Here is a 57,671-nt window from a genome sequence, read left to right as displayed (position 1 = left end):
CACCTCTTCGAGCGCCTGGCTGCTCACCGACTTGATCGCCTCGAGGCTCTCGCGCGCCTTCTCCGGACGGCTGTCGAACAGATGGAGGCCGACGCCGGCCTGCACGCTGATCTGCGACAGCGAGTGGGCGAGCACGTCGTGCAGTTCGCGAGCGATCCGCAGCCGTTCCGCCTCCGCAGCCGCCTCCCGACGCGCTGCGACCTGGCGCGAGACCTCGCGATAGCGCTCGCGCCGTCCGCGGATGGCCTCGCCGACGCCCACCAGCAGCGTCAGCACCAGTGCGATGATGAGCGGCCGGATTGCCGCCTCCGGTCGGCCGACGAGCAGATAGGCGCCGAGCGGCCCGACGACGGCGATGCCCGCCACGGTCCACCACGCCCAGGCGCGCGCCGAGCGCACCACCGCCCCGACGACGGCGAACGCGAGAGGGACGGCCGCGAGCGGCGGGCCGGTCGTGAGTGCGATCGCGGGGATGCAGAGCGCGGCGACGGCCACGACGACGGCCCCGGGATGGCGGCGCCCGATGAGCAGCAGGAACGACGACGCGAGAGCCACCAGCACGGCGGCCAGCGTCCACGGGTCGGTCGCGGCGAAGTGCGCCGCGATGAAGACGCCCGGTAGCTGCACCAGCACCGACAGCACCACCGGGAACCAGATCGCACCGGGCGGCCGCCGGCGGCCGCCCCATCCCGTATCCGAGCCCGAGCTCTGCCCGGCGGACGGCCCGTGCGGGCGGGCGTCGGCGGAAGGGTTCCAGGGCATTCCTTCATGCTAATCAGGGCAGGGCGCCCGTGCAGTGCCCCCGCGGGAGTCTGTCGGCTACTCCCCCGGGAGTACGCAGCAGCCCCACGGCCCGCTCACGGGCTACGGCTCGTCGCTCACAGCGGAAGGAACCCGGGGAGCGGCGGGACGAAACGGTACCGTTCGGGAGGCCAGCGCCGGTCGCACCGCATGCAGTGGATGGTCGCCGCGACGTTCCGCAGACACGACGTTCCGCAGATACTGGGACCTCGCCCGGCACAGCAGGCCGCGGTCGCCGCAGCAGGGACTGACGATCAGGAACTCCGCCGGCGCCGACGGATCGTGGAAGGAGACGCCGTGGGGATGGTTCGCATCGCAGCACGGGAAATCATCCAACTCGACCAGCTCGGCGAGCAGGTCGAGGTCGGACTCCACTTCGACAGACGGCATCGCGACCTCCGATAGTCGAACGCTCTGTCGTTCGCAGAGGCGCTACCGGAGGAGACGCGGTCGCCCCGCGATCCCTAACGCGTCGGCGCGAAGTTCACGGATTGTGCTGCGCGTCGAAGATCTCGCCGTCGTCGCCGTCCGGTCGACCGAACAGCGGCCCGAACGCAGGGCCGCCGAAGCTGGTCAATCCGGCCTCGCGCTCCAGCGACTCGCGCAGTTCGTCGTCGTCGTTCTCGTAGTCCTCGACCGGCTCGTCGGCCTCTTCGGGCCCGCGGTCGTCCCGCTCCCTGTCGCTCATGGCCGAATGATACTCAGTTTCAGGTGAACGGAGGATGTATTCCGAGAGGCGCATACGTCGACTCTCCGACCGCTGCCCGTCCGTCCCCCGTTCGGGGCCTGCGGCTACTGTCGCGACAGCGCTAGGCTTCATCAACATGAGCCGTGCTCACCTTTCCGGAGATGCTGCTCCGACCCGACCCGCAGCCGAGTCCCGGTACGCCTCGCTCGACGGGCTCCGCGGCGTCGCCTCCCTCATCGTCGTCGGCTATCACGCCCTGCTGGTCGTCCCGGCGATCTCGGCCGTGTATGTCGACAAGGTGCAACCTGAGGCCTTCACGCCCGAGTGGTGGCTCTACGCGACGCCGCTGCGACTGCTCTTCGCCGGACACGAGGCCGTCCTCGTGTTCTTCGTGCTCTCCGGCTTCGTGCTCACCCTCCCCTTCCTCGTGCGGCCGCCCACCGGCCGGTCGACGCTCGCGTATTACGGTCGACGCGTCGTGCGGCTCTACCTGCCGGTCTGGGGAGCATTGGCGTTCGCCCTGGCGCTCGCCCTGGCCGTACCTCGCGACCCGGCCGTCGGAGGCTGGCTCGGCTCCCATCACGCGCCCACCGTGCACGACGTGTGGCACGATGCCCTCCTCTTGTTCGGCACTTCCAACCTCAACAGCCCGCTCTGGTCGCTGACCTGGGAGGTCTGGTTCTCGCTGCTGATGCCGCTGATGTTCGTGCTGATCCGGATCACCCGGGCGACCCGGTGGTGGTGGGCGGCGATCCCGATCCTGATGGCGCTGTCGGCCCTCGCGCGCTTCGACGTCGTCCGCGCCGCGCTCCCCGCCTCCTGGCTCACCGCCGACATGCTGCAGTACCTGCCCGTCTTCGCGATCGGGATGCTGCTCGTCTTCCAGAAGGACGCCATCCGCAGTGCCGCCGCACGGATCCGCACCTGGTGGCCGATCGTCGCGGCGGCTCTGCTCTTCGCGGTCTCGCCGTCGCTCATCGCACCTGTCGGGTGGGGACCGCTCCAGGCGTTCGCGTACCTGCTCAGCCTCATCGGCGTCACCGCGATCGTCGCACTCGCGTTCGCGAGCCCCGCCAGACGGCCGTTGGAGGCGCGGCCCGTGCAGTGGGCGGGCAAGCGCTCCTTCAGCATCTACCTGGTCCACGAGCCGATCATCGTCGCAGCGGCTCTGCTGGTCGGCGTCTCGGGCTGGTGGCCGTGGATCGCGATCGCCGTCGCCCTCGTGCCGGTGGTGCTCCTGGTGGCGGCGCTGTTCTACCGGTTGGTCGAGCAGCCCTCCATCGGGCTGTCCCGCCAGGTCGGACGACTTCTTTCCGGCGTGGCCTCGGATCGGAACGAGGCCCCGGCGAAGCAGAAAGGCTCAGCGCAGCAGAAAGGCCCGGACGCTTTCACGTCCGGGCCTTCGCGGCTCCCCGACTTGGACTCGAACCAAGAACCTGCCGGTTAACAGCCGGCTGCTCTGCCAATTGAGCTATCGAGGAATGCTTGATCAGCGAAGCTACTGTAGCAAGACTTCGACCACCGAGAGAAATCGGCCCGGCATCCCGCGCGCGTCGCCCTTAGTAGCCCGCCTCCGGGTCCACGACGCCGACGAACTCGCCCGTGCCGAGGAACGCGCGGACGTTCGCGCCGACGCGCTCGGCGAGCAGCGGGGCGACCATCTCGGACGTGTCCGCCTGGTGCGGCGTGATGAGGCACGCGTCCTCGTCCCAGAGTGGATGGCCGTCCGGCAGCGGCTCCGGATCGGTGACGTCGATGCCCGCTCCCGCGATCTCTCCGCTGCGCAGCGCACGGAGCAGGGCATCCGTATCGACCAGGCCGCCTCGCGCGATGTTGACCAGGTAGGCCGTCGGCTTCATCGCGGCGAACTCGGCGTCCGAGAACAGCTGGCGGGTGCCTCCCGTCAGGGCCGCCGCGATCACGACGACGTCGGCGGCGGGGAGGACATCGCGCAACCGGTCGGTCGTGACCGTGCGCTCCGCACCCTCGACGGGATCGGACGAGCGCCGGACGATGGTCACATGCACGCCGAACGGCGCCAGCAGCACCATGAGCTCGAGGGCGATTCCGCCCGCTCCGACGATCACCACCTCCCGCCCGTAGAGAGAGCGGCCCTCCTCGACGGTCGACCAGGACTTCGCGCGAACGCGTTTCGGGATGACCCGCATCAGCGCGAGGGTCAGCACGAGGGCATGCTCGGCGACGGGCTGCGCGTACGCGCCCTTGGCGCTCGTCCAGACCAGCCCGGGTCGGGCCTCCGAGGCGATGACCGCGGAGAACGCGTCGACGCCGGCGAACGGCAACTGCACCCAGCCGATCCCGGGATGCGCCTTCAGGATTGGCGGGAACGCCGCCGCGTCCTTGTTGGAGAGCCACACGACGCCGCGGGTGCGATCGGAGAGCGGCTCGACGGTGCCGCCCGCGGCCTCCACCGCCGAGACGAACGACGGCTCGGCGGTCGGCAGCACCGCGATGGGGCCGGGCTCCGGTCGGTCCTCCGGGGCGAGTGGGGCACTCCCGGTGGCGAGCACGGCTCGGTGCTGAGGGATGCGGTCGGCCATGGCGGTCCTCCTGGCGGTGATGGGTGTGCGCGGGGCGGCGGTCAGCTCGTGCGCTGCGGGCGGCGTTCGGTACGGCGCTGCGGCGGCTTGAGCGCGTCCGCTAGTCCGCGGACGAACGGGTGCGACGGGTCGGCGAGCACTTCCTCGATCGGGCCGTAGGCGACAGGGCGCCCGGCCTGCAGCACGATCGAGAGGTCCGTCGCACGACGAAGCACCGCGAGGTCGTGGCTCACGATCACCGCGGTGAAGCCCTCGTGCTCGCGCAGCTGGGCGAGGAGGTCGATGACGGCGTCGCGCACCGTGGCGTCGATGCCCGCTGTCGGCTCGTCGACCACCAGCACCTGCGGGCCGAGAACCAGCGACTTGGCCAGCGCGACCCGCTGCCGTTGCCCCGCGCTCAGCTCGTAGGGGTATTTGCTCAGAACGCTCAACGGGAGGTGGACCGTGTCCAGCATGAGCGCGGCCCGCTCCCCCGCCGCTCGACGGCTGTAGTGGTGGTCGCGCTCGAAGATCGGCAGCGCGACGTTGTCCTGCACCGACAGCGTCGGCTCCAGTGTGGCCGACGCCTCCTGCGGCAGATAGCCGACGTGGAAGGTCACCTCGGCCAGATCGCGCTTGCGGGCGTGCCGCAGCGAATGGCCCAGAACGGTGGCGTCGCCTCCGCTGATCCGCGGCCCGGGCTCGCCGGAGCGGAGAGGAATCCCCCGCCCGGCGAGCACCGACGCCAGCGTGCTCTTGCCCGAACCCGTTTCGCCCAGCACGCCGATCGACTGACCCGCCTCCAGCCGGAAGCTCACCCCACGCAGGGCGACGCACGACGGGCTCGCCCCGCGCGCAGGGTATTCGATGGACAGGTCGCTGACGACGATGGCGGGTTCGGGACTCACATATTCGACCCTATGCGCTCTGTTCGCTCAATGCGCGCAGCGCTTCCCGCCGGTCGGCCTGTTCGACCGGGTCCGGCACCGGGAGGGACGCGAGCAGCCGTTGCGTATAGGCCTCCTTCGGGTTGCCGAGCACTTCGGCGCCCGTGCCCTCCTCGACGAGCTTGCCTCGGTGGAGCACCGCGATCCGGTCGGCGAGCAGGTCGACGACGGCGAGGTCGTGGCTGATGAACAGTGCGGCGAAGCCGAACTCCCGCTGCAGGTCCGCGAAGAGCTCCAGCACGCGTGCCTGCACCGAGACGTCGAGCGCGGAGGTCGGCTCGTCGGCGATCAGCAGCGTCGGCTCGAGCGCGAGCGCACGGGCGAGGCTCGCCCGCTGGCGCTGGCCTCCCGACAGTTCGTGCGGGAACCGGTCGCCGTAGCTGCGGGGCAGCTGCACGGCCTCCAGGAGCTCGTCGACGCGGGCTCGCGCGGCCGACGGCGAGGACGCCCTGCCGTGCACGACGAGCGGCTCGGCGACGCAGTCCGCGATCGTCAGGAGCGGGTTGAAGCTCGACGCCGGGTCCTGGAAGACGAAGCCGATGTCATGGCGCACCTTGCGGAACTGCCGCTCCTTGACGCCGTTCATCTCGATCCCGAGCACCTCGAGCGAGCCGTCGGTCACCTTGCCGAGGCCGGCGATCGCGCGGCCGATCGTGGTCTTGCCCGAGCCGGACTCCCCCACCAGGCCGAGCACCTCGCCGGGCCGGATGTCGAAGCTCACGCCGTCGACGGCCACGAAGCCGGGGCGGCCGAGACGGCCCGGATACTGGATGCGGAGGTCGCGCGCCGCGACGACGGGCGCAGCCTGCGGACGCTCGGCGCGCGCGATCGCTCGGTCTTGCGTGGCCGTCAGGCCCTGCCCGATCCGTGGCACGGAGGCCAGGAGCGTGCGCGTGTACTCGGCCTTCGGCGCGGCGAACAGCGTCCGCGCGTCGGCCTCCTCCACGACCTTGCCCTGGTACATGACCGCGACCCGGTCGGCGAGGTCGGCGACGACGCCCATGTTGTGGGTGATCAGCACGATCGCGGCGCCGAATTCGTCCCGGCAGCGACGCAGCAGGTCGAGGATCTCGGCCTGCACGGTCACGTCGAGCGCGGTCGTCGGTTCGTCCGCGACGATCAGGCCCGGGTTCAGCACCAGCGCCATGGCGATGACGATGCGCTGCTTCTGACCTCCCGAGAACTGGTGCGGGTAGTACTTGACCCGCTTCTCGGGCTCGGGGATGCCGACGCGGCGAAGGATGTCGATCGCCTTCTCCTGCGCCTGCTTCTTCGACAGCTTCTCGTGGGCGCGCAGGCCCTCTGCGATCTGCCAGCCCACCTGGTACACCGGGTTCAGCGCGGTGGACGGCTCCTGGAAGACCATCGCCACGTCGGTGCCGCGCACCTCCCGCAGTTCGCTCTTGCTCAGCGTCACGATGTCGGACTCGGTGCTGCCGTCTCTGCTGCGCAGCACCACGGCGCCGGAGGCGGTCGCGGTCTCCGGCAGGAGGCCGAGGATGGTCTTCGCGGTGACCGTCTTGCCCGATCCGGACTCTCCGACGATCGCGAGCACCTCGCCCGGGGCGACCCGGAGGCTCACATCGTCGACCGCTTTCACGGCGCCGGCGTCGGTGGCGAAGGTCACCGACAGGTTGTCGATGGTGACGACGTCGCTCATGGCTTGACCTCGATTCCGTGCTCGTCGAACGACTCTCCGCCTTCGAGACCGTCGATACCGCCGGGGCCCGCCTCGAGCGGGCCTCCCGGGACGACCGACGTCTCTGCGACCTCGCCGGACGCCACGGCCGCGCGACGGCGACCGCGCAGGCGCGGGTCGGCCAGGTCGTTGAGGCTCTCGCCGACCAGCGTGATGCCGAGCACCACCAGGACGATCGCGAGACCCGGATAGATGGACGTCCACCAGATGCCGCTCGTGACGTCGGACAGCGCCTTGTTGAGGTCGTAACCCCACTCGGCGGCCGCCGTCGGCTCGATGCCGAAGCCGAGGAAGCCCAGCGCGGCGAGCGTCAGGATGGCGTCCGACGAGTTCAGCGTGAAGATCAGCGGCAGGGTGCGTGTCGAGTTGCGCAGCACGTGGCGGAACATGATCCGGCCGTTGCTCGCTCCGACGACCTTCGCCGACTCGACGTAGGCCTCCGCCTTGATCCGGACGACCTCCGAGCGGATGACCCGGAAGTACTGCGGGATGTACACCACGGTGATCGAGATCGCGGCGGCGAGGATGCCGCCCCAGAGGCTGGACTGCCCGCCCGAGATGACGATCGCCATGACGATCGCCAGCAGCAGCGACGGGAAGGCGTAGATCGCGTCGGCGATCACCACGAGGACCCGGTCGACCCAGCCTCCGAAGTAGCCCGAGATCAGGCCGAGCACCACGCCGGCGAAGATCGAGAGGATGACCGCGACGACGATCACCAGGATCGCGGTCTGGGCTCCCCAGATCACACGGGAGAACACGTCGTACCCGCCGACCGTCGTACCCCAGATGTGCGCCGGGCTCGGCGGTTGCTGCGAGCCGAACTGGCCCTGCGCGTCCTTCAGCTGCGCGAAGCCGTACGGCGCGATGAGCGGCGCGAAGATCGCGACCAGGATGAAGAGAGCGGTGAGCGCGAGTCCGACGATGAGCATCCCGCGCTGCAGCCCGACGGACTGCCGCAGTTGGTGCACGACGGGGAGCCTGCTCCAGATGGACCGCTTGGCGACAGTGCTTGTCTTGCCCGAGGCCATGTCAGTACCTCACTCTCGGGTCGATGAGCGCCGCGATGATGTCGACGATGAAGTTCGTGATGGCGACGATGACGGCGAGCAGCACGACCATGCCCTGGACGGCGACGAAGTCGCGCGCCTGCAGGTAGTGGGACAGCTGGAAGCCGAGTCCCTTCCACTCGAAGGTCGTCTCGGTCAGGATCGCGCCGCCGAGGAGCAGCGCGATCTGGAGTCCCATCACCGTGATGATCGGGATGAGCGCCGGGCGATACGCGTGCTTGCGCACCAGTCGGCTCTCGCTCACACCGCGCGAGCGGGCGGCATCCACGTAATCGGTGGAGAGAGTGCCGATCACATTCGTGCGCACCAGGCGCAAGAAGATGCCGGCCGTCAGAAGTCCCAGGGTCACCGCCGGCAGCACCGCGTGCAGCAGCACGTCGCCGACCACGGCGGGATCTCCGGTCTGGAACGCGTCGATGAGATAGATGCCCGTCTTGTTGGGAAGCGTCTGCATCTCGATCTCGGAGCTGGTGGAGGCGCGGCCCGCGACGGGGAGCACGTTCAGCCAGATCGAGAAGATGAGCTTGAGCACCATGCCGACGAAGAACACCGGGGTCGCGTAGCAGAGGATCGCGAAGATGCGCAGCGACGCGTCGCCCCACCGGTCGCGGAAGTACGCGGCGAGGAGTCCGAGCGGGATGCCGACGATGAACGCGACGATGAGGGCGTAGAAGGCCAGCTCGAGGGTCGCCGCACCGTAGGTCAGCAGAACCTGGGTCACGGGCTGGTGGTCGGTGAAGGTGGTGCCGAAGTCGCCGCGGAGGATCTGCCCGAGGTACTCGAAGTACTGCACGAGGAGCGGGCGGTCGTACCCGGCCTCGTGGATACGCTGCTGCAGCTGCGCGGGAGGCAGCTTTCCGCCGAGCGCGGCCGTGATGGGGTCACCGGTGGACCGCATCAGGAAGAAGACGACTGTGACGAGGATGAAGATCGTCGGGATGATGAGGAGGGCGCGGATCAGGATGTAGCGGCCGAGGCCGCCTCCCGATCGCCGACGCGCCTTGGTTCGTTCGGGGCCGGGCGCAGTGGGGGCTGCCGGGCCGCTGACCGTCGCTGTCATGGGAGCCAATCGTGGGTGGTTCGTGGGTGGGGGCGGCTCGCACTCGGCGAGCCGCCCCCGGTTCGGTCGCTGGCGCGGCCTAGCCCTTCGAGATAGCTGCGTAGCGGAACTTGAACGACGGGTCGAGCGTCTTGTCGGCGCCCGAGACGTTCTTGCCCACCACGGCGACCTGCGCGCCCTGCAGCAGCGGCAGAGTCGACAGGTCGGCGGCGACCTTCGCCTGGATCTCCTCGATCAGCTTGGTGCGCTCCGCCTTGTCGGTCGTGCCCAGCTGCTGGGTGATCAGCTGCTGGACCTCGGGGTTGTCGTAGTGGTTCGCCAGGAAGTTGTCCTTGCTGAAGAACGGCGACAGGTAGTTGTCCGCGTCGGAGTAGTCCGGGAACCAGCCCAGCTGGTACGCCGGGTAGAGGTCCTTCACGCGGTCCTTGGAGTACTGGACCCACTCGGTCGACTGCAGGTTCACCTTGAACAGGCCGCCGTTCTCGAGCTGCTCCTTGACCAGGGCGTACTCGTCACCGGAGGACGGGCCGTAGTGGTCGGGGTTGTACTGCAGGTTCAGCGCGACCGGGGTGGACACGCCTGCGGCCTGGAGGGCGGCCTTCGCCTTGTCGAGGCTCGGGCCTCCGTTGCCGTCGCCGTAGAGGTCCTTCAGCACGGTGGTGGCGCCGGTCAGACCCTGCGGCACGTAGGAGTACGCCGGGCTGTAGGTGTCCTTGTAGACCTGCTTCGCGATGGTGGCGCGGTCGACGAGGTCGGCAGCGGCCTGGCGCACGGCGAGGGCCTTCTTGGCGTCGGCCTCCGGTGTCGTGGCGCCGTACGGCTGGGTGTTGAAGTTCCAGACGATGTAGCGGAGCTCACCACCCGGACCCTTGACGACCTTGACGTTCTTGTCGGTGCTGAGGCTGTCGATGTCGGTCGCCGACAGGCTGCGGAACGCCACGTCGATGGCGCCCTTCTGGATGTCGAGCTTCATGTTCGACGACTCGGCGTAGTACTTGACGTTGACCTTGTCCGTGGCCGGCTTGCCGAGCAGACCGTCGTAGTTCGGGTTCGCCTTGTACGCGATCAGGTTGTTGAAGTCGTAGCTCGTGATGTCGTACTGACCGGCGAACGCGTGACCCTTGACGATGGTGTTGTCGGGGGTGACCTTGTCGGCCGAGAAGACCTGGTGGTCGACGATCGGGCCGGCCGGGCTCGAGAGCACCTGCGGGAACGTCTGGTCGTTCGGCACCTTCAGCTTGAAGACCGCGGTGGTCTTGTCAGGGGTGCTCACGCTGTCGAGGTTGCCCAGGAGCGACGCGGGGCCGTTCGGGTCGTTGATCTTCAGCTGACGGTCGAAGGTGAACTTGACGTCCTCGGAGGTCAGCGAGTGACCGTTCGCGAACTTCAGGTTCGGCTTGAGCTTGACGGTGTACTCGGTCGGCGACGTGAACGTGGCGCTCTGGGCGATGTCCGGCTTCACGTCCGGGCTGCCGTAGGGCGAGTTCAGCAGGAACGGGTAGACCTGGTTCATCACGGCGAACGAGCCGTTGTCGTACGACCCGGCCGGGTCGATCGACGTGATCTTGTCCGTCGTGCCGATGGTCAGCGTGCCGCCGCTGGAACCGCTGGAGTTGTTGCTCCCCGAGCAGCCCGCGAGCACCAGCGCCGCGGCCGCGAAGGCCGCTGAGACGGCGAGCAGGCGCCGTCCGCCGATGTGAACGGATCTCATATCCGATTACCTCTTCCTTGGTGGGGTCACTGAGACGGCCGAGCGCACGCGAGCGCCTCGTCGCCGAATCGCGTAGCCACAGTCCTAGCATGAATGCCGCGTGGAGTGCGCATCCTGCCGCGGATCGCGGCGCAATCTTTACATCGACGCAACAATATCGCGCGCATTCGCGCACGATGACACGTATTCAGTCGTGGCGATGTACCGATGTCCTATTCTGCACCGCCCGCGCGGGTGCCCGCGCGGATGCCAAGGCCTACTCGCCGCGCAGGCGCATCCGCTCCTGGTCGATCGACGAGAGCGCCACCTGCAGGGATCGCCGCAGGTCCGCGTTCTGCGGGTCGGTCCGGGCCAGGCGGGAGGTCAGTTCGGCCTTCTCGCGCAGGAGGTCCCGGTCGATCAGGCCGTCGAGGATGGAGCGGGCGTACCGCCCGGCGTCGGAGCCCGCCTGCGGAAGGGCACCCACCGCGAGCGCGTTCACGGTCGGCTCGTACGCCTGGGGCACCTCGGCGAGGATGCGGTCGACCCAGCCGGGGTCGGCCATCGACGGCAGCTGGCTGGCGATGGCGTCGCGCACGACGGCGTGCGTCGGGTTGACGAACGGCACCTGGACCGCCCGCGCCGCCCGCTCGGCGCCGACCTCGGCAGGCAGCTGGAGGAGCACCATCAGGCTCTCGCGCTCGGTGCGCTGTGTCGGGTCGGTCGGGTCGGCCTCCCGGATCGGCGGAGGCGGGGCGACTGCATCATCAGGTGCGGCGGAGGCACCGCGAGGCGAAGAAGCTGCGTTCGCGGCATGCGAGCTGCGCACAGTGCGCTGGGCCGACCGCACGGCGCGCAGCGCGTCGTCGAGGTCGGCGCCGGAGAGGCGAGCGAGCTCGCGCGTGTAGCCGTTCTGGGAGGCGGGGTCGCGGATGGTCGCCACGATCGGCGCCCCGGCGCGGAGCGCTGACGAGCGACCCTCCACCGAGTCGAGATCGAAGCGCTCGACGACCTGCCGGATCATGAACTCGAACATCGGCTTTCGATTGTCGATCATGCGGCGCACGGCCTCGTCGCCTCCCGCCAGCCGCAGGTCGCACGGGTCGAGGCCGTCGGGACCGACGGCGACGTACGTCTGGGCCGAGAAGCGCTGCTCCTCGCCGAAGGCGCGCGCGGCGGCCTTCTGACCGGCGGAGTCGGGGTCGAACGTGAAGATGACCGAGCCTGTGCTGCTGTCGTCGCCCATCACCCGTCGAATCACCTTGATGTGGTCGATTCCGAACGCCGTGCCGCAGGTCGCGACGGCCGTCGTGATGCCGGCCAGATGGCATGCCATCACGTCTGTGTAGCCCTCCACCACGACGACCTCGTCGCGTCGCGAGATGTCGCGCTTTGCGAGATCGAGGCCGTAGAGCACCTGGGTCTTCTTGTAGACGGCCGTCTCGGGGGTGTTGAGGTACTTCGGGCCGTTGTCGTCGTCGAGCAGCCGGCGCGCGCCGAAGCCGATGGTCTGACCCGTCACGTCGCGAATCGGCCAGACCAGGCGGCCGCGGAACCGGTCGTACACGCCACGGTCGCGCTGCGACACGAGCCCGGCGGCGAGGAGCTCGTCAGGCGTGAAGCCCTTCGTGCGGAGGTGCTTGGTGAGCTCGTCCCAGCTCTTCGGGGCGTAGCCGACGCCGAAGTGGGTGGCTGCAGCCGCGTCGAAGCCGCGTTCACCGAGGAACCGACGGCCGGGATCGGCGTCGGGCGCCGCGAGGCGCTCGCGGAAGAACTCCTCGGCGGCATTGTTGGCGGCCAGGATGCGGGCGCGGTTGCCGCTCGACTCGCTCGGGCCTCCCCCGCCCTCCTCGTAGTGCAACTGGTAGCCGATGCGGCCCGCGAGCCGCTCGACGGCCTCGGTGAACGACACGTGGTCGAGCTTGACGAGGAACGCGTAGACGTCTCCGCCCTCGCCGCAGCCGAAGCAGTGGTAGCGGCCGACGCCCGGACGCACGTTGAAGCTCGGGCTCTTCTCGTCGTGGAACGGGCAGAGCCCCTTGAGCGAGCCGACGCCGCCCGGCTTCAGGCTGACGTAGTCGCCGATGATGTCGGCGATGTTGGTGCGGGCCTTGACCTCATCGATGTCGCTCTGTCGTATCCGGCCGGCCATGAATCGATTCTAGGGCGCGGCGCCGACGCTCAGTCGCGGGGAGGCCTCCTGCGGCGCGTGTTCTGGGCGATCTCGATGATCGCGCAGAACACCTCGATCGTGACGCGCAGCAGCAGTACAGCGAGGATCGCGCCGACGAGGGTCACCAGGACGCCCAGCAGGAAGACGAAAGCGCCGCCCGGAGAGTGGGCCGCGATGGCGATGCCGAGGCTGTTGGCGAAGCCGACGACGATGCCCAGGCCGATCAGCACGAGGCCGACGACGTACACCGGGCCGGCGAGCTTGCGGGTCACGTAGCTCGTGAACGTGAAGTCGAACAGCGACGAGAAGAAGCGGGAGTCGTCGAGCCGCTCAGCGAGGTCGTTCATGCTGCGACCCGGACGGCCCGTCTCGGGAGCCCCCTCGGGCGCGGCTGCGCCGGTCTGCTGTGCGGCGGCGCGCGCCGCAGCGGCGGCGTGCGGCGCGGCGGCGGCGTGCGGCGCGGCGGCGTCGGCCTGCGGTGCCTGCGCCTCCGACGTGGAGGCCTCGCTCAGAGCCTCGTTCGACGGGAGGGGCGACTCATCCGACTGCTGTTCGACCTCGACTGCTTCCGCAGGGGTGAGCACCTCGGTCTCGGTCGTCGGCTCGCGATAGAAGTCTTCGGCCGACGGGAGGACGGCGGTCTCGGTCTCGCTAGGCTCCGGCGTGACGGTCTCTGTCGCGACGGTCTCTGTCGGGACGGCCTCGGTCGCGACGGGCTCCGTCGTGACGGGCTCCGCCGGAGACGCGGAGGTGTCCGGAGCGGGAGCCGCGGGCTGCTTGCCCAGCATGGCGTCGAGGATCTCGGGCGCCTCGCCGTTCGGAGAAATCTGCGACGCGGTCGTCGAGCGCTTGCGCGCGGACGGCGTGCGCTTGACAGGGTTCTCCGCGTCCTCGGGCTTCTTCGCCGCCGGCCTCCTCGCCGCCGGCTTGCTCGCGGCCGGGGTGCTCGCGGTTGGCTGGTTCGCCGCGGGCTTGCTGGCCGCTGGCTTGCTGGCCGCTGGGGAGCGCCGCGTGGTCGTGCGCTTAGGGGCAGGCGCCGGAGTCGGGACCGCGGCCTCCTGGGGAGCGGCCTCCTGGCCCGTTGCGGGCCGGTCGCCGTTCGACGGTGGCTGTGCGCTGGTCATTCGTTTCCCTCCGATGCCGTCCCTCAAGCATTCTGCACCAGGCCCGACGTTTCAAGCCTGCGTGCGGCGCGCCGGGTCAGTGCTGCACGAGTCGTTCGTACCAGCTCAGTGCGGACTGATCGGTGAGGCTCGCGACCTGGTCGACCACGACCCGCTTGCGTTCGCGGTCGCCCGCGGCCTGATGCCAGTCCTCCTGGAAGCCCGGGTCGAGCTCCTGCGGTCCGCGCGCCAGAAGGATGTCGGCGAGCGTGGTCAGGATCTGGCGCTGCTGCGCGTAGATCGGCTGACGGGTGTTGCGCGACATCACGAATGTCGCGACGATCCCCTTCAGCACCGCGATCTCGGCGCGGATCGCATCGGGCACGACCACGTCGGCGCCGAACCGGCGCAGCGCCACGCCTCCGGCCGTCAGTTTGGTCTCGTGCACCGCGGCGTGCGCGAAGCGGCCGATGAGCTGGCTCGTGAGGTTCTTGAGGTGCGCCTGGGCTCGCCTGCTGCCGTTCCAGCCCTCGAGCCAGATGTCGAGGCTGTCGAGCCGGTCGAACGCCGCGATGAGCTCGTCGTGGCTGAACTCGCCGCCGACCCACTCGTACATCGACCGCACGAGGTCGTCGTGGTCGACACGGCTGCTCAGCGCGGCGACGTCGATGTAGCCGTTGACGACGGCGTCTTCGAAGTCGTGCACCGAGTAGGCGATGTCGTCGGAGAGGTCCATCACCTGTGCCTCGATGCAGCGCGTCCGCTCCGGAGCGCCCTCGCGCATCCACTCGAAGACGGCGTGGTCGTCGGCGTAGAACCCGAACTTGGCACGTCCGCTGGGGTCGGCGACCGAGTGGGACTCCGGCCACGGGTACTTGCAGCTCGCGTCGAGGCTCGCCCGCGTCAGGTTGAGTCCGTAGGGGCGGCCGTCGCGGCCGAACACCTTGGGCTCGAGGCGGGTCAGCAGCCGGAGCGTCTGGGCATTGCCCTCGAAGCCGCCGATGTCTTCGGCCCACGAGTTGAGTGCGCGCTCGCCGTTGTGGCCGAACGGCGGGTGGCCGATGTCGTGCGCGAGGCAGGCCGTGTCGACGATGTCGGGGTCGAGGCCGAGGCTCGTGGCGAGCTCGCGGCCGACCTGGGCGACCTCCAGCGAGTGGGTCAGCCGGTTGCGGGCGAAATCGAGCCCGGCGGTCGGACTGAGCACCTGGGTCTTGGCCGCCAGCCGGCGCAGGGCGCTCGAGTGCAGCAGCCGTGCGCGGTCGCGTGCGAAGTCGCTGCGGCGGCTGGAGTGGTGCTCAGGAAGCCAGCGTTCGCGGTCGCGGTCGGTATAACTTTCGGCCGCGGCCGTGCCGTCGGTCGGGGCGACCGCCGGTCGGGCTGCGCTATCCACCACTGTTGTGCACCTCCGCCTCGGCGACCTCGGCCCGGGCGCTGCCCGCCAGCTCCCGGCTGTCGAGCCAGCCCTCGGGAAGCGCGGGCCGCTTGGGCGAGCCGGCGCGGCCGCGCTGGCCCTCTGCGGCCTCGCCGGGGTACTCTTGGGTCCAGTCGAGCGTCGCGAGGAGGTCGTCCAGGTGGGCCAGCGTGTCGACCGTCGCCAGGCTCGCCCGGAGGTCGCCGCCGACCGGGTAGCCCTTGAAGTACCAGGCGACATGCTTGCGGATGTCGCGGCAGCCGCGCTCCTCGCTCTCGAAGAACTCGACCAGGAGCTCCGCGTGCCTCCGGAACGTCGCCGCCACCTGACCGAGTGTCGGGTGTGCCTGCGCCAGGGCGGCCTGCTCGGCCGTGAGCTCGCCGGCACGGGCGCGGAACGCCGCGGCGAGGTCGCCGAACAGCCACGGGCGCCCGAGGCAGCCGCGGCCGACCACGACGCCGTCGCACCCGGTCTCGTCGACCATGCGGATCGCATCGGCAGCAGACCAGATGTCGCCGTTGCCGAGCACGGGCGTTCCGGTGATCGTCTCTTTGAGCTTGGCGATCGCCGACCAGTCGGCGTGGCCCGAGTAGAACTCGGCCGCGGTGCGCGCGTGGAGCGCGATCGATGCCGCCCCTGCGCCCTCCGCCGCTTTGCCGGCCTCGAGGTAGGTGAGGTGGTCGCCGTCGATGCCCTTGCGCATCTTGACGGTCAGCGGGATGTCGCCCGCGGCCGCGACCGCACCCTCCACGATCTCGCGGAAGTGGTTCAGCTTCCACGGGAGGGCCGCCCCTCCGCCCTTGCGGGTCACCTTGGGCACCGGGCAGCCGAAGTTGAGGTCGATGTGGTCGGCGCGGTCTTCCGCGACGAGCATCGTGACGGCCTCGCGGACCGTCTTGGGGTCGACGCCGTAGAGCTGGATGCTGCGCGGGGTCTCCGACTCGTGATGCGTGATCAGGCGCAGAGACTCCGGAGTGCGCTCGACGAGGGCGCGCGACGTGATCATCTCGCTCACGTAGAGGCCGGCGCCGAACTCGCGGCAGAGCCGGCGGAAGGCGGTGTTCGTGATCCCCGCCATGGGTGCGAGGACGACCGGCACGTCGAGCGCGAGCGGGCCGATGGTCAGGCCGGGGCTCGTCTCGGTGCGGGAGGCTAGGGTTGCGGTAGTAGACATCTGCATCGATTCTCCCAGAAAGCGTGCTGATACATGGCCGAGAGCCCGGAAGCTGTGGAAGATCGCGCCGGACGCCGGCGTGTGGAGGACGATGCCCGCTCCCGCGGCATCCCGGTGCGGATCGTCGAGCGACCGGCCGCCCGCAGCCTCGAGGAGGCCGCGCAGCTGCTCGGCATCCAGCCCGGCGACATCGTGAAGACGCTCGTGGTGAAGCGCAGCGACGACACCTTCGTGTTCGCACTCGTGCCCGGCGGACGCAAGATCTCGTGGCCCAAGCTGCGCGCCATCCTGCACGTCAACAAGCTGCAGCTGCCCGATGCGTCGGTCGCGTTCGCCGCGACCGGCTACGAACGCGGGACGATCACGCCGTTCGGCAGCACCACCGCGTGGCCGGTGATCGCCGACGAGACCGTCGCCGGCCGTACCGTCTCGATGGGCGCAGGAGAGCACGGCTACTCCCTCTTCGTCGACGCCGACGCCCTCGTGGCGGGCTTCGCCGCCACCGTCGCCGACATCACCGACCCCGACTAGCCGGGGTCACTGCGCGCGTGTTCGCAGCGGGGTCGCAACACGCCGCTATCGCGCTGCGTTAACGGCGTGTTGCGACCCCCCTCCGCATCGTCGCCTGTGGAGAACGTCGGTTCGCGGCAATCGCGTTGCGATGCTGGGGGAATGCGCCACCCTGAACCACTTCCGCCGATTCAGCGCTCAGCCGCCTTCTCCGTCATGGCGGCCACCGCCGCGGGCGTCTCGTCGCCCCGCCTCCGCAGATCGGACCTGCTCGCGCCCTTCCACGGCAGCCGCGTGCCGGTGGTCGACTTCGACGGCGGCTTCCGGTCGCGTTGCGTGGCCTATCGCGCAATCATGAAGCCGAGCCAGTGCTTCAGTCATGTGACCGCAGCGCTGATCTACGGGCTCTCCGTCCCCTGGCGGGTGCAGCAGAGCGCCGACCTCCATGTCGCCGCGCTCAACGGCGGGCGCGCGCCTCGCGGAAAGGGAGTGGTCGGTCACAAGTCTTCGCTGGGGGCGGAGATGGTCCAGGTTCATCGCGGGATGCGCGTGCCGCGGGTCGAACAGGTCCTGTGCCAGCTGGCGGCAATGCTGACCGTCGAGGAGCTCATCGTGGCCGGAGATTCCTGCGTGCGCCGGAAGAATCCGCTATCCAGCGTCGCCCGTCTCGCCGCCGCAGCGCAGATCGCCCGCAACCGGCCGGGAGCTGGTGAGCTTCGCGCCGCACTCGCGCGCGTGCGTGAAGACACGGATTCCGCGATGGAGACCCTCCTCCGGTTGCGGCTCATCGACGCAGGTCTACCGGAACCGGTTGTGAACCGTCCCATACCGATCGGATCCGGAATCGAGCTTCACGGCGATCTTGTCTACGTCGAGCGCCAGATCGTCGTCGAGTACGACGGCGATCACCATCGCACTATGGAGCTCCAGTACCACCGCGACATCGACCGGATCTGGGCGCTCGAAGCGGCAGGCTGGCGAGTCATCCGCATCAATCGATCGCATCTCGAGAACGGAGCAGCGCTAGCCGTTGCGCGCGTGCGCGCAGCGCTTGCCGACCGGGGACGCAACTCGCCGTAAAGAAGCGCCTAGAACGGCGTGTTGCGTCCCTTGTCGTCAGGACGGGACAGCGCAGGCGTCGCCGTCACAGGTCGCCGCGAGTGGGTCTCCCAGGAGGGCGATCCGCGGTGACCCAACGGCCGGTGCGGTGCCGGGCGCAAGCTCGTCGGCGCTCACCGTGGTCCGGGCGGCTGCGCCGGCACCCGCGGGGGAGGTGGCAGGCGCGCCGGCGCTCATGCCCGAGCCTCCGCACCGGCGCCGGCCGGCTCCGCCGAGCCGGCGCGCTCGGTCCAGACCTGCTCGAGAGCTTGCGCGAACGTCGCGGACTCCTGAGCGCCCGAGACACCGTAGCGGCCGTCGATGACGAAGAACGGCACGCCGTTGATGCCGAACTCCGTGGCCGTGCGCTGGTCGTCGCGCACCGCGGTGAGGTACTCGCCCGACTCGAGCGCCGCCAGCGCGGCGTCTCGGTCGAGGCCGACCTCTGCGGCCAGGTCGGCGAGGTCGGAGACGCGGCCGACGTGGCCGCCCTCCACGAAGTACGCGCGGAACAGGCGCTCCGCCAGTTCGAGCTGCTTGCCGTTCGCCTTCGCGAAGTGCAGGAGCTCGTGCGCCTTGACCGTGTTGGTGTGCTTCAGGGCGTCGAAGTCGTAGTCGAGTCCGACGGAGGACGCGATGCCGGTCACGCGGTCCAGCATCTGGTGCACCTGCTCGGCGGGGATGCCCTTGTGGCCCGCGAGGAAGTCGATCTCGGTGCCGTCGAAGTCCACCGGGGTGTCCGGGGACAGTTCGAACGAGTGGTACTCGACCTCCACCGCACGGCCGTCGCCGGCCTCCGCGAAGAGGCTGCTTCCGCCTTCGAAGCGGCGCTTTCCGATGTAGCACCACGGGCACGCGATGTCGGACCAGATGTCGATCTTGATGGGTTCGCTCACGAGAGGGGCAACGCTGCAGTGCTGCAGATATTCCGGCAGGTCAGAGCGCCACATCGTCCGGCGTGTCCACCGCGCCGCCGAACCGCCGGTTGCGCCGGGCGAAGATGTCGATCGCATTCCACAGGTCGGTGCGCGAGAAGTCCGGCCAAAGCGTGTCGAGGAACACCATCTCGGCGTAGGCGCTCTGCCAGAGCAGGAAGTTGCTGGTGCGCTGCTCCCCCGAACTGCGCACGAACAGGTCGACGTCGGGCATGTCGGCCAGGTACAGGTGGCGCTGGATGGTCTTCTCCCCCACCGCGGACGGCTTCAGCCTCCCGGCGGCGACCTCCTCGGCGATCGTGCGCACGGCGTCCGCGATCTCGTTGCGGCCGCCGTAGTTCACGCACATCGTGAGCGTCAGGACGTCGTTGCCCGCCGTCATCCGCTCCGCGACCTGCAGCTCCTTGATCACGGACGACCACAGCCGCGGCTTGCGGCCGGCCCAGCGCACCCGCACGCCCCACTCGTTGAGCTGGTCGCGGCGGCGGTGCAGCACCTCCCGATTGAACCCCATCAGGAACCGCACCTCGTCGGGCGAGCGCTTCCAGTTCTCGGTCGAGAAGGCGTACACGCTCAGGTGCTTGACCCCGGCCTGGATGGCGCCGGCGACGACATCGAGCAGGGCGGCCTCCCCCGCGCGGTGACCTTCGATGCGGGTGAGTCCCTGGCGGTTCGCCCACCGGCCGTTGCCGTCCATCACGAGGGCGACGTGCTCGGGCACCGCGCCGGCGGAGAACGCCGGGGGGTGGATGCCTGTCCAGTCGAGCGGGCGGTATGCCACCGCATCCGGGTGCGTGTAGGGCTTGGGGCTCATCCGCTCGCCTTCTGGTCGTGCTGAATGTGTTGCAGGGAGCGCAGGCCGCGTTCCAGATGCCACTGGGTGTAGGCGGCGACGAGGCCGTTCGCCTTCGACCGCGTGCTGTCGTCCGACGCGTCGGCCATCGCCCAGTCGCCGGTCAGCAGTGCGCCGAGAAGCGCGATGGTCGCCGGATCGATCCGCGGAGCACCCTGCGGCGCGCAGTCGTCGCACACGACGCCTCCGAGCTGGACGACGACATGGTCGTGCGGTCCGACAGCGCCGCAGCGGGAGCAGTCGAGGAAGCTCGGCGCCCAGCCGGCGAGCGAGAGCGCCCGCAGCAGGTAGGAGTCCAGGGTGAGCTGCGGGCCGTGCTCGCGACGCGACAGCGACCGCAGCGCCCCCACCAGCAGGAGGTACTGCTGCAGCGACGCCTCCGCGTCGGTCAGCCGGTCTGCGGCCTCCACCATCGCGTTGGCGGCGGTGTAGCTCGCATAGTCGTCGGCGATGAGCGTGCCGTACGCCCCGATCGTCTCGGCCTGCGTGACGACGTCGAGCGAACGGCCCTCGTACAGCTGCACGTCGGCGACCATGAACGGCTCCAGGCGCGAACCGAACTTCGACGCCGTGCGCCGGACGCCCTTGGCGACCGCGCGGACCTTGCCGTGCTGCCTGCTCAGCATCGTGACGATGCGGTCGGCCTCGCCCAGCTTGTGGGTTCGAAGCACGACGACTTCATCACGGTAGACAGGCACCCCTCCAGTATCGCGCCTCATCCGCCCCGCCCTGCTCAAGACGGCCCTTCCGGCGTGATAGAAGTGACGGGTGACGACCGCCGCGTTCTCGATCCCGCTCTGGGGCGACCTGGTCGCCGTCGGTGTCGGCAGCCTCCAGGGCGCGATGTTCGCCTCCGGCTTCCGCGACCGTCGTCTCGACCTGCTCGGCGTCGCGATCATCGGCGTGGCGACGGGTGTGGGCGGCGGCCTCCTGCGCGACCTCCTGCTCAACGTCACCCCGGTCGCCCTCCAGTCGAACTGGTACCTGCCGGCCACGGTCGTGGCCGCCCTGCTCGGAATGCTGCTGGTGCGGCTGTTCCGCCGGCTCGACCCGATCATCACCTTCCTCGACGCGCTGACGATCGGGCTGTTCGGCGCGATCGGTGCCACGAAGGCGCTGGCGCTCGGGCTTCCGGAGGTGCCTGCCGTGTTCGTGGGGGTCGTCTCGGCCGTCGGCGGGTCGATCCTGCGCGACATGCTCCTGAACCTCCCGATCGCGTTGATGCACGTCGGCTCGCTCTATGCGGTCGCGGCGGGCGCGGGAACGATCGTCCTGGTGCTGCTGGTCGACTTCGGAACGCCGTTCACCGTCGCCGCAGTCGTCTGCGTCCTGGTCACGCTGGTCATCCGACTGCTGGCCGTTCGCTTCGGCTGGAGCCTCCCGGAACAGCGCGAGCTCGGGAGGCTGCGGGCGCCACGGTGGATGGCATTCGGCTTCGGGAGGCGGCCCAGCGCCGAGCACACCGACGAGCGCACCGACACAGGTGCGATCCCGCGCTACCGCATCGACGACCGGCCCGCGGACAACGGAGGAGATCCGCCCGCGTGAGCGGCTGAGACGCAGTGAACGGAGGAGATCCCGGCGAATTTCGCCGGGATCTCCTCCGTTTGCGTAGCGGTTCAGTCAGCGCAGCGGCTCAGGCGCCGACGAGCTCGGCCTCTGCGGCATGGCCGGCCGACGCGCGCACCGCGCGGTTGACCGCCGAGACGACCGCCTTGAACGACGCGGTCGTCGTGTCGCCGTCGATGCCGACGCCCCACAGGCGCACGCCGTCGACGTCCAGCTCGACGTAGGCCGCCGCCTGCGCGGACTCGCTCGCCGACAGTGTGTGCTGCGAGTAGTCGTAGAGGTGGGCGTTGATGCCGCGGGCGTTCAGGATGTCGAAGAACGCGGCGATCGGGCCGTTGCCCTCCCCCGTGGCCTTCGACACGGTGTCGCCGTCGCGCAGCGCGACGGTGAGAGTGACGTGCTCGCCCGTCTCGTTGGTCGTGCTCGTGCTGCCCAATTCGAATCGGCCCCACTTGGCGTCGGGGTTGGAGTCGGGCGCCGGCAGGTACTCGTCCTGGAAGATCGACCAGATCTCGCCGCTCGTCACCTCGCCGCCCTCGGCGTCGGTCTTCGCCTGCACGACGCCGGAGAACTCGATCTGCAGCTTGCGCGGCAGGTCGAGCGCGTGGTCGTTCTTCAGCAGGTAGGCGACGCCGCCCTTGCCGGACTGCGAGTTGACCCGGATGACCGCCTCGTAGCTGCGGCCCAGGTCCTTCGGGTCGACAGGCAGGTAGGGCACGGCCCAGACCAGGTCGTCGACGGACACGCCCTCGCGCTCGGCCTGCGCGGCCATCGCCTCGAAGCCCTTCTTGATCGCATCCTGGTGCGAGCCGCTGAACGCCGTGAAGACCAGGTCGCCGCCCCACGGGCTGCGCTCACCGACCGGCAGCTGGTTGCAGTGCTCGACGGTCCGCTTGATCTGGTCGATGTCGCTGAAGTCGATCTGCGGGTCGATGCCCTGCGTGAACAGGTTGACGCCCAGCGTGACCAGGTCGACGTTCCCGGTGCGCTCACCGTTTCCGAACAGGCAGCCCTCGATGCGGTCGGCGCCGGCCATGTAGCCCAGCTCGGCGGCGGCCACGGCCGTGCCCCGGTCGTTGTGCGGGTGCAGCGAGAGGATGACGTTCTCGCGGTGGTTCAGGTGGCGCGACATCCACTCGATCGAGTCGGCGTAGACATTGGGCGTCGCCATCTCGACGGTCGCCGGGAGGTTGATGATGACCTTGCGCTCAGCGGTCGGCTCGAAGACCTCCAGCACCTGGTTGCAGATGTCGGCCGCGAACTCCAGCTCGGTGCCGGTGTAGCTCTCGGGCGAGTACTCGTAGTAGATCTCGGTGCCGGGGACCAGCGACTCGAACTGCTTGCAGAGCCGCGCACCGGAGAGGGCGATGTCGATGATGCCCTGCTGGTCGGTGCGGAAGACGACGTCGCGCTGCAGGATGCTCGTCGAGTTGTAGAGGTGCACGATGGCCTGCTTGGCGCCGACCAGCGACTCGTACGTGCGCTTGATCAGGTGCTCGCGCGACTGCGTCAGCACCTGGATGGTGACGTCATCCGGGATGGCGCCCTCTTCGATCAGGCTGCGCACGAAGTCGAAGTCGGTCTGGCTCGCGGACGGGAAGCCGACCTCGATCTCCTTGTAGCCCATGCGCACCAGCAGGTCGAACATGATGCGCTTGCGCTCGGGACTCATCGGGTCGATCAGGGCCTGGTTGCCGTCGCGGAGGTCGACGGCGCACCAGCGCGGCGCGGCCGTGATGCGGTTCGCGGGCCAGGTGCGGTCGGGCAGCTCGACGCGGATCTGCTCGTGGAAGGGCCGGTATTTGTGGATCGGCATGGCGCTCGGCGCCTGAGTGTTCTTCATGGTCTGTCTTCTCCTCGCGGTGTGGTGTGGAGAGCCAACGACGAACTCCGCGACGAGGGAGGCCCAGAACTAGGACTCGTCGCGGCAGCTAAGGAGGAGCAGACCGTACACAGAAACCACGGTACCACGCGTGGCGATCACCCGCGTCCTACCGCCAGCGCGGCCGCCTGCCGCACCGAGAGGTCTGGCAGGTAGGCGCGCACGAGGCCCACGCCGATGGCGGGCAGCGCGACCGGGTCGGGGTAGGCCATGACCAGCGGGTGCAGCTCCGGCTGGAACTTCTGCTTGAACTTGAGCAGCGACCGGAATCCGTAGACGGGCTCGAGGGACGTGCTGAGGTACCCGAGAACCCGGTCCATGCCGCTCTTCGCGTCGTCGGGAGTGCCGGCCGTGTGCGCCAGCGGGGCCGCGGAGAGGCTCATGAACTCGACGCCGTCCTCCTTCATGCGCGTGGCGGCCTCGGCGATCAGGAACTCCATGACGCCGTTGATGCTGCCGGGCCGACGGCGCATGAAGTCGAGCGTCCAGCCGACGACGTGGCCGTCCCGGTAGCTCGGCAGCCAGGAGGTGACGCCCTCCACCCTGCCGGCCTCGTCGATCGCGAGCATCAGCCGCACGGCCGGGTCGTGGAGCTCGTCCAGCCCGCCGAGCGTGAAGCCCATCTCGGGGAGGTCCTTCTCGGCGACCCACTGCTCCGAGATGTCCGAGAGCTGCACGGCGGTGCTCAGCGGGAGGGCGGCGTAGGTCGTCCACTCCGAGCGGATGCCCGCGCGCTGGGCGCGGTTGATCGAGCTGCGGACGTCCTGCCACTTCTTGCCGGTGGTCGCCCACTGCTGCGGGCGGATCACCGTCTCTTCCGCAACCGTCATCGTCGACCAGCCCAGCCGGTCGAAGAGCGGCTGGTACTCGGCGTCGACGCTGTAGAAGACCGGGATCCAGCCGCTGTCGTCGCAGAAGCGGGCGAAGCGTTCGATGATCCCGTCGTGCTCGCTCCGGGGTGCCCCGAACGGCGCTCCGGTCGTCAGCGCCACACGGCCGACGACCCGGTACGCCACCGCGCCCCCGGTCGCGGAGTCGAACCAGTAGGTGTTGCCGGGCCAGGTGGCCATGAACGAGATCGCGTCGCCGCCTCCGCGCTCGAGGAGGCCGCGCACCCGGCCTGCGTCGCCGCTCGAGCGTCGCCACGCGCCGCGCCCGAACATGAAGGGCACGGCCGCGACGATGACGACCAGCCAGAACACCGTTCCGATGTTGTGGTAGACCACCGTCGCCAGTGGCGTGGTCGGCAGATACTGCACGGGCTCGCGGCGCAGGAAGCTCACCGGGATGAACCGCTCGAGCACGTCGTTCAGGAGGTCGCTCACGTCGATCGGCCGGGTGAAGCCGGTGTCCTTCTGCAGCCAGCCGACGAGCACGTAGAAGCCGATCAGGCCGATTCCCGTCAGCACGACGGTCAGCACGTACCTCCGCACCGAGCGCGCTGTCGCGAGCACCGTGAAGTGCCGCCTGTACACGACGAGCAGCACGGCCATCACCGCGGGGACGAGCGCCGACAGCGCGAGGATGACCGTGACCTCCCAGTACCGCGACGAGACCGTCGGACGTGCGTCGGCGAACGGGAGGATGCCGAAGTAGAGGGCGGACAGCAGGGCGAGCAGCGCGTTGACCGCGACCGCGAGCCACACCGCGAACCGGCGCCCGCGCAGCAGTCCGTAGGCCGCGACGAGGAGGACTAGGAGCGGGAGGACCGAGATCAGCACCGGCCCGAACCCGTTGATCCGCTCCAGGGTGAGGTCGTGCACGCAGCTCCGGGTGACCGCGAACGCCTGGCAGCGTTCCAGCACGCTGCCGCGATCGGGCACATCGTTGGAGAACAACAGGCCGATCGGGGACAGCATCCCGAACCGCGACTGGGTCAGGAGGCCGATCACCGGACCGAGCGCCGTGATCGTCACGGCCGACGCGAGCAGCACCCTGACCTCATGATGAGAGCTGCGGAGCCAGCCGGCCACCCGCTCGTGCGGCCGCAGCACGACTCCCAGCCCGAGGCCGGCGAGCACGGCGAGCAGACGGTAGAGGTCGGCCGGCAGCCCCGAATAGAGCACGTACATGATCGCTACGAGCAGGGTGATCACCCGAATGCGGCGGCGCCAGAGCGTGCTTGCGAAAGCGCTGGCCGCCATGATCGTCCCGGCGATGCCGGTGAACACGTCCAGGGCCACCAGGTGGTGCACGTTCCGCGACCACATCTCGCCGGTCTGCGAGCCGAGCAGCTGCAGGCCGACGCCGGCCGCGATGCCGATGACGGAGGTCGCCACGAACGCGAGGGCCGTGCGCCAGGTGCCCATCAGCCTCTCGGCGGCGCCGACCAGAGCGACGGTCAGCACCAGCACCACGATCAGTTCCGCGAGGTTGTCGGTGAAGAGCACGGCCGTGATCGGCGACCACCAGTGGCCGTCGAGCAGCTGATCGGGCCCGGCGCCGAACCAGACGCGCAGCGGGCGGTGCGGGCCGTGGATCGGCCCGGTCGCCAGCGCGAGAACGAGAATCAGCGCCGTCAGGCCGGTCGTGAACGGGTGGCTCGCGACGAGTCGGCCGAGTCGCTGCAGCGTGGCCAGGGCGCCCGAAAGAGGAGGCGCCGACGGCGCCGGGAGCTGCGCCGACTGCGGGGTCGCGGCGTCCCGCTGCGGCCCGGCTTCTCCGCCCTCCACCTGGTGCATGGGCGCTCCCCCTGTCGGCGACCCTCCCCCGGTCAGTGCGTCGTTCACGGAGCCAGCCCCATGTGCACGGCGACCGCGGGGAAGCCGTTCGTGAGTGTGTAGCGCACCGTGTTCCAATCGTGTGCCGTCCCCGGCGAGATCAGGAGTTCGCTGCGGATGCCCGCTGCGAGCGCATCGGTGTGCAGCGTCTTCGCGAAAGCAGTGTACTTGGCGTCGTTCTGGCCCGCACCGAACACGATCAGCGAGTCGGGGTACGGCGCGTGTGCTTTCATCGCCGTGGCGGGCTGCGCGGCGGCGAACGCGGAGGCCGAGCCTCCGAAAGCCGTGGCGATGGTCAGCGACTCGTTGCCCAGCGTCGGACCGAGCTCGCTGGAGGAGGCGAGCGCCGACCCGAACAGGTCGGGGCGCTCCGTGGCGAACTGGACGGCGCAGGTCGCGCCCTGCGAGTAGCCGAACACGCCCCAGGCCGCCGGGTCGCTGCTCACCCGCAGGTGCGAGGTGACCCAGTCGCGGACGTCCTTCAGCAGGTAGGTCGCCGAGTTGCCGTACGCGCGCGAGTCGAGGCACATCGGATTGCGGCCGGGGCCGCCGAGCTGGTCGGGCGCGACGACGATCGGCGCGTAGCCGTTGTGCTTGGCGGCGAAGGCGTCCAGGTAGGCGCCGACGCGGCCGGCCGTGAACATGTCGGCGGGCGCTCCCGGCTGGCCCGACAGCGCGTAGAGCACCGGCAGGGCGGGCGGATTCGGCCCGAGGGCGACCGGCGGCAGATAGACCACGGCCTTGCGCGCGGGGAACCCGCTGACCGTCGCCGGGATCTTGACCGTTCCGATCTCGCCCTTGGCGGGCGGGTCCGCCTGGTTCGTGGAGGACGACCAGGCCGTTCCGCCGACCACCTCCCCGCGCTCGGCGTGGAGGTCGAGCGCCTTGTACGGCACGACTCCCAGCGCGTCGTTGAGGTTGCGGTACTCGCCGAAGTCCACGTTCACGCCGGCGAAGGCCGTCAGCAGGAACACCGGCATGCTCACGCCGGCGACGACCTTGCGCCACCACCGCGACCGGAAGAAGTTCGCGATCGCCAGCGCGATGCCGCCGAAGCCGAGCGCCACCCACATCGTCGTCACCGGGGTGAGACCGACGCCGTAGATGTTCATGACGTCGTCGGTCAGCCAGACCAGGAACCACCCGAGGAGCCCACCGCCGACGAACGCCAGCACGCCCACGAGCGCCCGCCGCCACGTCGGGCGGACGAGCAGATAGAGGGTGAGGAGCGCCGCGATGACGTCGACGGTGATGAGGAACGGCGGTTTGTCGATCCTCAGGGTCATGAGCCAGTTCAGGGCGGTTCCTCTCGGCGGTGCAGTCGGCGCAGGACAGGGCGGCGGGGTCGGGCCGCCGGTCAATCAGTATCGGGCACTCAGCCTGCGGAGAGCTGAGGCTTGATGAGCGTTCAGGAAACTTGGAGGCCGTCAGTCGACCGCCAGCGCCTCCACGGGCGAGACGCGCGTCGCCCTCCGGGTCGGAGCGACGGACGCGCCGACGGCCAGCACGGCCGCGGCGACCACGATCGCACCGATGAACGGCCACGGCACGGCCGGCGCGATCAGTCCCGCCCCCGGCAGCTGCCCGAGCAGCGTCTGGGCGCCGAGCCAGCCGTAGAGCGTGCCCAGCAGCAGCCCGCAGAGCACAGCCGCCACGACGAGCTGCGCGCTCTCGGCGAGGATCATCCTGCGCACCTGCGCCGCGCTCAGTCCGAGCGCGCGCAGCAGTCCCAGCTCTCTGCGCCGCTGGAGCACGGCGAGTGAGAGGCTGTTGACCACTCCGACCGCCGCGATCACCGCCGAGAACCCGACGAGCGCGCTGAAAACGAGCATCGTGACCGTGAGCACACTCTCAGTGCCCTGATAGAGTTCCGGCTCCTTCGCGGCGGCCGCGCGAATGATGACGAGCCAGGTCTGCGTGGCGACGACGAACATGGTGATCAGCGTCACGCCGATGACGAGGCCGATCGCGGTCCGCGAGCTCCGCTCCGGGTTGCGCAGCGCATTCGCCGCGGCCAGCCGGGTGGCGGCGCCCCGGCCGAGCAGTGATCCGATCCCTCGCAGCACTGCGGGCAAGAACAGCGGAGCCGCGACGATCACGCCGGTGAACGACAGCAGACCGCCGAGCATCGCGATCAGCACGCCGTAGCGGCCGAAATCGGCGAGCGTCGCGTCCGCACGGGCGAACAGTCCGAGGCCGAGCGCGAGCCCGAAGCCGAGGAGCGCGGCGCCGGGAACGATCAGCAGCAGGGCGGCCGCGATCCGGCCCCTGCTGCGCAGGCCGCTGGAGGGCCGCTCCTCTGCAGCGCCGAGTGCCTCAACGGGCGCGACGCCGAGCACCCGCCTGCTGCCGATCCAGGAGGCCGACCACGTCGTGAGCACCACGACGACGGGCGGCGCCAGCAGCGACGGCGTGAGCACCGGGTACAGGGTGTCGGGCAGGACGCCCGCCCACACGAACGCGCGGACCGCGACAAAGGCGAGCACGACCGCGATCACGGCACCGGAGGCCGCCCCGATCACGCCGACCGTGAAGCCCTCCCCCGCCACCGATCGACGCTGGGCGCGTGCGGTCGAGCCGAGGAGGCGCAGGAGGGCGATGGTGCGGGTGCGGCCGGCGATGACGGTCGCGAAGGTGTTCGTCGTCACGATGGCGCCCACGAAGACGGCGATCACGAAGAACACCCCGGCGACCAGCGCCAGCGCGAACTGCGCAGAGCCGTGGGCGCCCACCTCCGTGGTGGCGATGTACGCGCCGAGCACGTTCGTGCACGCCAACAGGGCGACGCCGAACGCCGAGCTCAGCGCCGCGACCAGGATGCTCGCGCGGTGATCCCGGGCGTTCGTGCGGAACGCGCGGATCACGCGCGCGCCTCCATGCCCAGCATGAACGCCGAGATCTCCTCGGCGGTCGATCGCTCGCGTTCGGCGATCACGCGCCCGTCGGCGAGGAACACGATCCGATCGGCGTAGCTCGCCGCGACGGGGTCGTGGGTCACCATCGCGATGCTCTGCCCGTGGAGGCGGGAGGCCTCCTGCAGCACGCTCAGCACCTCGCGCCCGGTGCGCGAGTCGAGGTTGCCCGTAGGTTCGTCGGCGAAGATCAGGTCGGGCCGGGTCGCCAGCGCGCGGACGATCGCGACGCGCTGCTGCTGGCCTCCCGAGAGTTCGTGCGGGCGGTGCGTCAGCCTGTCCTTCAAGCCCAGCGACTCGATGAGGCCGTCCGTCCACTCGCGCTGCACGAGCGACGGCCGGCGGCCGTCGATCTCGAACGGGAGCTGGATGTTGGCACGCACATCGAGGGTCGGGACGAGGTTGAACGACTGGAAGACGAAGCCGACGCGACGACGGCGCAGCACGGTCAGTTCCGCGTCGCCCATCGCGCTGATCTCCGTGTCGCCGAGGAACACCCGGCCGCTGGTGACCGTGTCCAGCCCGGCCATGACGTGCATCAGGGTGGACTTGCCCGAACCGCTCGGCCCCATCACCGCGGTGAACCGGCCGGCCGGGATCCCCACTGTGACGTCGTCGAGCGCGATGACCCTGTTCGGGCCGGATCCGTAGGTCTTCGTCGCCGCGTCCACGCGCGCGACCATGGTGGGAGGAGTGTCCATACCTCCACGCTAAGAATCCCTGGACGGGAGCGGATCCGGCTGCAGGGTCATCATGTGTCCGACCACAGGATGATTCGACAGGTGAAACGCGCCGGGTTCAGTCGGCGTCGCCGGCCGTTGGGGTGGTGAGCCCGTGCTCGAACGCGTAGACGACCATCTGCACCCGATCGCGCAGGCCCAGCTTGGAGAGGATCCTGCTGATGTGCGTCTTGACCGTCGCCTCGCTCAGATACTCCGAGCCGGCGATCTCGGAGTTGCTGAGCCCACGTGCCGCGAGCGCGAAGATCTCCCGTTCCCGTCCGGTGAGGGAGGCGAACTCGGCCGGCTCCTGCTTGGCCCGCTGGCTGTCGGAGAAGTACTCGAACAGCTCGCGGGTGGCGCCCGCCGCGATGACGGCGCTCCCGGCGTGCACCGTGCGGATCGCCGCGAGCAGGAACTCCGGTTCGGCGTCCTTGAGCACGAAGCCGCTCGCGCCGCCGCGGATGGCGCGGGCCGCCGCCTCGTCGAGGTCGAAGGTGGTGAGCACGATGATGCGCGCGGGCGTCCGCCCCTCGCGCTCGGCCTCCTCGACGATACGGCTCGTCGCGGCGATACCGTCCATGACCGGCATCCGGATGTCCATGAGCACGACGTCGGGACGCGCTTCGCGTACGAGCGCGACGCCCTCCCGGCCGTCGGAGGCCTCCCCCGCGAACTCGAGGTCGGGCTGCGACCCGATCAGCATCCGGATCCCGGCCCGGAAAAGCGCCTGGTCGTCGACCAGCGCGACCCGGATCGGCGCGCTCACGCGCGCACTCCCGAGACCACGGGCAGGAACGCCTCGACGAGGAACCCGTCGGCCGCGGGACCCGCCGTGAGCGTCCCTCCTGCCAGCACTGCGCGCTCGCGCATGCCGGGGAGGCCGTGCCCGATGCGGGGCAGCGATCCGGTGGTCGTGGGTTCCGTCGGTGCTGATCTCATGCTGTTCCTCACAGTGATGGCGATGCCGGGTGCGCCGTCGGGGCGCCCCGCTTGGGCGAGCACGACGGTGACCGGCCTGCTGGTGTCTCCGTGCCGGAGCGCGTTGGTGAGTGCCTCCTGCACGATGCGGTAGGCGGCGATCTGCTGCGCCGAGCCGAGCCCGTCGAGCTGGCCGCGACGTTCCATGGTCACCGGCAGGCCGGCGGCGCGCACCTGCTCCACGGTGTGGTCGACGTCGGCGAGCGACGGCTGCGGTCCCTCCGGCTGGCTCTGCCGCAGCTCGGCCAGCAGCACCCGCACGTCGACCAGAGCGGAGCGCGCCGTCGCGGCGATGGTCTCCAACGCCGTGTCGACCGCGTCGGGATCGGCGTGGCGCGCGTACCGCGCTCCGTCGGCCTGCGCGATGACCACGGCGAGCGAGTGCGCGACGACGTCGTGCATGTCGCGGGCGATGCGCGTGCGCTCCTGCTCGACGACCACGACCTCCTCGGCGCGGTTGCGGTCGAGCTCGGCGGCGATCTGCGCGTGCCGGGAAGCCCGCGCGTTGCGCCAGGTGCGCACGAGCAGGCCGAGCACCCACGACAGCCCGAGGACGGTGGCGCTCACGACGAACAGGAACGCGAACTGCAGCGCCAGGCCGGTGAGCTGCGTCGACAGCAGGTTGAAATAGCCCTGGCCCAGGGCGGAGGTCAGCGTCAGATAGAGGGAAGCGACCAGCGCGCCGAGTCCGGCCGAGATCAGGCCCGCGTAGCGCACGACCTTGTCGCCGTAGAGCGCCGTCGCGTACAGCACGATCAGCACGGCGACGTCGCTGACGAGGATGTTGTGCCCGGTCGTCATCTGCACGACGGCCGCGAGCCACGCGACGGCCAGGGAGACGGCCGGGGACATCCGCCGCACTGCGACGGCCACCGCGAACACGATCAGCACGAGGAACGTGGACCGGCCGCTGGCGTTCGGCATCAGACTGGAGGCGAAGTCGGTGATCAGGCAGAAGAAGACGTAGGCGACGGCGCCGCCGATGTCGAACGTGAGCTGGCGCCGGGTCAGCCGGCGCACGAGTCCCGGCTCCTCGTCGCCCTCCTTCAGGGGAGCGGCGCCGGACGAGGCGAGCCAGACCAGCACGGAGGGCCTGGCCGCCGGGGACGCACCCGAGGCGGACGCCGACGCCACACGCTGCCGCGCCACCAGGAAGCCGAGCAGCCAGGCGGTGACGAAGACCACCGCCAGCAGCAGGCTCATCATCAAGAGGCCGACGCCCTGGCTGGTGTAGTACCCGCCGATCACCGGCCCGAACTGGGGGAACTTCACGTCACCGCGCACGGTCAGCAGGAAGGCCTCCGCCGGCGCCCAGAGGATCGCCGAGGCGAAGGCGAACCACCGCGAGACCCGGCCTCCGTGCGACGAGATGCCGAAGATCGCGATCACGACGGCCGTGGTGGCGAGGAGGCGGTGCGGCAGCGGCAGCGAACCGCCTTCGGTGAGCTCGGCGATCACCGCGAGCCACGCGATCTCGAGCGCGACGACAGGCAGTACCCGCGACAGCGCGACGGCTGCGCAGTACAGCAGCGCGGCCAGTGCGCCGGCGAGGTCGAATGGGAGGCCGGTCAGCAGCCACAGCCCGAAGAGCACGACGGCGAGAGCGGGCTCGAGCACCCAGCGGTGCGGTGCGAGCGCGCTCAGGAGCCGCGAGCGATCCGACATGCTTCTACGGTACGGGTACGCACCGGTCCGTCCCGCATCCAGCGGGCCTAATCATCCTTCCGATGTACAGGCTGCGCACCCGGCGCGACGACTCAGAATCCCAGGCGGCCGAGCTGCTTCGGATCGCGCTGCCAGTCTTTCGCGACCTTCACCCGGAGCGAGAGGAACACCTTGCGGCCCAGCAGCTTCTCGATCGGCTTCCTGGCCTCCGCACCCACATCGCGGATGCGGGATCCGCCCTTGCCGATGACGATCGCCTTCTGGCTGTCGCGCTCGACGAAAAGGTTGGCGTAGACCTCCACGAGGTCCTTGTCGTCGCGCTCGATGATGTCGTCGATCGTGACAGCCAGCGAGTGCGGGAGCTCGTCCTCGACGCCCTCCAGAACGGCCTCCCTGATGTACTCCGCGATCCGCTCCTCCAGCCCCTCGTCGGTGATCGCGTCCTCGGGGTAAAGAGGACCGGGCGACTCCGGCAGCAGCTTGAGAAGCTCGGTCGTGAGCGTGTCGAGCTGGATGCGGCTGGTGGCGGAGATCGGGATGATCGCCTCCCACTCGCGCAGTGCCGAGACCGCGAGCAGCTGCTCGGCGACCTGCGTCTTGCCCGCGGCGTCGATCTTGGTCACGATCGCGACCTTCTTGGCGTTCGGGTAGTCGTCGAGCTGATCGTTGATGAACCGGTCGCCCGGCCCGACCTTCTCGTCGGCCGGCACGCAGAAGCCGATCACGTCGACGTCGCCGAGGGTGGACTGCACGAGCGTGTTCAGACGCTCGCCGAGCAGCGTGCGCGGCCGGTGGATACCCGGGGTGTCGACCAGCACCAGCTGGCCGCCGCGCTGGTGGACGATGCCGCGGATGGCGCGGCGTGTCGTCTGCGGCTTGGAACTCGTGATCGCGACCTTCTCGCCCACCAGGGCATTGGTGAGCGTCGACTTGCCCACGTTGGGCCGGCCGACGAACGAAACGAATCCGGCATGGTAATCGGTCACCTGCGGGCCTCCTTGTGCTTGATCTGCGCGGTCTTGATCTGCGCAGTCTTGATCTGCGCGGTCTTGCTCTGCGCGGTCTTGCTCTGCAGTTCCTCGGGCTCCGGGAGGAGCGCCGTGTCGCGCTCCACGAGCACCGTGCTCACGTGCTTGTGGCGGCCGTCGATGCGGTCGACCGTGAACCGGAGGCCGTGCACGGCGACCGTCGACCCCACCTCCGGCAGGCGCCCGAGCGCTTTCGCGACCAGGCCGCCGACGCTGTCGACGTCCTCGTCCTCGATCTCGAGGTCGAACAGCTCGCCGAGATCGTCGATCCCCAGCCGGGTCGCGACCCGGTAGCGGCCCTCGCCGAGCTCCTGCACGAGGGCGACCTCGTGGTCGTACTCGTCCGAGATGTCGCCGATGAGCTCTTCGATGAGGTCTTCGAGCGTCACCAGCCCGGCGATCCCGCCGTACTCGTCGACGACCATCGCGAGATGGTTCTTCTCGCGCTGCATCTGGCGCAGCAGGGCGTCGGCCTTCTGCGACTCGGGGACGAACAGCGCCGGCCGTGCCAGCTCTCCCACGGTCAGGGTGTCGGAGCCGAGCGCGCTCTCGAAGCTGAGCTTGGCGACGTCCTTGAGGTAGAGCACGCCGGCGACGTCGTCGGGGTCGCCGTCGATGACCGGGATCCGCGAGACACCGGTCGAGAAGAACAGGCCCATCGCCGTGCCGAGGCCGGCCGAGATGTCCACCGTGATCATGTCGGTGCGCGGCACCATCACCTCGCGCACGACCGTGTCGCTGAACTCGAAGATCGAGTGGATGAGCTCGCGGTCGTCCTCCTCGAGCACGTCGAACTCGGCCGCCTCGTCGACGATGCTGAGCAGCTGCTCCTCGCTCGTCACCGGCGCCGAACGCGCCCGCGACGGGGTCACCCGGTTGCCGAGCGCGACCAGACCACCGGGGATCGGGCCGAGGATCACCCGGATGCCGCGCACGAGCGGCGCCGTCAGCCGCAGCAGCAGGGTCGAGTTCGCCCTCCCGACACTGCGCGGGCTCACACCGACCAGCACGAAGGACACCCCGGTCATGATGGCGGCCGACAGGATCAGCGAGATCCACCACTCCTCGAAGATCTGCTCGAACGCGAGCGTCACCAGCACCGCTGCGGTGGTCTCGGCGATGATCCGGCTGAAGTTGATCGCGTTGAAGTACGGGCCGGGGTCTTCGGCGATCGCCGCGAGCGACTTCTTGGCGCGAGAGGTCTCGGCGAGGTCGGCGATGTCGCCGCGCGACTGCACGGCGAGTGCCGAATCGACCGCGGCCATCAGACCGCCGAACGCCACCAGCACGAAGGCGACGACGAAGAACAGGGTCGCGAGCATAGGCGCCTAGCGCTGTCGGTCGTAGCGCGAGAACCCCACGAGGATGTCGCGCTGGATGCCGAACATCTCGCGCTCCTCGGCGGGCTCGGCGTGGTCGAAGCCCAGCAGGTGGAGGATGCCGTGCGTCGTGAGCAGCAGCAGCTCGTCCATCAGCGAATGGCCCGCCGTCTCCGCCTGCACCTGCGCCACCTGCGGGCACAGCACGACGTCGCCGAGCAGCCCGGCGGGCGCCGGCTCCTCCTCGGTTCCGGGGCGCAACTCGTCCATCGGGAAGCTCAGCACATCGGTGGGTCCCGGCTCGTCCATCCACTGCACGTGCAGCTGCTCCATGGCCGCCTCGTCCACCAGCACGATCGCCAGCTCGGCGTCCGGGTGCACGTGCATGATGTCGAGCGCGTAGCCGGCGAGGCGCTGGAGGGCGGACTCGTCCACCTCGACGGACGACTCGTTGTTGATCTCGATGCTCATCGTGCGGGGCCCTGTCGTTTCGGGAGGTGGTCGCGAGGCGTGCCGGCGCGGCGCTCGGCGCGGTTGGCGAACTCGCGCGCCTCGTCGCGCTCGTACTGCCGGGCCTGTTGGCGGGCGTCGTACTCGGTGTACGCGTCGACGATGCGGCCGACGAGGCTGTGACGCACCACGTCTTCACTGGTCAGCCGCGAGAAGTGGATGTCGTCGATCTCCTTCAGCACGCGCGTGACCAGCCGGAGGCCGCTCGCCGCATTGGGCAGGTCGATCTGGGTGATGTCGCCCGTGACGACCATCTTGGAGTTGAACCCGAGACGCGTCAGGAACATCTTCATCTGCTCCGGCGTCGTGTTCTGCGCCTCGTCGAGGATGATGAAGGAGTCGTTGAGCGTGCGGCCGCGCATGTACGCGAGCGGTGCGACCTCGATGGTGCCGGCGGCGAGGAGCTTGGGCACGAGGTCGGGGTCGAGCATCTCGTTCAGCGCGTCGTAGAGCGGCCGGAGGTAGGGGTCGATCTTGTCGGTCAGGGTGCCGGGGAGATAGCCCAGCCGCTCGCCGGCCTCCACTGCGGGGCGGGTCAGGATGATCCGGCTCACCTCTTTGCGCTGGAGGGCCTGCACGGCCTTCGCCATCGCGAGGTAGGTCTTGCCCGTACCGGCGGGCCCGATGCCGAAGACGATCGTGTTGTGGTCGATCGCGTCGACGTACTGGCTCTGGCCGAGGGTCTTCGGCCGGATGCTCTTGCCGCGTGCCGTCAGGATGGCCTGGCTCAGCACGTCGGACGGGCTGAGGTTCAGGTCGCTGCGCATCATCCGCGCCGAGCTCGCGACCTCCGCCGGGCCGAGGTCTTGGCCGTTGCGCACCATCTGCAGCAGCTCGTCGAGCAGCGCCCGCGCCGCCGCGACCTGGGTCGGGTCGCCGGTCAGGCTGATCTCGTTGCCGCGCACGTGCACGTCGACCAGCGGGTACTGGCGCTCCAGCGTGGTCAGCAGGCGGTCCTGCGGTCCGAGCAGTCGGACCATCTGGATTCCGTCGACGCTCAGTCGCGCCTCGGCCGAGCCGCTCGGGGCTCCAGGGCCCGACGCATCCGCGGGCGGGGTCGGCGTCGGTTCACTCGTCGCCAAGGCTTCCTTCCTCGAGCCCGCCCTCGGGCGAGCCCAGAATGTGGGCGTGCACGTGGAACACGGTCTGTCCCGCGCCCGCACCGGTGTTGAAGATCAGTCGGAAATCGCCGTCGGCGTGCTCGTCGGCGAGCTGCTTGGCGGTCGCCACCAGCTCCGCGAGCAGAGCGGGGTCGCCCGCGGCCAGCTCCACGACGTCGCGGTACCGCTCGGTCTTGGGCACCACGAGGAGGTGCACCGGCGCCTTCGGCGCGATGTCGCGGAACGCGATGATCCGCTCGCTGTCGAACACGACGTCGGCCGGGATCTCGCCCGCGATGATGCGCGAGAAGATCGAACGCTCCCCTGTCTCCATGTCATCCATCCTATTCGTCGGGCCGACAGTCGTCGCGGGTCACCAGCGCCCGAGCGCCGCGTTCAGCACGGCCAGCGCCGCGGGACCCGCCGTGGAGGTGCGCAGCACCGTGTCGCCGAGCCGCACGATCTCCCCGCCGGCCGCGCGGAAGGCCTCGAGCTCCTGCGGGGCGATCCCGCCCTCCGGACCCACCACGAGCGCCAGCGGGCGCCCGTCCGGCCGCACCGACGTCAGCGCCTCCGTGGCACCCGGCTCGAGCACCAGCAGCCGGTGGGTGGCGGCCAGGGCCGCCACCTGCTTCGTGGACGAAAGCTCGCCGACCTCCGGGGTCCACGCCCGGATGGACTGCTTGCTCGCCTCGCGGACGATCGACGCCCAGCGGTCGCGGCTCTTGGCCACCTTCGGCCCCTCCCACCGCGAGACCGAGCGGGAGGCCGACCACGGCACCACCGCGTCCACACCGAGCTCGGTGGCCGCCTGCACCGCGAGCTCGTCGCGGTCGCCCTTGGCGAGCGCCTGCACCAGCGTGATCACCGGCTCGGCACGCGGAACGCGCTCCACGACCTCCACGTCGATGGTGAGCTCACTGTTCGTGGCGACCAGCACCTCGCCCGAGGCGACGAGCCCGCGGCCGTTGCCGATCAGCACGCTCTCGCCCGGGCGGGTGCGGTTCACGGTCGAGGCGTGCTTGGCCTCCGCGCCGGTCAGGGTGAGCCGCGCGCCGACCTCCACCTCGGCGAGGTCTTCGCGCAGATACAGAGAGCTCATCGGTCGCGCCGCGCGGTCAGAGGTTGAGGAACCGGTCGCGGAGCTTCGCGAACAGCCCCTGCTGGAACCGCGCGAGCGACGGCTCTGCGCTGTGGTGGGTCGCCGCGAACTTCTTGATCAGCTCCTTCTCTTTGTGGTCGAGCTTGGTGGGCGTGACCACCTGGATGCCGACCCGCAGGTCGCCGCGGCCGCTGCCGCGCAGGTGCGTGATGCCGCGGTCTTTCACCGAGACGATGTCTGCGCTCTGCGTTCCGGGCTTCAGCTCGAGGCGGATGTCGCCGTCGAGCGCCTTCACGGTCGCGGTGGTGCCGAGGATGGCGTCGGCCATCGACACCTCCAGCGTGCACAGGAGGTCGTCGCCGTCGCGGCTGAAGACATCGTGGTGCTTCACCTTGATCTCGAGGTAGAGGTCGCCGTTCGGGCCGCCGGCGGGGCCGGCCTCGCCCGAGCCGGGCATCTGCAGGCGCAGGCCCGTCTCGACGCCGGCGGGGATGTCGACGGGGACCGTGCGGCGGGCGCGGACGCGGCCCTGGCCCTGGCAGGTCACGCACGGCGTGGCGATGACCGTTCCGTAGCCGCGGCAGCTGCCGCACGGGCTGGAGGTCATCACGTTGCCGAGCAGCGAGCGCACGGAGCGCTGGATGCTGCCGGTGCCGTGGCAGATGTCGCAGGTCACCGGCGCGGTGCCGGGCTGGCAGCACGATCCGTTGCAGGTCTCGCAGACCACGGCCGTGTCGACCTCCAGGTCGCGGTGCGTGCCGAAGACGACCTCGTCGAGGTCGACCTCCACGCGCAGCAGGGCGTCCTGGCCGCGCTCACGCCTCGACCGCGGGCCGCGGGTGGCCCCGCCGCCTCCGCCGAAGAACGTCTCGAAGATGTCGCCGAAGCCGGCGAAGTCGCCCGGGCCTCCCGCGCCGCCGAAACCGGTGGATCCGCCGAGGTCGTACTGCTGCCGCTGCTGCGGGTCGCTCAGCACGTCGTAGGCGTGCGTGACGAGCTTGAAGCGCTCCTGCGCCTCACTGCTCGGGTTGACGTCGGGGTGCAGCTCGCGCGCGAGCCGGCGGTACGCCTTCTTGATCTCGTCGGGGGTGGCGTTGCGGTCAACGCCGAGTACTTCGTAGTGGTCGGCCAAAGTAAGGCTGTTCCTTCTGTTCGTCGCGTCGTGTTCGTCAGGTTGGTGTCAGTCGCCGAGGAGGCGGGAGAGGTAGCGAGCCACGGCGCGAACCGCGGCCATGTTGCCCGAGTAGTCCATGCGGAGCGGGCCGAGGAGGCCGACCCGCGCCAGGTCGGAGCCGGAGCTGTAGGTGCTCGACATCACGGAGGTCTCCGTCAGCCCGATGACCGGGTTCTCACGCCCGATGCTCACGGCGACGCCGTGCTGGTCGAGCGCCATCTCGTCGAAGAGCCGCAGCAGGACCACCTGCTCCTCGATGGCCTCCAGCACGGGGGTGATAGAGCCGGGGAAGTCGGTCTCGGTGCGCGCCAGGTTGGCCGCCCCCGCCATCACCAGCTTGTCCTGCCGGTTGGCGGCGATCTGGTCGCGCAGCGCTCCGGCGACGGGGGCGACGAGCGTGCGGGTGCGCTCGGTGAGGTGGTCGGGCAGCTGCCGCAGACGCTCGGCGGCGTCGGCGAGCGACAGCCCGGCCGCCGCACCGTTGATAGCGCCGCGGATCTCCGCGATCTCGGTGTCGTCGAGCTCCTCCGTCAGCTCGATCACGCGCTGCTCGACCGCGCCCGAGTCGGTGATGAGCACGCTGAGCAGCCGGCGCTCGGCGAGCGAGACCAACTCGATGTGGCGGATCTTCGAACGAGCCACCGACGGGTACTGCACGAGCGCGACCTGGTTCGTCAGCTGCGACAGCAGCCGCACCGTGCGCGAGAGCACGTCGTCGACGTCGACGGACTGGCCGAGGAACGTCTCGATCGCGGTGCGCTGCGCCGGGGACAGCGGGCGCGCCTCCGCGAGGTGGTCGACGAACAGCCGATAGCCCTTGTCGGTCGGCACGCGACCGGAGGAGGTGTGCGGAGCGGCGATCAGCTGCTCCTCCTCGAGGAGCGCCATGTCGTTGCGGATCGTCGCAGCGGACACGCCGAACGAGTGCCGCTCCACGATGCTCTTGGAGCCGACGGGCTCCCGGGAGGCGACATAGTCCTGCACGATGACGCGGAGCACTTCGAGACTGCGTTCCGAGACCACGCCAACCGCCTCCTGTCGTCGCTGGGGCTCGAGGTTCGAGCGTACGGATCGAGCACGGGAGGACCCCCGGGCGGGCTGGCACTCGGAGATCCTGAGTGCTAATCATATCGCGTCCCCGACAGAGAACGGGCACTGCGCGACACCGATGATTTACGGCGCGCCCGCGCGGTTGTACTGTTTGCGCACCGGCTCGGAATAGGCCGCAGCCGACCACGAAAGGGTTTCCTCATGACAGACCCGACCCAGCCTCCCGCCGACGGCGACAGCGGACTCCCGCCGCAGCAGCCGTACGGCGCCCCCGCCGGCCAACCCGCCGGCCAGCCCGCCGGTGGCGTGCCTCCGGAGCAGGCGTACTCCTCCGCCCCGGCCGCTCCCCTCGACCCCGCCCAGGACAAGCAGTGGGCCTCCTTCGCCCACCTCGGCGGGATCCTCTGGTTCCTCCCGTCCCTCATCATCTGGCTCGTCTTCAAGGACCGCGGGAGGCTGACCGACCAGGAGGCCAAGGAGGCGCTCAACTGGCAGATCACCTGGATCGCCGCGTGGGTCGTGTCCCAGATCCTCGGGATCATCATCGGCACGTTCACCTTCGGGATCGGCTACCTGCTCTTCAGCCTGCTCATCCCGTGGGCGCTGTACATCGTGAACCTGGTGTTCTCGATCCTCGGCTTCGTGAAGGTGAACAGCGGTGGCAGCTACCGCTACCCGGTGAACTTCCGGTTCATCAAATAGTCGACAGAATCGGGTAAAGGCTCTCGGCTGCTTCTCAGGATCGGCCTCCGACCCCTAGGCTGAGACGCGTCATTCACCCCATTGGAGGAGACAACACCATGTCCGCAACGCCCCCACCCCCGCCGCCGCCGCAGCAGCCGTACGGAGGCCAGCAGCCGGCGCTCAGTGCCGCCGACGAGAAGCTCTGGGCAACCCTCATCCACATCGGTGGCATCCTGTTCAGCTTCATCCCGTCGCTGGTCGGCTATCTCGTGCTGAAGGACCGCGGCCCGTTCATCCGTGCGCACACCGCGACCGCGCTCAACTTCCAGATCACGCTGGCGATCGCCTACGTCGTCGGATTGATCCTGAGCATCGTCGGGATCGGCTTCATCATCCTGCTCGCTGTGTGGGTGCTCAACATCGTGTTCAGCATCATCGCGGCCATCAAGGCGAACCAGGGACAGTTCTACACGTACCCGATCGCCATCAAGTTCGTGAGCTGAGCCCAGCCCGATACCACTCGAGGAGTCTTACTCCTCGGCGAGCAGCCGTCGCACGACGGCGTCCGCCAGCAGCCGCCCTCGCAAGGTCAGCACCACCGACCCGGCGAGGGCGGCTTTCGCGTCCACCAGGCCGTCGGCGATCAGTCCGGCGACGGCGCGGCGACCCGGAGCCTCCAACTCGTCCGTGCTCACCCCCTCGCGGATCCGGGTGAGCAGCAGAACGCGCTCGACGCGGCGGGTCTCTGCGTCGAGGGTCTCCCGGCCGGCCGCGGGCGACTCCCCCGCCAGCACGCGCTGCGCGTACGCCGCGGGATGCTTCACGTTCCACCAGCGCACGCCGCCCACGTGGCTGTGCGCGCCGGGGCCGACGCCCCACCAGTCGTGCCCGAGCCAGTACGCGAGGTTGTGGCGCGACCGGTGCGCGTCGTCGGTGGCCCAGTTGCTGACCTCGTACCACCCGTACCCCGCGCCGGCGAGCCGCGTCTCGGCCAGCTCGTACATGTCCGCCTCGAGGTCGTCGTCGGGCTCCTGCACGGCCCCTGCACGGATCTGGCGCGCGAGCTTGGTTCCGGGCTCGACGATGAGTGCATAGGCGGAGACGTGGTCGGGTTCGCACGCCAGCGCGGCGTCGAGCGAGCGCGACCAGTCGTCGAGGGTCTCCCCCGGCGTGCCGTAGATCAGATCGAGGCTCACCTGGAGGCCGGCCTCCCGAGCCCAGCGCACCACCAGAGGGATCCGCTCCGGGTCGTGCGTGCGCTCCAGCGTGGCGAGCACGCTCGGCACGGCGGACTGCATGCCGAACGAGACGCGCGTGAACCCCGCGCCGGCGAGGCGGCGCAGGTCGTCAGCGTCCACCGAGTCGGGGTTGGCCTCCGTGGTCACCTCGGCGCCGGTCGCGATTCCCCACGCATCGCGTACGGCCCCGAGCATGGACCCGAGGTCGTCCGGCGGAAGCAGGGTCGGCGTGCCTCCCCCGAAGAAGACGGTCGACACCTCCCGGGCGGGCACACCGCTGCGCTCGAGGGCCTCGGCGGCGAAGGCGATCTCCCGGACCGCGTGGCCGGCGTACTCGGACTGCGAGACGCCGCGCAACTCGGTGGCGGTGTACGTGTTGAAGTCGCAGTAGCCGCAGCGCACCCGGCAGAACGGCACGTGCAGGTAGACCCCGAAGTCGCGCGTGTCGGCGCCGACGGCGGCGCTGTCAGGCAGGACGCCGTCGGCGGGCGCCGGATCGCCCAGTGGGAGGGCTCCGGGCATCAGGCCGACCGCGCGGGCAGGAGCGAGCGCAGGTAGCGCTTGGTGTACGTGTTCTGGGCTGCGCGCAGCACGGGATAGCCCAGCCGGTAGAAGCCGTTGGCAGGCCGGGAGAACGCGCGCACGACGAACCAGACGGTCCCGTCGTCGCGCAGCTCGACGAGGAACGCCTCCTCGCCGCTCTCGGGGTGCCCCTTGAGCGTGCCGTACGCGAAACCGCGGCGGTGCGGCTCATCGACGACGTAGACGACCCGGCACGGCGCCGAGACCTTGAACGGCCCGAACGGGATCTTCAGCACCGCGGTCATCCCGTTGCGGATGAACGGCGTGCCGTCGTCGGCGAACACGTCCTCCTCGACGCGGTGCTCGCGCATTCCGCGCGGCGTGCCGTCGTCGTCGAACTCGATGCCCTCGTATTGGACGCCGGTGCCCTCCTCGACCTGAGTGACGCGGATGCCGCTGCCGCGCTGCACACCCCAGCTCATCAGGGCGGCCGAAGCCGACTCGAACCGGTCCTCGCCGCTGCCCAGCCGCACCTTCCGCTCCAACGGCCGGTAACCCTTCGGCGGGTAGTACAGCAGATCGGCAGCCTGGGTACCGCCGACGGACCCGTAGGTGACGGGTTGGTCGGTGAAGCTGGTGCGGCGCATGGGAACTATCCTCCGTCAATCGGTGGCGGAGTGCGAACCGGGGGTCCGCTGCGGCGGCCGACTAGACGTGACTAGTCGCTGGAACCGGGCGGTCGATTCCGGCGACTACTCACGGCTCGGCGGCCGCCGTCGCTACCGCCGGCATCTGTTGCTAGCGGAAGCGTCTTAGTTCTCGTCCTTCTTCGTTTCGCCCGAGGTGGCGGGGGAACCGTCCGACGCCGCCGTCGGCGAATCCGCGGCCATGAACTCGCGGCTCGCGATCTCGAGAAGCTTTGCGGCGGCGGCGAAACTCACGCTGACCGTCCCGAATGAGTTGAAAGTGAGCTCGCCGTCACGGTCGTCGTCGCGAAACACCTCCAGCAACCGCGCCCCGCTGGCGTCGACGAGCTCAACGGCTAGACCGTCCCGCGACGAAACATCGCTCGCGATCTGGAACCGGTAACCGTCCACGCCACCAACCTCTCGTAAGAGCCTATTTCTTGCCGTCTTTGGACTTCTCGGTGTCGCCCGACAGCGCCGCGATGAAGGCCTCCTGGGGGACCTCGACGCGGCCGACCATCTTCATGCGCTTCTTGCCCTCCTTCTGCTTCTCGAGGAGCTTGCGCTTGCGGGTGATGTCGCCGCCGTAGCACTTGGCGAGGACGTCCTTGCGCATCGCGCGGATGTTCTCGCGCGCGATGATGCGGGCGCCGATCGCGGCCTGGATGGGCACCTCGAACTGCTGGCGCGGGATCAGCTCGCGCAGGCGGCCGGCCATCATGGTGCCGTAGGCGTAGGCCTTGTCGCGGTGCACGATCGCGCTGAACGCGTCGACCGTCTCGCCCTGCAGGAGGATGTCGACCTTCACGAGGTCGGCCTCCTGCTCGCCGAACGGCTCGTAGTCGAGGGAGGCGTAGCCCGCGGTGCGGCTCTTCAGCTGGTCGAAGAAGTCGAAGACGATCTCGCCGAGCGGCATCGTATAGCGGATCTCGACCCGGTCTTCGCCGAGGTACTCCATGCCGAGCAGGGTGCCGCGGCGGCCCTGGCAGAGCTCCATGATCACGCCCACGTAATCCTTCGGCGCGAGGATGGCCGCCTTGACGACCGGCTCCTCCACCTTGTCGACCTTGCCCCCGGGGAACTCGCTCGGGTTGGTGACCGTGACGACCTTCTTGTCCTCCGTGGTGACCTCGTAGATCACGCTCGGGGCCGTGGTGATCAGATCGAGGCCGAACTCGCGGGAGAGGCGCTCGGTGATGATCTCCAGGTGCAGGAGGCCGAGGAAGCCGCAGCGGAAGCCGAAACCGAGCGCCACCGACGTCTCGGGCTCGTAGACGAGCGCGGCGTCGGAGAGCTTGAGCTTGTCGAGGGCCTCGCGCAGCTCGGGATAGTCGCTGCCGTCGATCGGGTAGAGGCCGGAGAACACCATCGGCTTGGGCTCGGTGTAGCCGGCGAGGGCCTGGGTCGCCGGCTTGACGGCCGTGGTCACCGTGTCGCCGACCTTCGACTGGCGCACGTCCTTCACCCCGGTGATGAGGTAGCCGACCTCGCCGACGCCCAGACCCTTCGACGGGGTCGGCTCGGGCGCGGACACACCGATCTCGAGGATCTCGTGGGTGGCTTTCGTCGACATCATCTGGATGCGCTCGCGCGGGCCCAGCTTGCCGTCCACCATGCGCACGTACGTCACCACGCCGCGGTAGCTGTCGTAGACGGAGTCGAAGATCATCGCGCGCGCCGGCGCGTCGGCCACGCCGACCGGTGCAGGGATCTCCTGGACGACCCGGTCGAGCAGGGCCTCCACGCCCATGCCGGTCTTGCCGGAGACCCGCAGCACGTCCTCCGGACGACCGCCGATGAGGCTGGCGAGCTCGGCGGCGTACTTGTCGGGGTCCGCAGCCGGGAGGTCGATCTTGTTGAGCACGGGGATGATCGTGAGGTCGTTCTCGAGCGCGAGATACAGGTTCGCCAGCGTCTGGGCCTCGATTCCCTGCGCAGCGTCGACGAGGAGGATCGCGCCCTCGCACGCGGCCAGCGACCGCGACACCTCGTACGTGAAGTCGACGTGCCCTGGCGTGTCGATCATGTTGAGCGCGAAGGTCTCGCCGTCGAGCGCCCAGGGCATCCGCACGGCCTGGCTCTTGATCGTGATGCCGCGCTCGCGCTCGATGTCCATGCGGTCGAGGTACTGCGCCCGCATGTCGCGGTCGGACACCACGCCGGTGATCTGCAGCATCCGGTCGGCCAGCGTCGACTTGCCGTGGTCGATGTGCGCGATGATGCAGAAGTTGCGGATGGAGGCCGGGTCGGTCGCGGCGGGCTCGAGGGGCTTCAGGGCTCGTGGTGACATTGTGGGCTCATTCTCCCATGAACCCCCCTGCCGGCTCGAACGCCGAGGGCCGTCAGGCGAAGCGCTCGCCGCGCTCGACGACGTGGCCGGCGCCGTCCTCCCAGCGGTACACCTCGGTGCCGTCGATGAAGACGCGCTCGGCGCGCGAGTTGACGTCGAGCGGGTCGCCCGACCAGACCACGACGTCGCCGTCGCGTCCGGGCTCGAGCGCGCCGACGCGGTCGTCGAGGCCGAGGAACGACGCCGGGTTCACCGTCAGCGCCTCCAGCGCGGTCTCGCGCGGGAGGCCCTCCTTGACGGCGAGCGACGCCTGGTGCACGAGGAAGTTGATCGGGACGACCGGATGGTCGGTCGTGATGGCGACCCGCACCCCCGCCGCGGCGATCAGGGCGAGGTTGCCGATGGCGCGGTCGCGGAGCTCCACCTTCGAGCGCGAGGTGAACATCGGGCCGAAGATGACGGGGATGTCGCGCTCGGCGAGCACGTCGGCGATCTTGTGCGCCTCGGTGCCGTGGTTGACGACGAGCTTGTAGCCGAACTCGTCGGCCAGGCGGATCGCGGTGGCGATGTCGTCGTGACGGTGCGTGTGCTGATCCCAGACCAGCTCGCCGGAGAGCACGCGCGCGAGGGTCTCCTTGGTCAGGTCGCGGGCGAACGCCTTGCCGTCGCGCTCCGCCTCCGCGCGGGACGCCGCGTAGTTCTGCGCGTCGATGAAGGCTTCGCGGATGATCATGGCGACGCCGAGGCGGGTGCTCGGTGTCTGGTTCTTGCCGCCGTAGACGCGCTTCGGGTTCTCGCCGAGGGCCGACTTGACGCTGACGGCCTCCTTGATCACCTGCTCGTCGATCGTGCGGCCGCCCCAGCTCTTGATGGCGACCGTCTGGCCGCCGATCGGATTGCCGGATCCCGGCTTGACCACGATGGCGGTGACGCCGCCCGCGAGAGCGTCCCGGAAGCCCTCGTCGTCGATGTTCACGGCGTCGATGGCGCGCACAGCGGCCGTGTTCGGCGTCGTCATCTCGTTGGTGTCGTCGCCGGCAGGACCGTTGGCCTCCTCGTGGATGCCGACGTGGCCGTGGGCCTCCACGAAGCCCGGGAGCACCCACTTGCCGCTCGCGTCCACGACGTCGACGCCGGACGGCACGACGATCTCGGAGGCGGGACCGACTGCGGTGATCCGGCCGTCTTCGACGACGACCGTTCCGTTCTCGATCGGGTCCCCGGTGACGGGGACGACGTACGCGTTGACGATGGCGATGCTCGAAGCGGTCATGGTGTCGAGCCTACGCTCGCCGGGAATGCGGACGCGGGCCCGGCGTTGTGCAGAGGTATGAGCATTCTCCTGACCGGCGCGACCGGCTACATCGGATCCTCCGTCCTCCCCCGCCTCCTCGACGAGGGGCACGCTGTGACCGCGCTGGTGCGCGACGAGGCGAAGGCGCAGCTCGTGCGCGACGCCGGCGCGTCCGCGGTCGTGGGCGACGCCACCGACAGTGCGCTCGTCTCGCGGCTCGCGCGCGAGAGCGACGGCGTCATCCACCTCGCCTCGGCGCCCGACGTGGACCCGGTGTTCGTCGCAGCCGTGCTCGAAGGGCTCGCCGGCAGCGGCAAGCCGTTCGTTCACACGGGAGGCGTTTGGACGTACGGCTCGAACCCCGACATCACGGAGGACTCCCCCGCGGCGCCGCCCGCCATCACCGCCTGGCGCGGTGCGAACGAGGCCGTGGTGCTCGGCGCCGAGGGAGTGCGCGGCTCGGTCGTTGTGCCCTCGATCGTCTACGGGCACGGCAAGGGCCTGGCCCGGGTCATCGTGGACGCACCGCGCGGATCGGGCGTCGCGCCCGCGCTGCAGCTCATCGGCGACGGCACGCAGCACTGGGCCACCGTGCACGTCGACGATGTCGCGGCGCTCTATGTTCTGGCGCTCGAGAACGGCGAGGCCGGCGAGGTCTACATCGCCGCCGGAGGTGCCAATCCGACCGTCCGCGAGCTCGGCGAGCTCGCGGCGCGTGCGGCGGAGGTCGCCGGCGGCGTCGCGCCCGCGTCTGTCGAGGAGACCGAGGAGCGGCTGGGCGCTGGGCTCGCGGAGGCGCTGCTCCTCGATCAGCAGGCCCGCGGCACCAAGGCCCGCATCGACCTGGGCTGGGAGCCGAACGGGCCGACGCTCGCGGACGAGATCGCGACGGGCAGCTACGCGCACGAGCTGGCGCGCAGCTGACGAGGCGCCCATCGACCGCGCGTTTTGGCCAGACGGCCGCCCACTGCTAAAGTTGTTTGTTGGCTTGCGTGTGGGTGTAACCGCACGAACGCCGCAAGGCGCCCTCTCTCGCTGAGCGGCACATCCGATACTCACTTCGAACGAAAGTAACCATTCGTGGCAAACATCAAGTCGCAGATCAAGCGCAACAAGACCAACAAGAAGGCGCAGGAGCGCAACAAGGCGGTCAAGAGCGAGCTGAAGACGGCGATCCGCTCCACCCGCGAGGCCGTCGTCGCCGGCGACAAGGAGAAGGCGACCGCGGCGCTGCGTCTCGCCGCCAAGAAGATCGACAAGGCCGCCAGCAAGGGCGTCATCCACAAGAACCAGGCGGCGAACCGCAAGTCGGCCATCGCCAAGCAGGTCGCCGCGCTCTAAGCAGCGACCACTCGCGGGACCTGTCCCGCGCCGCGACGAGCCCCCGCCCCGTGAACCACGGGAGCGGGGGCTCGCTGCATGTGGGTGGCTCGCTGCATGTGGGCGGCTCGCTGCATGTGGGCGGCTCGCTGCAGGTGGGCGGCCGTCGCGACTCGCTACGATCGGGGCACACCCAACCGAAGGAGAGCGCCGTGGGTCAGGTCGTCATGTACAGCTCGGTGTCTGTCGACGGCTTCATCGCCGACGAGGACGACCAGCCCGGACCGCTCTTCGACTGGCTCAGGGGAGGCGACATCCCGCTGGATGACAGCGGCGTCCTGACGGTGTCGCAGGCGTCGTACGACTACACGCGGCCCTACTGGGACCGGATCGGCGCGACGATCGTCGGTCGCCATGTCTTCGATCTGACGGACGGGTGGGACGGGAAGCCTCCCGGTGATGTCGACCATGTGGTCGTCGTGACTCACCGGCCCGCGCCCGACGACTGGGACCCCGCCGCGCCGTTCCATTTCGTCGACGGGGTGGAGGCTGCCGTGGCCCTGGCGCAGGAGCTCGCAGGCGACCGGATCGTCGAGGTCTCCGCCGGGGAGGTCGGCGGACAGGCCTTCGCGGCGGGTCTGGTCGATGAGGTGCGGATGGATGTGGCACCCGTCGTGCTCGGAGTCGGCAAGCGCTACTTCGGCCCGATCGACGGGCAGCACCTGCTGGAGGGTCCCGTCGAAGTCGTGCAGGGCGAGCGGGTGCTCCACCTCCGCTACGGCGTTCGCCGCTGACACGACCTCCCTCTCGGCGTTGCCGGGAGGCTATGGACTGACGCGCGTCGGCGCGCTCAGACGCGCCCCCGCGCGCTAACGATGCGGATCATGCGCTCCAGCGCGAACACGGGGTCGCGACCGCCGCCCTTGACGTTCGCGTCGGTCTCGGCGAGCACCTCGATGCAGCGGCCGAGTCCGTCCTCCGTCCAGCCGGCCAGATCGCGGCGGGCGCGGTCGACCTGCCAGGGCGCCAGACCGAACTGCTGAGCGAGCTGCGCGGAACCTCCCCGGGCGCCGGAGAGCTTCGCCATCGTGCGGATCTTGCTCGCGAACGCCGCCACCATCGGCACCGGGTCGGCACCGGAGGCGAGCGCGTGACGCATCGTGACAAGCGCATCGCCGTACCGGCCGGCGATGGCCGCGTCGGCGACCTGGAAGGCGTTCGTCTCGACCCGGCCTCCGTAGTACTTGTCGACGGTCGCCTCGGTGATCTGCTCCGCGGCATCGGAGATCAGCTGCTGGCACGCGGCTGCGAGCTCGGCGAGGTCGTCGGTGAACGCCGACGTCAGCGACCGCAGAGCGCCCGGCGTGATCTTGCGGCCGGCCACCGCGAACTCCGCCTGCGCGAAGTCGTATTTCTCGGAATCCTTCTTGAGCTCGGCACAGACGATCTCGATTCCGCCGCCCGTGCCTGCGCGGATGGCGTCGAGCAGCTTCTTGCCGCGGACCCCGCCCGCGTGCCGGAGCACGACGACGGTGCCGTCGGCCGGCGCGGAGAGGTAGTCGAGCATGTCGGCGAGAAAACCGTCTCCGGTCTTCTCGACGGCGTCGACGCGGATCAGGCGCGGCTCACCGAACAGGGAGGGGCTCGCGAGCGTGAGCAGTTCGCCGGGCGCGTAGTCCGCCGCCGAGACGTCGCTGATCTCCAGGCTCGGGTCCTCCTGCTTGAGCAGGTCGCGCAGCATCCGCGTGGCGCGATCTGCGAGGAAGCCCTGCGTGCCCGACACCAGGACGATCGGGGCGGGCCGGATCTGGTTCCAGGCCAGCTGCGGAATCGCACTCTTCGCGCTCGTCGCGCCCGCTCGGCCTGTCGAGCCGCCCCTGCTGTTGCTTCGTGTCGCCACGTTCCTCCTCGTCCGTATCCAGGATAGAGGCGACCACCGGCACTCCCTTCCTCCGGGCGCTCGACCCACAGCGCAGGGCCGGAGCCGGTCGACGACACCAGCAGCATCCCCGAACGATCGGTGCGCGCCGCAGCGGTGCCGACATCCTGGAGCATCGACAGCGCTCGCCGGGTCGGATGACCGTACCCGTTGTCCGCGCCGACGGAGACCAGTCCGAGGTGCGCACGGAGGTCGTGGTAGAGCCGCGGGCTCTGGTCGGCCGAACCGTGATGCGCGACTTTCACGACATCGACCGGCTCGGCGCCACGCGCGCGCAGCGCGTCCTGCTCCGTCTCCCCCAGATCGCCGAGGAACAGCGCACGCAGGCCATCGCCCTCCGTGCGCACGACCAGGCTGCCCGCATTGCCGCTCAGCGGCGCGGAGCCCGGCGCCGGCACGGGAGGCCAGACGATCCGCCACGACGTTCCGCCGAGGTCTCCCGACATCCCGGCCCGCCCGGACTCCACTGTCATTCCCGCCTGCCGCAGTCGTTCCAGCAGCGCGTGGTCGGCCGAGCGGTCAGGCTCCCCGACGATCACCCGATCGGTGCGGCCGATCACCGCATCGACGCCTCCCGCATGGTCGGCGTCGAAGTGCGTGAGCAGCACCCAGTCGAGGCGGTCGATCCCGAGAGCGTCCAGACAATCCTCGAGCGGCTGCGGCCGCCGCCCGACGTCGATGACCATGCTCCGTCCGCCGTCGCGGAGCACGAGCGCGTCGCCCTGACCGACGTCGCATGCTGCGATGTGCCAGTCCGCCGGTCGACCGAGCGCGAGCCCGACCTGCCGGCCGCCGAGCGAGCCCGCGTAGACGAGCGTGCCGCCGACGAGCGCGACGATCGCCGACGTGGCCACCGCCCTCGGCAATCTCCTCCGCGACACGACGACGGCGACCGCGGCCAGGGCGAGCGCGCAGAGACCGACCCCGAGCAGACCGTCCGGCCACGGCAGCGCCGCTCCGGGGAGACCGGCCCCGAATCGCGCAACCTGCGAGATCCAGGCGGACGGAACCCAGGCGATCCACACTACGAGCTGCCCGACCGCCGGAGCCCACGGGAGGAGAAGGCAGGCCAGGCAGCCGAGGACGGTGGCGACGGGCGCCGCCGGTTCCGCTACCAGGTTGGCGGGGACTCCGAAGAGCGGAAGCGTCGGAGTCAGCAGGATCAGGACCGGCTGGCACGCGAGCTGTGCCGCGGTGGGAACGGAGAGGGCGAGCGCGATCCCGCGCGGGAGCCACCGGCCCAGGCCGTGCGCCAGTGGACGCGCGAGCAGAAGTAGCCCGGCGGTCGCGAGGGCAGAGAGCGCGAAGCCGTAGTCGCGGGCGAGCCAGGGATCGTGGACGAGAAGCACGATCACCGCCAGGGCGAGCGCCGGGAGGCCGTCGGCGACCCGGCCGCGAGCGAGGGCGAGGAGCACGACGACCGCCATCGCCGCGGCGCGCAGCACGCTCGCACCCGGGCCCACGAGTGCGACGAAGGCCGCGAGACCGGTGGCGGCGGCGACGATGCGTGTGCGGCGGCCGAGACCGGCACCGCGCGCGAGCAGGAACACCAGACCGGTGACGAGCGCGCAGTTCGCCCCCGAGACCGCGGTGAGGTGGCTCAGGGCGGAGGTCTTCATCGCCTCGTCGAGGGTGGAGGTGACAGCGGTCTCATCGCCGATCGCCAGGCCCGGGAGCAGGTCGCCGCCGTCGCCCGGCGTCGCGGCCGCGGCCGCCGCGAACGCGTTCCGCACGGGCGCCGCCCACGCGAGCCAGAAGGGCGGCCCCTCGCGCACGGCCGGAGTCGTCGAGGCGCGGAGGGTGAAGGTCGTCGCCTCCCCCGGCTCGTTCGGCTGGACCGAGACGCTCGCCGCGACGACCGAGCCGAGCGCGAAGCCACGCACGGATCGGACATCCCCCGGCACGACCAGGGCGACCGGCACGCCACCGGCGACCGGGGGCCGGTCGCCCGCGCTCGAGGGACGTGAACTCCCGCTCTCGTCCCGCACCGTCGTCCCGCGCAGCCGCCACCGCTCGACCCCGTCGAACCCCGACGCGGACCGCCGAGGGGCGCTCTCGACCCTGACCGCGACCTCCACCCGGCGATGCGCCTCGGCAGCGGCCTCGAGCGTCGCATCGGTCCGCAGCGGCGCCTGCGCTGCGATGGCGGTGGCGCCGACCGCTGCCGTCGCCAGCGCGACGGCGACCGTCGTGAGACCGCGGACGACCGGGGAGGCGCCCCCTCCGCCGCCGCGCGACCGCGACTGCGGCCGCGACCCGCGATGACCGGACCGCACGGCCGCGACCAGGGCCAGCACCGCGATCGCCCCTGCACACACCGCGACGACGGGCATCGCGGCGCTGAGCGCGACGCCGATGCCGCAGCAGAGCCACAGAGTGGCGGCGGGGATGGCCAGCCGAAGGTCGGGCATCAGACCGTCACCCGGTCTTTGAGCGCGTCGAAGATCTTCTCGCCGACGCCCGACACATTGCGGAGGTCGGTCACCGCGGAGAACCGTCCGTTCGCTTCGCGCCACTCGATGATGCGCTGCGCGAGCGCCGGGCCGATCCGCGGCAGCGTCTCGAGCTGAGCGGCCGTCGCACGGTTGAGGTCGATGGGACCGCCGCTCACTCCGCCCGAAGCGGACTCGGAGGACCCCTCGGCCTGCGGCGGCACCTCACCGACGACTGGAACCCGCAACTGCTCTCCGTCTTGGACGAGACGTGCGAGGTTGACACCCGCCTGGTCCGCGGTCTCGGCGAACCCTCCCGCGGCCTCGATCGCGTCGACGACGCGCGAGCCTGCGGCGACGCGGATGAGACCTGGCCGATTCACCGCGCCCGAGACGTGGACGTAGAGCTCGTCCGCGGTCGGGGCCGCCGGACGCGTGGAGGACGCGGTCGGCGTCGCTGACGCCCCCGTGGATGCCGACGGCAGGGGCACGTTCCGTCCACCGGACATTCCCGACACGAGCACGGCGACGACGAACGCGCCGATGAGCAACACGGTCGCCGCCCCGACGCCGACTCTCAGCCGGCGCGTCCGAGGCGGCTCCGTGCCCTCCGCCCGATGTCGCATTCCTCCACGCTAGGCATGGGCCTCCGGCGACCCGGGACGAACTCCGGATCCGTGGAAAACACGAGCGGCGGCCCTCCTGGGGAGGACCGCCGCTCATCGTCGTGTCAGCGAAACAGACCGCGACACAGACCAGGACTCAGCCGCGCGTGGCGATATTCACCAGTCGCGGGGCACGCACGATCACGTTCACGATCTCCCGATCACCGACCGAGCGAACCACCGCCTCCGAACCGCGGGCCAGGGCCTCCAGCTCGTCCGTGGTGATCTTCGGCGAGACCTCCACCCGGTCGCGCACCTTGCCGTCGACCTGGAACACGGCCGTCACGGCCTCCTCGATCAGCAGCGTCGGGTCGGCCTTACGCCAGGGCACCAGCGCCACCGAGGGCTCGTAACCGAGCGTCTGCCACATGTCCTCGGCCGCGTACGGCGCGAACAGGTTCAGGGCCATCGCCGTGACCTCCGCCGCTTCGCGCACGGCGGCGTCGGCCGGGCCGGGAGCGCCGTCGATCGCCTTGCGGGTCGCGTTCACCAGCTCCATCAGCCGGGCGACCACCACGTTGAACTTGAACGCCTCCACCAGACCGGGCGCGTCGGCCAGGAACCGGTGCGTGACGCGGCGCAGCGCGGGGTCCCCGGTCTTCCAGACCACATCCGGCGCGCTCGTCACGTCATGAGCGACGCGCCAGGCGCGAGCCAGGAACTTGGCACTGCCCGACGGAGACACGTCGGCCCAGTCGATGTCGTCCTCCGGCGGACCGGCGAACGCCATCGTCAGGCGCACCGCGTCGACACCGTGCTCGTCCAGCTGCTCGGACAGCTTGACCAGGTTGCCGCGGGACTTGCTCATGGCCGAGCCGTCCATCAGGACCAGTCCCTGGTTGAGCAGCGCAGTGAAGGGCTCGGTGAAGCTGATCGAGCCCATGTCGAACAGGACCTTGGTGATGAAGCGCGCGTACAGCAGGTGCAGGATCGCGTGCGTCACGCCACCGACGTACTGGTCGACCGGCGCCCACTTCTCGGCCTCCTTGGGGTCGAACGCCTGGGTGGAGTCGTTCGGGTCCAGGAAGCGCAGGAAGTACCACGAGCTGTCGACGAAGGTGTCCATCGTGTCGGTGTCGCGCTTGGCCGGCCCGCCGCAGTTCGGGCAGGAGACGTTGACCCAGTCCGTCGCGCCGCCCAGCGGGCTGGTGCCCTTCGGCTGCAGGTCCAGGCCCTCGGCGGGCGGCAGCAGCACGGGCAGCTCGGACTCGGGCACCCGCACCTCGCCGCACTGCTCGCAGTGGATGATCGGGATGGGCGTGCCCCAGTAGCGCTGACGCGAGATCAGCCAATCGCGCAGGCGGAAGTTCTTCGCCGGCGCGCCCAGGCCCGAGGCCTGCAGCGCCTCCGTGACGCGGCGGATGGCGTTCGACTTGCTCAGCCCGTCGAACGGGCCCGAGTTGATCAGCCGGCCCTCGCCGGTCAGGGCGACGCCGGTCTCGGCGGGGCTCTCGAGCGGGGCGTCCTCCGGCAGGATCGGCTCGCCCGTGACCGGGTCGGTGTGGATGACCGGGATGGCACCCGTGACCGGCTGCGTGGTGTCGACGACGACGCGGACCGGCAGGTCGAAGGCGCGGGCGAAGTCCAGGTCGCGCTGGTCGTGCGCGGGCACGGCCATGATCGCGCCGTGACCGTAGTCGCTCAGCACGTAGTCGGCCGCCCAGATCGGGATGCTTTCGCCCGTCAGCGGGTTGATGGCGTGCCGCTCCAGGAAGACGCCCGTCTTCTCGCGGTCGGTGCTCAGCCGGTCCATCTCGGTCGTGCCGCGCACGGCCTCCAGGTACTGGTCGAACCGCGCGCGAACCTCCGGGCGCACGTCGGCGACCAGCTCGGCGGCCAGCTCGGAGTCGGGCGCGACCACCATGAAGGTCACGCCGTACAGGGTGTCAGGACGCGTCGTGTAGACGGTGACCGGCTCGTCGCGGCCCTCGATGCTGAACTGCACGTCGGCGCCGGTGGAGCGGCCGATCCAGTTGCGCTGCATCGACAGCACCTTCGACGGCCACGCGCCCTCCAGCTGGTTCAGGTCGTCCAGCAGGCGGTCGGCGTAGTCGGTGATGCGGAAGTACCACTGGGTCAGCTTCTTCTTGGTGACCAGGTTGTCGCAGCGCTCGCAGCGGCCGTTGACGACCTGCTCGTTGGCCAGCACCGTCTGGTCGAAGGGGCACCAGTTGACCTGGGAGGCCTTGCGGTAGGCCAGCCCCTTCTCGTGCAGCTTCAGGAACAGCCACTGGTTCCAGCGGTAGTACGCCGGGTCGCTGGTCTGCAGCACGCGGTCCCAGTCGAAGCTCGGCGCGTAGCGGCGCATGGAGGCCTTCTGCTGGGCGATGTTGTCGTTGGTCCAGCCGGCGGGGTCGAGACCGCGCTTGATCGCCGCGTTCTCAGCGGGCAGGCCGAACGAGTCCCAGCCGATCGGGTGCAGGACGTTGAAACCCTGGTGTCGCCAGTAGCGCGCGATCACGTCGCCCAGCGCGTACGCCTCCGCGTGACCCATGTGCAGGTCGCCCGAGGGGTACGGGAACATGTCGAGCACGTACTTGCGCGGACGCTTGTCTCCGGGGTCGGCCGTGGAGAACGGCTTCAGCTCGTCCCAGATCGGGAGCCACTTGTTCTGGATCTCGGCGAAGTCGTAGTGCGCTCCGGCCTCGCGGACCGGGGTTGTCGCTGAATCGTGCTCGTGTGCCACTGGACTCTCTCTCGGATGTCGCCGCGGCCGGACCGGCCTCGCAGCGAGAAGGCGTCGGGCGCGCAGCCCGAGCTTCCAGGGTACTAAACGTTCGCGCCTTCCGATCCGTTCCCTGGGAGGCGGCCGGGAGGTCGCAGACCGGCGGCTCGGAGGAGGGCGTCGGCCTTCACGCGCACTTCCTCCAGCTCCTCCTCCGGCACCGAGAGGGCGGTGATGCCGCCTCCCGCGCCGATCGTCACGGTGCCGTCGCGGAATCGCAGGCTGCGGATCACCATGGCGAGGTCGGCGGAGCCGTCGGCCGCCAGAACGCCGAAGCAGCCCGCGTAGACGCCGCGTGGTCCTTCTTCGAGGCCGGCGAGGATGCGCATCGCCGACAGCTTCGGCGCGCCGGTCATCGAGCCGGCCGGGAACGCGGCGGCCAGCGCGTCGACGGCGGTGAGACCCGGCAGCAGCCTGCCCTCGACGGTGCTGACGAGTTGGTGCACCTGCGCGTAGCTCTCGACCTCCAGGATGTGGCGCACGCTCACGCTCCCGGTGACGCTCACCCGGCCGAGGTCGTTGCGCATGAGGTCGACGATCATGACGTTCTCGGCCTGCTCCTTCTCGCTGGCCTCCAGCTCGGCCCGGAGGCGGAGATCCTCCGCGAGGGTCGCACCGCGGGGCCGGGTGCCCTTGATGGGCTTGGTCCGGAGGGCGCCGTCGGCCGTCACCAGCAGGAACTGCTCTGGCGAGGAGCTGACCAGCGTCTCGCCGGCGATCCGGAGGAAGCCGGCGTGATGGGACGGGCTGGCCCTGCGCAGTCGAAGATGCACGGCCAGGGGGTCGGCCTCGGTGCGCGCCGTCGCCGTATTGGTCAGGCAGAGCTGGTAGGCGTCGCCCGCGCGGATGGCCTCCTGGCACGCGACGATCATGGCGAGGTAGTCGGCATCGTCGTGGCGCCACGAGACCGGGACCGACGCCTCCGTGCCGACGACGGGATGCGCGCGTTCGTAGGCGTCGGCCGCTCCTGCGGCCGTGCGGAGAGCGGCCGCGGCCTGCGGGAGCCAGCCGCCGTTGTCCGTGGCGTCGACGAGGGTGACCGAGCCGTCGGCGTGGTCGAAGGCGATCAACCGGTCGACCTGGAGGAAGGCCGCATCCGCCCCGTCGCCCGCGCGATACGGGACACCCAGCGGCACAGCTCCGGCCTCGTAGCCGAGCCAGCCGGCCCAGCCGAGGGGGAAGCCTGCTGTGTCCTCACCGGGGCCGATGCGTTCCCGGAGGAGGCCCAGGATGTGGCCCTCTCGAGTGCCGGCGTCGTCCGAGACGGTCCCGGCGGCGACGGAGGCCGTGATGGCGCGGGAGCCCGTGCCGATGAAGCTGCGCCCGCTCTCGGCGCCGGGGCCGGCGTCCAGCCAGACGGCGTCGCGCCCGGCGTCGCGTCTGGCGTCGCGTCTTTCGTCGCGTCCGCCGTCGCCGAAGAGCGCGACGAAGGCGTCGGCCGGGTCGACGGCGACGTCGAGCCGGTGCGTGCGGGGCGGGAGGAGCACTGCTCCAGTCTGCCCTAGCCCGGTGCCTCCGCTGCACCGGCCTCGTCCGTCTGCTGCATTAGCCTGGGCGGATGGATGCGACGGCCACTCTCTACGACTGGGCCGCCGGCGCGCTCGTCACGCGCGACGATTGCGAGGTCGTGGAGACCGAGTTGCTTGCCGCCGACTCGTTCCTGGTGGCCTCGGGGCGGGCTCTCGCGCTCTCGCTGCACCGCGAGCGGTTCGCCGAGACCGCGGCGTTCCAGGGCTTCGGCGATCGCGCCTCCCTCGACGCGTTCTGGGAGGCCGGCATCGCGCTGCTCCCCGACGACGGCCGCTGGTTCCCGCGCTTCGAGCTCGTGCGCGCACGGGAGGCGCTGCGACTCCGCTTCCGGCTGCGGACCGCTCCCCCGCTCGGAACCGACCTGGTGGTCGCGACCGCCGCGACCGACCCGCGGCAGGCCCCGCACCTGAAGGGACCGGACATCGACCGCCTCAACGCGCTGCGCCAGCGTGCCCAGCGCGACGGCGCTCAGGAGGCCGTGCTGCTCGACGAAGGCCGGGTCTGCGACGGAACGACCACGGCACTGCTCTGGTGGCGCGGAGAGACGCTCTGCGCCCCGCCGTTCGAGCTCGCACGGGTGGACAGCGTTTCGGCGCGTACGGTGCGCGGCATCGCCGCGGCGCTTCGCATCCCCGTCGAGGAGGAGGCGGTGCGTCCCTCCGAGCTGGAGGGCGTGACCCTCTGGGCGGTCAACGCGCTGCACGGCATCCGCGACGTCACCGTCTGGGTCGACGGGCCCGCACTCGGCCATGACCCGGCGCGCACCTCCGCCTGGCGTGCGCGGTTCGGCGCTCTGACGCGTCCGCTGCGCTGAACATCGCCCGACGGTTCTCGGCTAGGCGGCCAGTGTGCCGGCCTCCAGA

51 protein-coding genes, 1 tRNA gene and 1 pseudogene (2 of these 53 only partly in view) are annotated in these 57,671 nt (G+C 70.1%); 10 read left to right on the top strand and 43 right to left on the bottom strand.

Translation table 11 applies throughout. The features are described from left to right. The 3 genes from ASF88_RS08100 to ASF88_RS08095 all read right to left on the bottom strand — a co-directional run. A protein-coding gene (locus ASF88_RS08100; RefSeq protein ID WP_055916209.1) for a sensor histidine kinase crosses the window boundary here: on the bottom strand, positions 1-762 show its 5' portion. The gene continues 462 nt to the left of window position 1, outside the view; the window shows 762 of its 1,224 coding nt (coding positions 1-762); its start codon is at positions 760-762; the stop codon falls past the left edge of the window. A gap of 102 nt (positions 763-864) precedes the next feature. Continuing rightward, positions 865-1,176, bottom strand: coding sequence for a hypothetical protein (locus tag ASF88_RS20335; RefSeq protein ID WP_157498254.1), 312 nt, complete (start codon positions 1,174-1,176; stop codon positions 865-867). A gap of 109 nt (positions 1,177-1,285) precedes the next feature. Beyond that, on the bottom strand, positions 1,286-1,489 hold the full coding sequence (locus ASF88_RS08095) for a hypothetical protein (RefSeq protein WP_055916207.1): 204 nt from the start codon (positions 1,487-1,489) through the stop codon (positions 1,286-1,288). Between the two features lie 34 nt (positions 1,490-1,523). Here ASF88_RS08095 and ASF88_RS21140 point away from each other — a divergent pair, with 34 nt between their 5' ends. Next, positions 1,524-2,936, top strand: a complete 1,413-nt coding sequence (locus ASF88_RS21140) for an acyltransferase family protein (protein WP_082518855.1) — start codon at positions 1,524-1,526, stop codon at positions 2,934-2,936. Here ASF88_RS21140 and ASF88_RS08085 read toward each other — a convergent pair. The 11 genes from ASF88_RS08085 to dusB form a co-directional block, all read right to left on the bottom strand. Continuing rightward, a tRNA-Asn gene (locus tag ASF88_RS08085) sits at positions 2,898-2,970 on the bottom strand. The genes ASF88_RS21140 and ASF88_RS08085 overlap by 39 nt on opposite strands. A gap of 78 nt (positions 2,971-3,048) precedes the next feature. Beyond that, the gene (locus tag ASF88_RS08080) at positions 3,049-4,050 is read right to left on the bottom strand and encodes a D-isomer specific 2-hydroxyacid dehydrogenase family protein (protein WP_082518802.1); all 1,002 of its coding nucleotides are present in this window, start codon (positions 4,048-4,050) and stop codon (positions 3,049-3,051) included. A 41-nt stretch (positions 4,051-4,091) separates the two neighbouring features. Then, entirely contained in the window at positions 4,092-4,937 is an 846-nt protein-coding gene (locus ASF88_RS08075; protein ID WP_055916203.1) for an ATP-binding cassette domain-containing protein, read from the bottom strand. A gap of 10 nt (positions 4,938-4,947) precedes the next feature. Next, positions 4,948-6,636, bottom strand: a complete 1,689-nt coding sequence (locus ASF88_RS08070) for a dipeptide ABC transporter ATP-binding protein (RefSeq protein WP_055916201.1) — start codon at positions 6,634-6,636, stop codon at positions 4,948-4,950. Beyond that, positions 6,633-7,706, bottom strand: coding sequence for an ABC transporter permease (locus ASF88_RS08065; protein WP_055916199.1), 1,074 nt, complete (start codon positions 7,704-7,706; stop codon positions 6,633-6,635). The genes ASF88_RS08070 and ASF88_RS08065 overlap by 4 nt, the downstream gene beginning before the upstream one ends. A 1-nt stretch (position 7,707) precedes the next feature. Then, positions 7,708-8,805 carry an ABC transporter permease gene (locus ASF88_RS08060; protein WP_055916197.1) on the bottom strand — a complete coding sequence of 366 codons (1,098 nt, stop codon included), beginning with the start codon at positions 8,803-8,805 and terminating at the stop codon, positions 7,708-7,710. A 79-nt stretch (positions 8,806-8,884) separates the two neighbouring features. After that, positions 8,885-10,516, bottom strand: a complete 1,632-nt coding sequence (locus ASF88_RS08055; protein ID WP_055916195.1) for an ABC transporter substrate-binding protein — start codon at positions 10,514-10,516, stop codon at positions 8,885-8,887. 256 nt (positions 10,517-10,772) lie between these two features. After that, positions 10,773-12,647: a DNA primase gene (dnaG, locus tag ASF88_RS08050; protein ID WP_055916193.1), complete on the bottom strand. Its 1,875-nt coding sequence runs from the start codon at positions 12,645-12,647 to the stop codon at positions 10,773-10,775. Between the two features lie 29 nt (positions 12,648-12,676). After that, positions 12,677-13,792: a DUF4282 domain-containing protein gene (locus ASF88_RS08045; RefSeq protein WP_055916191.1), complete on the bottom strand. Its 1,116-nt coding sequence runs from the start codon at positions 13,790-13,792 to the stop codon at positions 12,677-12,679. 76 nt (positions 13,793-13,868) lie between these two features. After that, entirely contained in the window at positions 13,869-15,161 is a 1,293-nt protein-coding gene (locus ASF88_RS08040) for a deoxyguanosinetriphosphate triphosphohydrolase (RefSeq protein ID WP_055916921.1), read from the bottom strand. Next, positions 15,154-16,356 carry a tRNA dihydrouridine synthase DusB gene (dusB, locus tag ASF88_RS08035; RefSeq protein WP_055916189.1) on the bottom strand — a complete coding sequence of 401 codons (1,203 nt, stop codon included), beginning with the start codon at positions 16,354-16,356 and terminating at the stop codon, positions 15,154-15,156. Before dusB ends, ASF88_RS08040 begins: the two co-directional genes overlap by 8 nt. A gap of 33 nt (positions 16,357-16,389) precedes the next feature. Between dusB and ASF88_RS08030 the strand changes: the two genes are divergently transcribed. Together ASF88_RS08030 and ASF88_RS08025 are read left to right on the top strand one after the other, a co-directional pair. Then, on the top strand, positions 16,390-16,887 hold the full coding sequence (locus ASF88_RS08030; RefSeq protein ID WP_055916187.1) for an aminoacyl-tRNA deacylase: 498 nt from the start codon (positions 16,390-16,392) through the stop codon (positions 16,885-16,887). Positions 16,888-17,028: 141 nt separating this feature from the next. Then, on the top strand, positions 17,029-17,946 hold the full coding sequence (locus tag ASF88_RS08025) for an endonuclease domain-containing protein (protein WP_082518800.1): 918 nt from the start codon (positions 17,029-17,031) through the stop codon (positions 17,944-17,946). 212 nt (positions 17,947-18,158) lie between these two features. Here ASF88_RS08025 and ASF88_RS08020 read toward each other — a convergent pair whose 3' ends face one another. Genes ASF88_RS08020 through recO form a run of 3 tightly spaced genes read right to left on the bottom strand, consistent with a single transcriptional unit; the run spans position 18,159 to position 20,450 of the window. Next, a complete protein-coding gene (locus ASF88_RS08020) occupies positions 18,159-18,860 on the bottom strand; it encodes a DsbA family oxidoreductase (protein ID WP_055916183.1) in 702 nt (233 codons plus the stop codon). 40 nt (positions 18,861-18,900) lie between these two features. Continuing rightward, positions 18,901-19,713: an isoprenyl transferase gene (locus ASF88_RS08015; protein ID WP_055916182.1), complete on the bottom strand. Its 813-nt coding sequence runs from the start codon at positions 19,711-19,713 to the stop codon at positions 18,901-18,903. Beyond that, on the bottom strand, positions 19,710-20,450 hold the full coding sequence (gene recO / locus ASF88_RS08010) for a DNA repair protein RecO (protein ID WP_055916180.1): 741 nt from the start codon (positions 20,448-20,450) through the stop codon (positions 19,710-19,712). The genes ASF88_RS08015 and recO overlap by 4 nt, the downstream gene beginning before the upstream one ends. Positions 20,451-20,520: 70 nt before the next feature. Here recO and ASF88_RS08005 point away from each other — a divergent pair, with 70 nt between their 5' ends. Then, positions 20,521-21,300 (top strand): trimeric intracellular cation channel family protein, encoded by a 780-nt coding sequence (locus tag ASF88_RS08005; RefSeq protein ID WP_055916178.1) that lies wholly within the window; start codon positions 20,521-20,523, stop codon positions 21,298-21,300. A gap of 88 nt (positions 21,301-21,388) precedes the next feature. On the opposite strand, the gene leuA is transcribed toward ASF88_RS08005, so the two are convergent. From leuA to hrcA, 15 genes are all read right to left on the bottom strand, one after another. After that, positions 21,389-23,164: a 2-isopropylmalate synthase gene (leuA, locus tag ASF88_RS08000; protein WP_055916176.1), complete on the bottom strand. Its 1,776-nt coding sequence runs from the start codon at positions 23,162-23,164 to the stop codon at positions 21,389-21,391. A gap of 137 nt (positions 23,165-23,301) precedes the next feature. Next, complete coding sequence (locus tag ASF88_RS07995; RefSeq protein ID WP_235493335.1) at positions 23,302-25,932, bottom strand: bifunctional lysylphosphatidylglycerol flippase/synthetase MprF; 2,631 nt, start codon at positions 25,930-25,932, stop codon at positions 23,302-23,304. Then, positions 25,929-27,209 carry an alpha/beta hydrolase gene (locus tag ASF88_RS07990; protein WP_235493334.1) on the bottom strand — a complete coding sequence of 427 codons (1,281 nt, stop codon included), beginning with the start codon at positions 27,207-27,209 and terminating at the stop codon, positions 25,929-25,931. The genes ASF88_RS07995 and ASF88_RS07990 overlap by 4 nt, the downstream gene beginning before the upstream one ends. Positions 27,210-27,350: 141 nt before the next feature. Then, positions 27,351-28,787 carry an ABC transporter permease gene (locus ASF88_RS07985; RefSeq protein ID WP_157498253.1) on the bottom strand — a complete coding sequence of 479 codons (1,437 nt, stop codon included), beginning with the start codon at positions 28,785-28,787 and terminating at the stop codon, positions 27,351-27,353. Beyond that, positions 28,784-29,536 (bottom strand): ABC transporter ATP-binding protein, encoded by a 753-nt coding sequence (locus tag ASF88_RS07980; RefSeq protein ID WP_055916910.1) that lies wholly within the window; start codon positions 29,534-29,536, stop codon positions 28,784-28,786. Before ASF88_RS07980 ends, ASF88_RS07985 begins: the two co-directional genes overlap by 4 nt. A 97-nt stretch (positions 29,537-29,633) precedes the next feature. Next, positions 29,634-30,323: a response regulator gene (locus tag ASF88_RS07975; RefSeq protein WP_055916174.1), complete on the bottom strand. Its 690-nt coding sequence runs from the start codon at positions 30,321-30,323 to the stop codon at positions 29,634-29,636. Next, positions 30,320-32,200 carry a sensor histidine kinase gene (locus tag ASF88_RS07970; protein WP_055916172.1) on the bottom strand — a complete coding sequence of 627 codons (1,881 nt, stop codon included), beginning with the start codon at positions 32,198-32,200 and terminating at the stop codon, positions 30,320-30,322. Before ASF88_RS07970 ends, ASF88_RS07975 begins: the two co-directional genes overlap by 4 nt. A 92-nt stretch (positions 32,201-32,292) precedes the next feature. After that, complete coding sequence (gene era / locus ASF88_RS07965; RefSeq protein ID WP_055916169.1) at positions 32,293-33,186, bottom strand: GTPase Era; 894 nt, start codon at positions 33,184-33,186, stop codon at positions 32,293-32,295. Then, positions 33,183-34,550, bottom strand: a complete 1,368-nt coding sequence (locus ASF88_RS07960; RefSeq protein WP_055916167.1) for a hemolysin family protein — start codon at positions 34,548-34,550, stop codon at positions 33,183-33,185. The genes era and ASF88_RS07960 overlap by 4 nt, the downstream gene beginning before the upstream one ends. A 6-nt stretch (positions 34,551-34,556) precedes the next feature. After that, the gene (ybeY, locus tag ASF88_RS07955) at positions 34,557-35,018 is read right to left on the bottom strand and encodes an rRNA maturation RNase YbeY (protein WP_055916166.1); all 462 of its coding nucleotides are present in this window, start codon (positions 35,016-35,018) and stop codon (positions 34,557-34,559) included. Continuing rightward, a complete protein-coding gene (locus ASF88_RS07950) occupies positions 35,015-36,037 on the bottom strand; it encodes a PhoH family protein (RefSeq protein ID WP_235493363.1) in 1,023 nt (340 codons plus the stop codon). The genes ybeY and ASF88_RS07950 overlap by 4 nt, the downstream gene beginning before the upstream one ends. Positions 36,038-36,125: 88 nt before the next feature. Further along, positions 36,126-36,491, bottom strand: a complete 366-nt coding sequence (locus ASF88_RS07945; protein WP_055916162.1) for a histidine triad nucleotide-binding protein — start codon at positions 36,489-36,491, stop codon at positions 36,126-36,128. Positions 36,492-36,530: 39 nt separating this feature from the next. Beyond that, complete coding sequence (locus ASF88_RS07940; RefSeq protein WP_055916160.1) at positions 36,531-37,259, bottom strand: 16S rRNA (uracil(1498)-N(3))-methyltransferase; 729 nt, start codon at positions 37,257-37,259, stop codon at positions 36,531-36,533. Positions 37,260-37,275: 16 nt separating this feature from the next. Next, complete coding sequence (dnaJ, locus tag ASF88_RS07935; protein ID WP_055916156.1) at positions 37,276-38,391, bottom strand: molecular chaperone DnaJ; 1,116 nt, start codon at positions 38,389-38,391, stop codon at positions 37,276-37,278. A 48-nt stretch (positions 38,392-38,439) separates the two neighbouring features. Then, positions 38,440-39,456 (bottom strand): heat-inducible transcriptional repressor HrcA, encoded by a 1,017-nt coding sequence (hrcA, locus tag ASF88_RS07930; RefSeq protein WP_055916154.1) that lies wholly within the window; start codon positions 39,454-39,456, stop codon positions 38,440-38,442. Positions 39,457-39,684: 228 nt separating this feature from the next. Between hrcA and ASF88_RS07925 the strand changes: the two genes are divergently transcribed. Together ASF88_RS07925 and ASF88_RS07920 are read left to right on the top strand one after the other, a co-directional pair. Further along, positions 39,685-40,185: a DUF4870 domain-containing protein gene (locus tag ASF88_RS07925; protein WP_055916153.1), complete on the top strand. Its 501-nt coding sequence runs from the start codon at positions 39,685-39,687 to the stop codon at positions 40,183-40,185. Between the two features lie 98 nt (positions 40,186-40,283). Beyond that, positions 40,284-40,670, top strand: a complete 387-nt coding sequence (locus ASF88_RS07920; RefSeq protein ID WP_055916151.1) for a DUF4870 domain-containing protein — start codon at positions 40,284-40,286, stop codon at positions 40,668-40,670. A gap of 27 nt (positions 40,671-40,697) precedes the next feature. Here ASF88_RS07920 and hemW read toward each other — a convergent pair whose 3' ends face one another. From hemW to ASF88_RS07895, 5 genes are all read right to left on the bottom strand, one after another. Then, on the bottom strand, positions 40,698-41,927 hold the full coding sequence (gene hemW / locus ASF88_RS07915) for a radical SAM family heme chaperone HemW (protein ID WP_055916149.1): 1,230 nt from the start codon (positions 41,925-41,927) through the stop codon (positions 40,698-40,700). Then, positions 41,927-42,574 carry a DUF1990 family protein gene (locus ASF88_RS07910; protein WP_055916147.1) on the bottom strand — a complete coding sequence of 216 codons (648 nt, stop codon included), beginning with the start codon at positions 42,572-42,574 and terminating at the stop codon, positions 41,927-41,929. The genes hemW and ASF88_RS07910 overlap by 1 nt, the downstream gene beginning before the upstream one ends. Positions 42,575-42,739: 165 nt before the next feature. Then, entirely contained in the window at positions 42,740-43,024 is a 285-nt protein-coding gene (locus ASF88_RS07905) for a hypothetical protein (protein ID WP_055916145.1), read from the bottom strand. Positions 43,025-43,046: 22 nt separating this feature from the next. Continuing rightward, on the bottom strand, positions 43,047-44,903 hold the full coding sequence (gene lepA, locus ASF88_RS07900; RefSeq protein ID WP_055916143.1) for a translation elongation factor 4: 1,857 nt from the start codon (positions 44,901-44,903) through the stop codon (positions 43,047-43,049). A gap of 52 nt (positions 44,904-44,955) precedes the next feature. Beyond that, positions 44,956-46,176 carry an amidohydrolase gene (locus ASF88_RS07895; protein WP_055916142.1) on the bottom strand — a complete coding sequence of 407 codons (1,221 nt, stop codon included), beginning with the start codon at positions 46,174-46,176 and terminating at the stop codon, positions 44,956-44,958. Between the two features lie 57 nt (positions 46,177-46,233). Here ASF88_RS07895 and ASF88_RS07890 point away from each other — a divergent pair, with 57 nt between their 5' ends. The 3 genes from ASF88_RS07890 (at position 46,234) to ASF88_RS07880 (ending at position 48,311) form a co-directional block, all read left to right on the top strand. Further along, positions 46,234-47,121: an NAD-dependent epimerase/dehydratase family protein gene (locus ASF88_RS07890; protein ID WP_055916140.1), complete on the top strand. Its 888-nt coding sequence runs from the start codon at positions 46,234-46,236 to the stop codon at positions 47,119-47,121. A gap of 156 nt (positions 47,122-47,277) precedes the next feature. Next, complete coding sequence (gene rpsT / locus ASF88_RS07885; RefSeq protein ID WP_055916138.1) at positions 47,278-47,538, top strand: 30S ribosomal protein S20; 261 nt, start codon at positions 47,278-47,280, stop codon at positions 47,536-47,538. A gap of 191 nt (positions 47,539-47,729) precedes the next feature. Further along, on the top strand, positions 47,730-48,311 hold the full coding sequence (locus ASF88_RS07880) for a dihydrofolate reductase family protein (protein ID WP_055916907.1): 582 nt from the start codon (positions 47,730-47,732) through the stop codon (positions 48,309-48,311). Between the two features lie 56 nt (positions 48,312-48,367). Here ASF88_RS07880 and holA read toward each other — a convergent pair whose 3' ends face one another. From holA to ASF88_RS07860, 5 genes and pseudogenes are all read right to left on the bottom strand, one after another. Beyond that, on the bottom strand, positions 48,368-49,258 hold the full coding sequence (gene holA / locus ASF88_RS07875; RefSeq protein ID WP_442915019.1) for a DNA polymerase III subunit delta: 891 nt from the start codon (positions 49,256-49,258) through the stop codon (positions 48,368-48,370). Between the two features lie 425 nt (positions 49,259-49,683). Continuing rightward, positions 49,684-51,789: pseudogene (locus ASF88_RS20045) on the bottom strand (ComEC/Rec2 family competence protein); the annotation flags it as partial. Positions 51,790-51,866: 77 nt separating this feature from the next. Beyond that, positions 51,867-52,514 (bottom strand): helix-hairpin-helix domain-containing protein, encoded by a 648-nt coding sequence (locus tag ASF88_RS07870; protein ID WP_055916136.1) that lies wholly within the window; start codon positions 52,512-52,514, stop codon positions 51,867-51,869. Positions 52,515-52,650: 136 nt separating this feature from the next. After that, complete coding sequence (gene leuS / locus ASF88_RS07865) at positions 52,651-55,239, bottom strand: leucine--tRNA ligase (protein WP_055916134.1); 2,589 nt, start codon at positions 55,237-55,239, stop codon at positions 52,651-52,653. Positions 55,240-55,322: 83 nt separating this feature from the next. After that, on the bottom strand, positions 55,323-56,765 hold the full coding sequence (locus ASF88_RS07860) for an anthranilate synthase component I family protein (RefSeq protein WP_055916131.1): 1,443 nt from the start codon (positions 56,763-56,765) through the stop codon (positions 55,323-55,325). Between the two features lie 71 nt (positions 56,766-56,836). Here ASF88_RS07860 and ASF88_RS07855 point away from each other — a divergent pair, with 71 nt between their 5' ends. After that, on the top strand, positions 56,837-57,622 hold the full coding sequence (locus ASF88_RS07855; protein ID WP_055916130.1) for an aminotransferase class IV: 786 nt from the start codon (positions 56,837-56,839) through the stop codon (positions 57,620-57,622). A 21-nt stretch (positions 57,623-57,643) separates the two neighbouring features. Here ASF88_RS07855 and cydC read toward each other — a convergent pair whose 3' ends face one another. Further along, positions 57,644-57,671: the final stretch of a thiol reductant ABC exporter subunit CydC gene (gene cydC / locus ASF88_RS20330; RefSeq protein ID WP_055916128.1), read on the bottom strand. Its footprint extends 1,709 nt past the window's final position; 28 of the gene's 1,737 nt are visible here — the last part of the coding sequence; its start codon lies off the right edge, out of view — the gene reads right to left on this strand; the stop codon is at positions 57,644-57,646.

The sequence above is a fragment of the Leifsonia sp. Leaf336 genome (genome assembly GCF_001423695.1).
In the GTDB taxonomy this organism is placed as follows: Bacteria; Actinomycetota; Actinomycetes; order Actinomycetales; family Microbacteriaceae; genus Leifsonia.
This window is presented reverse-complemented; position numbering and strand designations above follow the sequence as displayed.

Coding starts and splice junctions, on each gene's coding strand:
- ASF88_RS08070 (WP_055916201.1), bottom strand. CDS start 6,636: ATGAGCGACGTCGTCACCATCGACAACCTGTCGGTGACCTTCGCCACC.
- ASF88_RS07890 (WP_055916140.1), top strand. CDS start 46,234: ATGAGCATTCTCCTGACCGGCGCGACCGGCTACATCGGATCCTCCGTC.
- ASF88_RS07990 (WP_235493334.1), bottom strand. CDS start 27,209: ATGACCCTGAGGATCGACAAACCGCCGTTCCTCATCACCGTCGACGTC.
- hemW (WP_055916149.1), bottom strand. CDS start 41,927: ATGCCCGGAGCCCTCCCACTGGGCGATCCGGCGCCCGCCGACGGCGTC.
- ASF88_RS07980 (WP_055916910.1), bottom strand. CDS start 29,536: ATGGACACTCCTCCCACCATGGTCGCGCGCGTGGACGCGGCGACGAAG.
- lepA (WP_055916143.1), bottom strand. CDS start 44,903: ATGTCACCACGAGCCCTGAAGCCCCTCGAGCCCGCCGCGACCGACCCG.
- holA (WP_442915019.1), bottom strand. CDS start 49,258: ATGCTGCGCGACCTGCTCAAGCAGGAGGACCCGAGCCTGGAGATCAGC.
- dnaG (WP_055916193.1), bottom strand. CDS start 12,647: ATGGCCGGCCGGATACGACAGAGCGACATCGATGAGGTCAAGGCCCGC.
- ASF88_RS07960 (WP_055916167.1), bottom strand. CDS start 34,550: ATGCTCGCGACCCTGTTCTTCGTCGTCGCCTTCGTGCTGGTGGCGTTC.
- ASF88_RS08015 (WP_055916182.1), bottom strand. CDS start 19,713: ATGAGCCCCAAGCCCTACACGCACCCGGATGCGGTGGCATACCGCCCG.
- ASF88_RS07910 (WP_055916147.1), bottom strand. CDS start 42,574: ATGCGCCGCACCAGCTTCACCGACCAACCCGTCACCTACGGGTCCGTC.
- ASF88_RS07945 (WP_055916162.1), bottom strand. CDS start 36,491: ATGGAGACAGGGGAGCGTTCGATCTTCTCGCGCATCATCGCGGGCGAG.
- ASF88_RS07970 (WP_055916172.1), bottom strand. CDS start 32,200: ATGTCGGATCGCTCGCGGCTCCTGAGCGCGCTCGCACCGCACCGCTGG.
- ASF88_RS07950 (WP_235493363.1), bottom strand. CDS start 36,037: ATGGTCCGACTGCTCGGACCGCAGGACCGCCTGCTGACCACGCTGGAG.
- ASF88_RS08080 (WP_082518802.1), bottom strand. CDS start 4,050: ATGGCCGACCGCATCCCTCAGCACCGAGCCGTGCTCGCCACCGGGAGT.
- ASF88_RS07940 (WP_055916160.1), bottom strand. CDS start 37,259: ATGAGCTCTCTGTATCTGCGCGAAGACCTCGCCGAGGTGGAGGTCGGC.
- leuA (WP_055916176.1), bottom strand. CDS start 23,164: ATGAAGAACACTCAGGCGCCGAGCGCCATGCCGATCCACAAATACCGG.
- ASF88_RS07925 (WP_055916153.1), top strand. CDS start 39,685: ATGACAGACCCGACCCAGCCTCCCGCCGACGGCGACAGCGGACTCCCG.
- ASF88_RS07920 (WP_055916151.1), top strand. CDS start 40,284: ATGTCCGCAACGCCCCCACCCCCGCCGCCGCCGCAGCAGCCGTACGGA.
- dusB (WP_055916189.1), bottom strand. CDS start 16,356: ATGTCTACTACCGCAACCCTAGCCTCCCGCACCGAGACGAGCCCCGGC.
- ASF88_RS21140 (WP_082518855.1), top strand. CDS start 1,524: ATGTATTCCGAGAGGCGCATACGTCGACTCTCCGACCGCTGCCCGTCC.
- ASF88_RS08045 (WP_055916191.1), bottom strand. CDS start 13,792: ATGACCAGCGCACAGCCACCGTCGAACGGCGACCGGCCCGCAACGGGC.
- ASF88_RS08060 (WP_055916197.1), bottom strand. CDS start 8,805: ATGACAGCGACGGTCAGCGGCCCGGCAGCCCCCACTGCGCCCGGCCCC.
- ASF88_RS07870 (WP_055916136.1), bottom strand. CDS start 52,514: ATGCGACATCGGGCGGAGGGCACGGAGCCGCCTCGGACGCGCCGGCTG.
- ybeY (WP_055916166.1), bottom strand. CDS start 35,018: ATGAGCATCGAGATCAACAACGAGTCGTCCGTCGAGGTGGACGAGTCC.
- ASF88_RS08055 (WP_055916195.1), bottom strand. CDS start 10,516: ATGAGATCCGTTCACATCGGCGGACGGCGCCTGCTCGCCGTCTCAGCG.
- ASF88_RS08025 (WP_082518800.1), top strand. CDS start 17,029: ATGCGCCACCCTGAACCACTTCCGCCGATTCAGCGCTCAGCCGCCTTC.
- ASF88_RS08095 (WP_055916207.1), bottom strand. CDS start 1,489: ATGAGCGACAGGGAGCGGGACGACCGCGGGCCCGAAGAGGCCGACGAG.
- ASF88_RS08065 (WP_055916199.1), bottom strand. CDS start 7,706: ATGGCCTCGGGCAAGACAAGCACTGTCGCCAAGCGGTCCATCTGGAGC.
- ASF88_RS07855 (WP_055916130.1), top strand. CDS start 56,837: ATGGATGCGACGGCCACTCTCTACGACTGGGCCGCCGGCGCGCTCGTC.
- ASF88_RS08030 (WP_055916187.1), top strand. CDS start 16,390: ATGGCCGAGAGCCCGGAAGCTGTGGAAGATCGCGCCGGACGCCGGCGT.
- ASF88_RS07895 (WP_055916142.1), bottom strand. CDS start 46,176: ATGACCGCTTCGAGCATCGCCATCGTCAACGCGTACGTCGTCCCCGTC.